A 56,390-nucleotide genomic window follows, 5' to 3' on the forward strand; every position below is an offset into this window, starting at 1 on the left:
AGGAACTGGTGGCCCAGGGCGTCGGGAACACCATCTGCGGGGCGCTCGGCGCGCTGCCGATGACCGCGGTCATCGTCCGCAGCGCCGCCAACGTCCAGGCCGGGGCGACGACCGCGCTCTCCCGGGTCGCCCACGGTATGTGGCTGCTGCTGTTCGCCGCCCTGCTCCCGGCGGCCATCGGCATCATCCCGCTGGCCGCCCTCGCCGGAATCCTCGTGCACGCCGGGTGCAAGCTGGTGCCCGCCAGGGAGTTCGGGCCGCTGTGGCGCGAGCACCGCGGGGAAGCGGTCCTGCTGGCGGTCACCGCGCTGGCCATCGTGGTGACCAACCTGTTCGAGGGGGTCGTGCTCGGTCTGCTGCTGGCCGTGGTCAAGTCGGCCTGGGAGACCTCGCACGTACAGCTCTCCACCCACCAGCTCACCGGCGGCCGGGTCGTGGTGACGCTCACCGGCAACGCCACCTTCCTGCGGCTGCCGCGCATCCTGGAGCAGCTGGAGAAGCTTCCGCAGGACCAGGCCATGGAGCTGGACCTCAGCGGCCTGCGCCACCTCGACCACGCCTGCCGGGTTGCGCTGGAGAACTGGGCGCGGAGACACAACGACGCGGAGACCGACCCGGTGACGATCCGCCGCTAGGGCCGTGCGCGCAGGGGGAGCCGGGCGCGTCGGCAGTACTGGCCGTGCTGCGCATCCGCCGCCGCGGGGACATCGGCCGGGACCACCGGCCGCGCGTGCCGAATCTCCCGCCCGGGCCGTGTGCCGGACACGGCCCGGGTCCGCTGACGTCCTCGTCGGCGGCCATTACGCCTACGGGTCAGGCAGCCGGGGCGAGTTCCGCGCGCCCGAAGAGGAGCGCGTAGCCGGGTGGCAGCCTGCGGACGAGCCGGGTGACCAGTTCGTCCCCCACCAGACCGGCGACGGCGGTCAGGACGACTCCGGCGTCCCAGCGGGCGGTCGCCGGGGTTCCCGCGGTGCGCAGTGCGAGGTCGTACACGAAGCCCGCGCCGCCGAGCTGTTCGAGGGCCGGGGCCTCGGTGGTGAACGCCCGGGCGGCTTCTCGGGGCAGCGCCGCGGCGAGGGCGACGCGCTCGTCGCCGGTGACCTGCCGGCCGAGTGCGGTCAGCACGGCGCGCAGGGTGTCCTCGGCGCGTTCGCGGGTGGGGTAGGCCCCGTCGTATCTGATCTTCTCCAGCAGCCGGTCCCACGTCGCGTCCTGTGGTGCGCCGGCGTTCCGAGGCTCGTGAATCATCGTGGCAGCAGCCCTTCTCGTCGTACTGCTCAGGTGTTCTTCAGGTGGCCGAAGAGCGCGTCGTACCCCGTCGGCAGTTGCAGCAGGACGCGGCGGGTGAGTTCGTCGCCCGCCGCATCCGCGGCGACGCTGAGGACGGCGCCGACGTCCCACAGGGCCGTCTGTTCGGTGGAGCCCTCGATCCACGCCGCGGTGGCGCGCACGAACCGGTCCGGGGAGAGCGGTTCGGCGGCCTGGAGCGGGTTCAGCAGGATCAGGGCCATGGTCTCCGGGAGCCGGGCGGCCAGCTCGGCCCGCTCCCTGCCCACCAGGTGGGCACCGAGGAGAGCCAGGACGACGCGCGCGGCACGCTCGGCCTCCGTTCGCGTTTCGTACTCTCCGCGTTCCCGAACCCGGTCCAGGAACGCCTCCCATCGCAGGGTCACCGCAGCCGCCCCCTCGGGGTGGTGAGGGCGGGAGCCGGAACCGGGGAAGAAGGGGAGATCCCGTCCCGGCCCTCGCCGCTGTCGTGGGCGGACCCGGGTCAGCCCTTGATCTCCTTGCGCCGGGACTCCCCGCCGATGGTGATCTTGCGGGGCTTGGCGCGCTCGGCGATCGGGATGCGCAGGGTCAGCACACCCGCGTCGTAGTCGGCGTCGATCCGTTCGGTGTCGAGGGTGTCCGCGAGGACGATCTGCCGGGAGAAGGCGCCCAGCGGACGCTCGGAGAGCTCCATCTGCACGTGGTCGGCGTTCACCGCCGGCCGTCGCTCGGCCTTGACGGTCAGCATGTTCCGCTCGACGTCGATGTCGATCGCGTCCGGCAGGACACCGGGAAGATCGAACGCCACGACGTACTCGTCGCCCTCACGGTACGCGTCCATCGGCATCGCCGAGGGCCGCGACCAGGTGCCGGGGCGCAGGAGCTGCTCGGTGATCCGGTCGAGTTCACGGAAGGGGTCGGTACGCATCAGCATGACGGAAACACCTCCAGTCGATCGGGCGGACGGCCCGTGCTTTTCACCTGAGACCGTTGTAGCATGTCATCCATTCGATGACAACTGACAATGTCACCGAAAGGATGACTGCATTCCGAGCAACGAGGGAGCTTCCGTGTCCACACGAGCCAGGCCCGAGCCGTCCGAGGACCCCGTCCCGAACGCCGTCTCCTTCCTCGCGGCGTCAGCGGCTCTCCGGGCCATCGACGAGGCGGTCCGCGAGGCCCACGACACCGACGCCGCCCGCGGTCAGGCGCCTGTGTCGGAGCGGGCCCAGGCCCTGGCCTCGCTCCAGCTGCTGCGCGAGGTGCGGGAGCGGCTCGCGGGCTGGGAGACCGGGCTGATCGAGGCGGCCCGGGCGGCGGGGGCGAGCTGGGCCGACCTCGCCGATCCGCTGGGCGTCGCCAGTCGCCAGGCCGCCGAGCGGCGCTATCTGCGGCTGCGTCCGGGCACCGCGGGCAGCACCGGTGAGCAACGGGTCCGGGCCACCCGGGACAGCCGGGCGGCGGACCGGTCGATCACCACGTGGGCGCGGCAGAACGCGGCGGACCTGCGGTCGCTCGCCGGGCAGATCACCGCGCTCCCGGACCTCCCCGCCTCGGCGGACCTCTCTCTGGACCGGCTTCGCCAGGCACTCGGTGCGGACGACGCCGCCGCCCTGGTCACCCCGCTCACCGCGCTCCACCCCCATCTCACCCCGGGGCACCGGAAGCTGGCGGACCGCGTCGACTCGCTCACCCGTCACACCAGCCAACTGCGCAGGGATACGGCCACCCGGCGACGGAGCGGCTGAGCGGTACGGCTACGGCTACGGCTTGCGGGCGACAAGCCCCCACTGGTCGACCGGCACCGCGTCGTCACTCTCGGGCCGCCACCGGTCGATCGAGACGAATCCCGGTTCGAGGAGCTCCAGGCCCGCCGCGCAGGCGGTGATCTCCTGCGGGTCCCGCACCAGGTACGGCGGGTTGTCGCCCGAGTCGTAGGCCTCCTGGGCGGCCAGGGTCTGCGGGGTCTTCACCGTGTCGCAGAGCACCAGATGGCTCCCCGACGGCATACGGGCCATGTACCGCTGAACGACCTCGACGCCTTCGGCCGGAGCGAGGTGCCCCAGCGTCGACAGCAGGAGCACGGCGACGGGTTCGGACAGGTCCAGCGTCTTCGCCGCCTCGTCCACCACCGCGTCCGTGTCGGAGAGATCCTCGTCCACATAGGCCGTGCGGCCCTCCGGGGCGCTGGTCAGCAGCGCCTGGGCGTGGGCGAGGACGATGGGGTCGTTGTCGACGTAGACGATCCGCGCCTCGGGCGCGATGCCCTGGGCCACCTCGTGGGTACTGTTCGCCACCGGCAGCCCGGTGCCGACGTCCAGGAACTGGCGTACGCCCATGGAGGCCAGATGGCGGATCGCGCGGACCTGGAACGCACGGGAGGCGCGGGCGATGTCGACCATCTGCGGATAGGCCGCACTGACCACGTCGGCCAGTTCCCGGTCCACCGGATAGTGGTCCTTGCCGCCCAGCCAGGCGTTCCAGACGCGCGCCGAGTGGGGAACGTCGGAGCGGATCCTGCGGCGGAGCTCATCGTCGTCGATGCTCATGTCTCTCCTCTACTCGCTGCCCGTACAGGGGTACTCGCCGCCCATACAGGGGCGGTTGGCAGGCCATGCCGCCCCACTCCACACGGCCGTCACTTTCTGTGACTTTAGCGTAGCCTTCCGCATGCACGGGGGCGGCGACGTCAGAACAGCCGTCCCAGCAGCCCGAAGAACCAGCTCATCAGCATCGCGAGCAGGATCGCCACCCCGACGACGATCACGCCGCACCAGGACCAACGGCCCCCTGCGGCCGTCTCGTGCTCGTCGCGTCCGCCCAGCTCCCCGTCGAACAGGTCCACGGTCTTCCCTCCCTCGTCACCGGGCCCCCGGCCCCCGGCCCCCGTAGGTACGAACTCTCGCACGGCGCGCAGGCGGTGGCTCAGCCGGTGCGCCCGGAGTGATGGGCGGTCAGTTCGCCGTGGGCCGCGAGCGCGGCGGGCAGATCGACGACGTCGACGCGCCGTCGAACGGGATCAGGCGTCCGCGCCCGTCGGCGCCGCCCGCTCGTTGAGCTTGCCGAACGGCACGTGCACGCTCGGGGTGGTCCGTGAGGTGCTCTCCAGGTGGCCCTGCTGGTCGTCGAAGAAGATGTGCGGCTTCAGGACCTTCATGATCTCGCCCTTGTCGATGCCGCCGAGGAAGAAGGCGTCATTGACGGTGACGCCCCACCCCTTGAGGCTCTGCACCGCACGTTCGTGCGCGGGCGCGTTACGGGCGGTGACGATGGAGACGTGCAGGCGGATGCGGTAGTCGGGGTTCTTCCGGCGCTCCCTCTCCTCCCGCTGCTGGATGCGGTTCACATTGGCCAGGAAGTCCCTCAGCGGGCCCGCGTCGTGCGGGACCGCCGCGTTGGCGACCTCGTGGGCACGGAACTTCTCGATGCCGCCCTCCTGGAACACCTGCTCCGAGGCGTCCGTCGCCAGGACCCCGTCGAAGTCGAAGGAGATCCGCAGGTCGTGGTCCTCCGCGTCGTCCTCGTACGGAGCACCCAGCACATGCCCGGCGGGCCGCCCGGCGGTGACGGCCTCGCGGACGTCCTGCTCGTTCGCCGACAGGAACAGGGACATGTTGAGCGCGGGCATGAAGCGGTGCGGGGAGCGGCCCTGCATGAAGATGGCGCGGCTGATCGGCAGTCCGTGGGCCGCTATGGACCGCATGACCCGCAGCCCGGTGTCGGGGTCGTTCCGGGACAGGACGATCACCTCGACCAGGGGGTCGTCCGCCGCGCCCAGGTCGTTCAGCGACAGCAGACGCCGGATGAACGGGAACGCCGTCCCCGGGCGGAGCGGATCGCCCACGTGCTGCTCCTGGTAGGCGCGGTAGCTCTCCTCGCCCTGTTCCCGGAAGACGGCGTCCGACTCCGTGAGGTCGAAGAGAGCGCTGGACGCGATCCCGATGACCAGCCGTTCGGCAAGGTCGTAGTGCACGGTGATTCCTCCGGTGGGCCACTGATTCGTTCGCCCCCCGACTATCGCACCGGCGCATGCCCGCTCTCAGCTCAGCAGCAGCGCTCCGTCCCACGGCGTGGCCGGTGCGTTCCCGGTGGCGTAGGTGTGCAGGGCGAGGGCGATCCCCGCGGCTCCCTCCAGAAAGCCGGGCCGGTCCAGTTCGCGGGCGGCCAGGACGTGGGCGTAGCGGAAGCCGAACGGCGCCTCGGGGTCGAATCCGTCGACCACCCGGGCCGCCAGCCGGTCGGCGTCCGCCCGGTAGTCCTCGCCGGCGCTGTCGTGGGCCATGCGCAGCACGATCTGGAGCAGTCCCGCCCAGCCGTGGCACAGCGCGGAGTCCCGGATCAGCTCCTCGCTCGCCGCGTCCAGCGCGCCCCGCAGGGCGGCGTGTGCGTCGGCGCGCCAGTCCGCCCGGTCCAGCGCCAGCCCGGCGAGGTGCACGGCACGGGCCGCGCCCGCGGCGCCGTAGCACCAGGAGTCCCGCCCGCGCTCCGGCCCCTCGCCGCTCTCGATGTGGGCGAGATTGACCAGGTGCGGCCAGCGGGGTCCGTGGGCGTCGGCCATCCGGCGGCTCGACAGCAGGGCCATGATCCGTTCGATGGCCTCGTCCTGACGGTCCACCCTCACCCCCGCCCGCCAGGCGGTGGACAGGAGCGCGAGGGGACCGGTGACCCCGTGTGCGAGACCGAAGTTGACGTGCTCGACGAGCCCGTGCTCCAGCCCGTCGGTGACCCACCACGCGGACAGCCGGGTGCCGTGGCGCGTGACGTCGTCGGCCGTGGCCGCCGCCACGAGGGAGGTGAGCACCTCGGTCAGCGCGGCCCCGGCCGTCTCCCGCGCCGCCTGCCCGTCCGCCGCCTCGTGCCGGGCCAGCAGATAGCGGCCGATCCCGGCGGTGCCGCCCAGTACGTCGTAACGGCTCCACGCGCCGACCGGCTCTCCGGCGCGCGTCCGTTCCAGGTCTGCGTGGGCGCGTTCCCGGGCCTGTTCGGTGATGTGCCGGTCAAGACCGGACAGCATCGTCGCGTAACCGCCGGATCCGACGGCGGCGGTGTGTCCGGCGTACGCGAGCGCCACCATCCCGCCGAACAGGGACTGCGGCCGGAGCCGGATGCCGGCGGCGAGGGCCGCCGAGAGGTGTGCGTGCGCCCGGCCCCGCAGTTCCGGCTCGCCCACGGCCAACTCCGCGAACAGCAGGGCGACTCCGGGGTGGCCGTCGTTGAGCAACAGCGGGTCCCAGACCGGTTGCGGGGCGCCCGGATAGCGCATGACGTTGTCCGGTACGCCCGCGATCCGGGCCACCCGCTCCGGCTCGGCGAGCCGGTCCGCGATCCCGGCGACGACCCGGGCGGCGGCGGTCCGGTGGGCGGGGGCCGCTGTCCGGTCAGTCGGTGTCGGCGCGCGTGACGGCACGGAAGCTCTCCAGTTCCTGGAGGAGGCGGCGGACTTCCGCCCGCCGGGACACGGGCAGTTCACCGACGCTCACCGCTTCACCGGCGTCCAGGCGGCGCAGCACGGCGAGCGCCTCGGCGGTGATCGGGCCGGAGACGGCGTGGCCGTTCGCGGCGCAGGCGCGGGTGTCGTCGCCGGGCGCGGCCAGCAGCGGGGCGCACGCCCGTACCGGGGTGTCGTCGTCGAGCACCCGCTCCTCGGCGGGCGGCTCGGTCGGCCAGAAACCGCCCGCCGTCCTCACCCGCAGGGCCAGCGCGGTCGCCCGCTCGGCGAACCGGTCCTCCTCCAGGTGCCGGGCGAAGGTCTCCACGGCATCGGCGAGGGCCGGGGGCAGCTCACCGGCGAGCCGCCCGTCCGCACCGGCGTCCGGGGTGAACAGCGGGGCGGAGGCCACCGGACCGGTGCCCCGGAACAGGTCCTTGATCTCGTAGTACGGCCGGTGTTCGCGGCGCGGGATACCCACGTTGACGCTGGTCGCCGGGGCGTCACCGGCGCTCTCCCCGACGTGGTAGTAGCGCGAGGGCCAGTACAGCAGGTCCCCCGGCTCGACCTCGGCGACGAACGAGGAGGCCAGGTACGGCTGGTAGTCGAGCACCGTGTGCACCGGGTCCGACCACGGCCGTTCGGCCCAGAACCGCATGCGCTTGGTGCCGCGTACGCAGTACATGAAGGTCGCGAAGCGGTCCTGGTGCACGCCGACGGGGCTGTGTTCGTAGGAGCCGTGGAACAGCGTGGAGCCCGCGCTGTGCGTGGGCTGGCCGACCCGCTCCCACAGTCCGCCGTAGAACCGCTGGGCGCGGGCCCACAGCGGGTGGGAGAAGGCATGGAAGCGGTGGACGACGAGGGCGTAGCGCTGCCCGTCCAGCCGGGCGGCCATGCGCTGCTCGTAGCCGTCGAGCGAGCCGTCGGAAAGCTCGGGCGGATAGTCGTACGGCCGGGTCTGCTGCCGCCGTCGCACGACGAACTGGACGTTGCCCGGGACGGCGAGCGGATGGGGCGGGCGGCTGCCGCGCACGGCGGCCCCGAACACCTCCGCCTCGTCGTAGGGCGCCCCCTCGAACGCCCCGTCGACGCCTTTGTACAGCACGGGTTCCCGGTCCCAGAACCGGTCGACGAAGGTGTCCCAGTCGAAGGACTTCTCGATGGTCAGCGTCATCGCCCGGGCTCCTCGACCACATCGGCCTCCTCGACCACGTCGATGCCGCGCAGCCGGTAGAGCTTGTCGAGCAGCGCGAGCACCGTCCTTTCGGTCCTGTCCTCGTCACCCGCGCCGAGGGCGCGGCACACCTCGTCGGCGCCGGTCTCCTCGCCGTCGCCGAGCGCGGCGTACGCACGGTCGCTCGCGGCTGCCGGCAGGGTGAAGACGTTTCCGTTGACCGCCCAGACCTCCTGGCGGGGCCCGTCGGGCATCCGGACGATCTCGCTCGTGCGGCGGAAGCGGGTCCGGCGGGTGATCCCGACGCCCTCGCGGGGCACCGGGATCGGTTCGAGACCGGCCGCCGATCGCAGCGCCGCCCAGCGGACCCGCAGCGTCCTGCGCAGCTGCTCGCCGGTCACGGCCGTGCGCAGTTCGTCGCCGAGCGCGGTCAGGCGGGGCAGCACCCCGTCCTCGTCGTCGATCCGGGTCCCGGGGCCGAACGGGAAGTACGGCACGGTCTCGTCATTGCCCTGGCCCCGGTGCACCAGGTCGGCGAGGAGGTCCCGCAGTGCGGTGAAGGGCAGCCCCCGGTCGACGGGGACGCGCAGGCGCAGCGCCACGCACCGGTCGCCGTAGGTGTCCACGTGCCGCTGGTCGCCCGGCCAGTACAGCAGCTCCCCCGCGCCGGCGCTCAGCGTGCGCGCGCCCTCCACCGGCCGGTCCGGGTCCGCGATCGCCTCGGGAGGGGGGCCGCCGCGCTCGTCCCACAGCCGTACGTCCATCCGCCCGCGCAGCACCCATGTCAGCGCCGCGTGGGTCGGCCGCTCGGCCGCGCCGGTGTGCTGGGTGAACCGGTCACCGATCAGCACCTCGGCGGCCAGGGGGAGGTTGGGCCAGCCGACCTGCCGCCACAGCCCGCTGATCGCGTCCCGTACCGCTGACCACAGCGCGTGGTCCAGGAGCAGCGGCTGACTCACCGTCAGCAGGTAGCCCTGTCCGGACACATCGGCGTCCAGCCGGTCCAGGTAGGCGTCCAGGGTCGGATCGCCGGTGTCGGGCAGCAGGGCGCCGGGGGCGCGCAGTCGGCCGTCGCCGGCCAGGAACCGGACGTCGGGCATCACCCAGAAGCGGGTTCCGGCGCGGAACGGGGCGCACGACTCGACGGTCAGGGCGTGGATCCGGTCGAGGGCGACGGGGGGCTCGGCGGGCAGCCGGGCGGGGCTCCGGTCCCAGTACCGCTGCCCGAACAGCTCCCAGTCGATGGCGCCGGGCGCTCGTCGCGCCTCGTGGATCTGCGTGCTCATGACGCTCCCGTTCCGGTCAGGGGGTGTCTCGTCGCGGACCCGGCCATGTCCGGCGCGACACCCCCCAGGGGGAACCGCCGCCGTATCCGGTCCGTGTGCTCGGCCAGCGGCTCCATTCCGAGGGCGGCCCGGCGGCGGTCCACGCCTTCCGGGTCCTCGACCGGCCACGGGACCAGCTCTCCGCCGACCGGCTCGAACCGCGTTCCGTACACCTGCGGGAGCCCTTCGGCGAGGCGCAACTCATCTGTCAGATAGGCGACTTCCCGCCAGGGCAGATCGCCGCCCTCCGCCGCCTGCCGCATCAGCTCCAGGCAGTGCTTGCGGAACTCCAGGTGCTCCCGGGCGTGTTGTACGAGGCGGCTCGCCGCGACGGCCGCGTCATGGCCGACCAGGGCACGCCCGGGCCACCCGTGGTCGGCCACGACGGTGGCCAGCCAGGCGATTCCGGCGTCGGTCAGGGTCCGCAGCCGTTCCTCGGCCGCGGTGTCGGTCATGCCGCCGTCCGCCCAGGGCACCCGGACGGCCCCGTCGAGGCGGTCCAGCCGCAGGAGCCTGCGCCGGATCTCCCCGGCGGGCGCGGGCTCGACCGGGGCCTGCGGCGCGTCGACCGGGTCGATGCGCAGCCGTACCTTCTCCCGGTCCCAGAGGTAGGTGATCCTTCGGCCCGCCTCCGGCCAGTCGAAGGCGACCTGGCCCTCGGCGGGGCTCTGGAGGTGCAGCCGTACGCCCGACTCCGGGTCCGTGACGTCCAGCTCCGGCACATCGTCGAAGACGTGCTCCGCCGCGTCCCGGAGTGCCACGCCGAGCCCGGCGAGGGTGAGGTTCGCGCCGTCGAGCAGTTCCCGCAGGGGCGGCCAGCCGCCCTCGGGGGCCGGGCGGGCCGCGACCGGGGCGAGCCCGTCGGTCTGCGGCGGCGGTTCGACCCGGAGCACCGGGCCGCCCTCCAGCGAGCGGACGAAGTAGGGCACGTCCATGCGCCGGAGCTGGTCGAGCTCCGCCCGGTCGAAGTGGACGTCGGGGTCGGCGGGTCGGGGTGCGGCACCGCCGCCGGACAGCCAGCGGGGCACCAGGGCGTCGAAGTACCGGAACGTGGGCTGCCGCAGCACACGGACGTAGTGGCCCGGGGTGGCGGTCGCCAGGAAGTCCCGGATCGCCGTCCGCTGCCGGCACATCAGGGTCCAGGCGTCGAACATGCCGCGCAGCATGGCGGTCAGGTGGGGGCCGTATCCGGTCCGGCCCTCGGTGTCGGCGACGACGTTCCTGGTCTCGTCACGGGCGTAGGGGCGGCGGCGTCGGTGCAGGCGCAGGGCCCCGGTCGCTTCCTCGGTCCAGCAGACGGGCGGGCCCTCGGCGCTGCACCAGCGGGCGGTGCGCTCCAGGCCGACGTGGTGCTGGTCGACCTCGGCGGTGGGGTCGTGCAGCAGGCCCGTGTCGTACAGCCGGGGGACGTGGCAGAAGTAGATCTCCAGGTCGATCGGGTACAGCAGCGGCTCGGGGTCGCCGGGCCGGCTGCCGGTCACCACGTTGCCGCCGATCATGTCGGTGATCCCGAAGGCGAACATCGCGGCGGTCAGGGAGCCCGTCCGGTGCCAGAAGCGTCGCGCCTCCGGCGGGGTGAGCCGGGTGCCGGTGAGCTGCCACGGTCCCGAGGTACGGATCGGCCCCCACTGGTCGGGCGGCTCGATCCATTCCTGCCAGAGGTAGCCGGGGGCGGACCCGCGCCAGCAGGAGAGCACGGGCAGCCGGATCGCGCCGGAGGCCGCGGGCGCGTGGTTGAGGAGGTCGAAGACCGACGAGGGCGGGCCGTCCCCGCCGTGCGCGGTGAACAGCAGCTCACCGGAGGCGGGTCGCGGTTTGTACGCGATGCGGCCGCCGCCCGCGCAGTCGAGCCGCAGCACGCGCTGGCGGCCGTTGTGGGTTTCCTCGCCGTGGGTCCACAGGCCGACGACCGGTCCCCGGAATGCCGGGTTGCCGGGCCAGCAGGTGGTCAGGTCCTTGAGCAGCCGTTCGAGAAAGAGCGTCAGAAAATCCTCGCAGCGTGCCGCCCACTCCGCCACCCGGTCCCGGGCATAGTGCGTTCGTCCGGTCGCGCAGGCCACGAACGCCTCGGACACCACGGGGCCGAAGATATCGGCGTTGGCAATATCCAGCGTTCCGGGGGAAATTGCCGCGGAATACCGTCGTCCGGCCGCCTCGCACCAGTTATCGAGCCGGTCCAGCAGCGCCAGCAGCGGTGCGAACCGGCGGTCGCGGAGCGCGTGGACGAGCATCCGCGCATCCTTCTCGCCGCCGAGCAGCCGCCCGGTCCTGACGGTCCCCTCCGGGCCCCCGGCGACCACCGGCGGGAAGAGCCCGCCCGCCGTTCCCTTGCCGACAGCGGCGAGTACCCGCTGCGCGACCGGTGAAAGGTCCGCCCAACCGCCCTCTCCGGAGAGACTTCCGGGGTCGCCCGTCTCCCAGAGCGGTTCGGTGTCCGCTGATGCTTCCGGCAAAGCTGCCCTCCGACTCCTCGCTACGGGACGCACACGCACCCGGGTGGCGCCGGTGTCAGCGGCGCCACCCGGTACGCATCAACAGCAGTAAATGCTCGCGCACGAACCGCAGGCGGTTCCGCTGCCGGAATTCGTCGGCGAGGCAAGCGGCGGAATTTCCTGTTCCAGATCGCCGATCACCAGATCGAATACGTCGTCGGCGTTCTGGTCGGACGCGACCTGGACCTTTTCTTCGAGAGTCTGCATGAATACCCTCCTTCTGTGCCGAGTAATTGACCGCCACTCAGTAGAACCGGACGACATGCGCATGTCAACATAGTGATCCGGATGCCTTCCCGCCCTGTCTCCGCCCCAGGAGGTCCCATGCCGCCCCCCACCGCGCGCCGCCCGCGGCGCAGGCTCCCCGTCGCCCTGCTCGCCGCGGCGCTGGGGGCGGCCGCCCTCGTCGCCCCGGCCCCCGCAGCCGCCAGGGATTCCGCCGACTCCCCCGCGTCCGGGGGGAGTTACCTCGTCGGGCGCGGCATCGCCGATGTCACGGGCGAGGCCGCCGAGACCGGGATGATGGGCTACTCCAGCTTCGACCAGAAGACCTCCGGCATCCACCAGCGGCAGCGGTCGCGGGCGTTCGTCGTCGTCGACCGGTCGAGCGGCAAACGCGTGGTGTATGTCAACGCCGACCTCGCGATGATCTTCCAGTCCGTACGGCAGGGGGTCCTCGCCCGGCTCCAGGAGCGCTACGGCAGCCTGTACGACGAGGAGAACGTCCTGCTGTCGGCCACCCACACCCACTCGGGCCCCGGCGGCTACTCCCACCACGTGGCGTACAACCTCTCCGTCCTCGGCTTCCAGAACGGCACCTACCGGGCCATCGTCGACGGCATCGCGGACTCCGTCGCCAAGGCCCACGACGACCTGAAGCCCGGCACGGTCAGCCTGGGCACCGGAACGCTCACCAACGCCAGCGTCAACCGCTCCCGGGACGCCTTCGACCGCAACCCGGCGGCCGACCGGGCGGCCTTCCCCGACGCGATCGACCCCGCGATGACCGTGCTGCGCTTCCGGCAGGGCGACCAGGACGCGGGCGCGATCAGCTGGTTCGCCACCCACAACACCTCGATCACCAACAGGAACACCCTGATCAGCCCCGACAACAAGGGCTATGCCGCCTACGTCTGGGAGCACGGCCACGAAGGTGTGCGCCATCTCGACGACACCCCGGGCTTTGTCGCGGCCTTCCCGAACACCAACGCCGGGGACATGTCACCGAACCTCAACCTGAAGCCGGGCTCCGGCCCCACCGAGGACGAGTTCGAGAACACCCGCGTCATCGGAGAGCGCCAGCTCGACAAGGCCCGCGAGATCTACGACGACGCGCGGCCCGTCGCCGGCGGCGTCGACTCCCGGCTCGCCTACGTCGACATGGAGCACGTGACCGTACGCGGGGAGTACACCCCGGACGGGCAGGAGCACCGCACGTGTCCCGCCGTCGTCGGCGCGTCCACCCTCGCGGGCAGTGTCGAGGACGGCCCGGCGATCCCGGGCTTCGAGGAAGGCATGCGCACCCCGGTCGCCGGAATCCTCGACGCGCTGCGCATCGACACCCCGTCCTGGCTCGCGACCTGCCAGTACCCGAAGGCGGGCCTGGTCCCCACGGGCCTGCTGAGCAAGGTCCACCCGGTCACACCGAAGATCCTCCCCCTCCAGATCATGAAGATCGGCGAGCTGCACCTGGTGGCCGCCCCCGGTGAGTTCACGATCACCTCGGGCCTCCGGGTCCGCCGCACGGTGGCCCGGCAGCTCGGCGTCCCGCTCGACCGCGTCCTGCTCCAGGGGTACGCCAACGCCTACAGCCAGTACGTGACGACGCCCGAGGAGTACGACGCCCAGAACTACGAGGGCGGCTCCACCCTGTACGGCCGCTACACGCTGCCCGCCTACCAGCAGGAGTACGAGCGGATCGCGGAGTCCCTGCGCGAGGGCACCGTGCTCGACAGGGGGCCGACACCTCCGGACGAGTCGGGAAGGCAGTTCAGCCTCCAGACCGGGGTGGTGTACGACAATCCGCCGGCGGGGAGGGCGTTCGGCGACGTCCTGAAGGCGCCGGAGGCCTCGTACGCACGCGGGGAGAAGGCGACTGCCGAGTTCGCCACCGGCCACCCGAAGAACAACGTCCGCCGTGGCTCCACGTTCCTGGAGGTCCAGCGGCTGGAGAACGGCGCCTGGGTGCGGGTGCTGGACGACGGCGCCTGGGAGACGACCTACCGCTGGACCCGGCTCAATGGTCTGACCGGCACCTCGAAGGCCACGATCACCTGGGACATCGGCGCGGACACCGCTGCGGGCACCTACCGGATCGTGCACCACGGGGACGCGAAGAACCTGTTCGGGAAGATCACCCCGTTCACCGGGGCGACCGGGAGCTTCACCGTGAAGTAGAGGGTCAGACCTCGCGCGATGTGGGCTGGAACCAGGCAGGTCCTTCGGTGAGGGCCTGCTTGATCCGGAACAGGGAGAACTCGGCGAGCGGCGGGAGGCCGTCCAGTGGGAACCAGCCCACCTCCAGCGACTCGTCGTCGTTGACCCGGGCCTCGCCGCCGGTCGCCCGGCAGCGGAAGGTGATGTCGAGGTACTGGCAGCGGTCGCCGTTGGCGTACTGCACGGGCTCCAGCGCCTGGGTGAGCACCACCCGCTCGGCCACGCAGTGCACGCCGGTCTCCTCCAGCACCTCGCGCTCCGCCGTGGCCGCCGGCTCCTCACCCGGTTCGGCGATGCCGCCGACGAGCGACCACTTCCCCGTGTCCGCGCGCCGCCCGAGCAGCACCCGGCCCTCGTCGTCGAGGACGACGGCCGTCACTCCGGGCAGCAGGAGCAGTTGGTGCCCGGCGGTGGCGCGGATCTCACGGATGAAGTCGGGGGTAGCCATGGATCCGAGCCTACGTGGCCGGGAACCGGTGCTACTTCCCGGTGCCCGGCACCCTGCGTGCCCGGACCGCCGAGACGCTCACCCAGCCCAGGCCCGCCAGGGCCAGCAGGGCGATGACGCCCTCGGGGAGCGGGCCCATCCGGGTGGCCGGGGTGAGCGAGGAGCGCAACGGGACCTCGGCGACCAGGGCGTCGGGGGTGAACATCCCGCTCCGGTCGGCGATCGTGCCGTCGGGCCGGATCACCGCGCTGACCCCGCTGGTGACGGGGACGACGACGGCCCGTCCGTGCTCGACGGCCCGGACCTGGGACATGGCGAGCTGCTGGTAGGTCATCTCGCTGCGGCCGAAGGTCGCGTTGTTGCTCGGCACGGCGATCATCTGGCCGCCGTGGAGGACGGTATCGCGGGCGGCGTCGTCGAAGGCGGCCTCGTAACAGGTCACGAGCCCCACCTTCGTACCGGCGAGGTCGAAGACACCGACCTCGGTGCCGGGGACGAATTCGCGCTGCACCCGGTCGACGTCCTCGCTGAAGAACCGGGCGACCGTCCGCATCGGCATGTACTCGCCGAAGGGCTGGATGAACCGCTTGTCGTAGGTGTCGACGGGCCCCTTGCCGGGGTTCCACTCGATCAGGGTGTTGCGCAGGCTGTCGGGGCCCTTCTCGACCACCGAGCCGATGACCGTGGGCACGCCGATCGCCTTCACCGCGTCGTCGATGACCTGGCGGGCGTCGGCGTTGAGGTAGGGGTCGAGGTCGGAGGAGTTCTCGGGCCACAGGACGAAGTCGGGCTGCTTCTCCTTGCCCGCCTTCACGTCTTCGGCGAGCTGCGCGGTACGCCGGGCGTGGTTGTCGAGGACGGCGCGGCGCTGGGCGTTGAAGTCGAGGCCGAGGCGCGGGACGTTGCCCTGGATGGCGGCGACGGTGGCCGTTCCGTTCTCCGCCGAGTCGTCGACCAGGGGCAGCGCGGCGAGCGCGGCGGCGACCGGGACGAGGACGGTCGCGGCGGCCCCCGCCACGGCCGCGCGCGGGACCTCTCCGGTGCTCCGGTACGTACGGAATCGGCGCACGGCCTCGTAGAGCCCGAAGCCGCACAGGACGACGGCGAAGGACAGCAGCGGGGTGCCGCCCAGCGCGGCGAGCGGCAGGAACACGCTCTCGGCCTGCCCGAAGGCGATCTTGCCCCAGGGAAAGCCGCCGAACGGGATCCGGGCCCGGACCGCCTCGTCCAGGGTCCAGACCGCGGCCGCCCACACCGGCCAGTACGCGAGCCGGGTCACGGCGGCGATGCCCAGGCAGCCCACCGCGATGAAGAGGGCCTCGGCGGTGGCGAGGGCCAGCCACGGCACCGGCCCGACGTCCTCGCCGGTCCAGCGCAGCAGCGGGAGCATGAACCCGAGCCCGGACAGCAGCCCGAGCCCGAAGGCGGCCCGCAGCCGGCGCCCGTGCAGCACCCAGCCGAGCAGCGCGAACCCGGGCAGCACGAGCCACCACAGCGGGCGGGGCGGGAAGCTCGCGTAGAGCAGGACGCCGGAGAGGACAGCGGCGGCCGGACGGAGGAGCCGCGGCAGCAGTCCGGTGGCCGGGGGCGCCGCGGCGGGCGGCAGGTCGTCGACAGGAGTCATGGTGGCGCTCACCCGCCGGAGTCTACGGTGAGCGGCTGTGAGCGGCGGCGCTGACCTGGCCCGGGCAGGGGCGGGGTAGCGGGGGGCCGGGCGTGGCGGGCGGTGCAGTCCGGGGCCGGGGGCCACCGGTCATCGGCGGGGCGGGCCGGTCAGGGGGCAGGGGGCCTGCCCGGGGCAGGCAGGTGAAGGCGTTCGCGGATGAAGCGTACGGCCGTCTCCGCGTCGTCGACCGTGACGGTGAAGGTCCGGCCGTCGGCGAGGTGCAGGATCATGCCCTCGCCCTTGCGCACGACGACGGCGGTGCCCTGTTCGGGCCGCCAGCGGTAGCCCCAGCCGCCCCACTCGCGCGGGTTGATCCTCGGGACGAATTCGGCCCCGACGACATGGTCGAGCAGAATCCTGCGGCGCGGCAGACCGGCGTGGCCGCAGCGGACCTCCAGGGCGCCCCCGTCGACCTTGACGGCCACATGGACGAAGGCGAGCGTTCCGTAGAGGATCAGCAGACCGACGGCGACGCAGCCGATCACGGACATGAGCAGCGGGGCGAAGCCCGAGGTCCAGGTGGAGCCGACGGCCAGCTCGATGCCCAGTGCCATGCAGGCCGCGCCCACGAGGGCCAGCAGCCACTGCAGCCGGTTGGTGGCCCGGCCGTTCCACTCCGCGGGCGGCACCTGGCTCGACCCGTGCCTCGCGTGCTCGGCGTGGTCCGTCATATTCAGCAGCGTAACCGCGATCCGGGCGGTCGGCCGGGGCACGAGCGTCCTTGGTGGAGATCGGACCCGGTCAGGGAGCGGGGGCGACGGCCGTCAGATTCCGGCCCTCGGCGTAGGCCAGGGCGGCTTCCGGCAGGCTGCCGGGGCGGCCGCTGAGAAGAACGGTGAGCGCGCCGGCCGGTTCGGCCGTCGGGGCGGGGGCCGCTCCGATCCGGCGCAGCGCCTGGGCGGCTACCGCTCCGGCGGAGGCGTGCAGGGCGAGCGGCGGGCGGCCGGGCCGTTGCACGGCGTCGCGGATGCGGGTCGCGACCAGCTCGTAGTGGGTGCAGCCGAGGACGACGGCCCGCACGTCGGGCGGGGTGAGGGCGGCGGCCGCCGCGACGGCCCGGTCGATCCCGGCCTCGTCGCCGTGCTCCACCGCGTCGGCGAGCCCGGGGCAGGGCACCTCGGTGATCTCGGCGGAGCCGCCGAATTCCGCGATCAGCCGACGCTGGTAGGGGCTGCCGGTGGTGGCCGGGGTGGCCCAGATGGCGACGGAGCCGCCCCCTGCGGCGGCGGGCTTGATCGCGGGGACCGTGCCGATCACCGGAAGCGCGGGCTCCAGCTCGGCGCGGAGCGCGGCCAGGGCGTGGACGGAGGCGGTGTTGCAGGCGATGATCAGGGCGTCCGCCCCGTGGTCGGCGGCGGCCCGGGCCACCGCCAGCGCGCGGGCGGTGATCTCCTCGGGGGTGCGGGGGCCCCAGGGCATCGAGCCGGGGTCGCAGGAGAGCACCAGCTCGGCGTCGGGGCGCAGTCGGCGAACGGCTGCCGCTGCCGCCAGCAGGCCGATTCCGGAGTCCATGAGCGCGATCTTCACCCGGTCACCCTAGCCGACAACCCTTGCGGACCCGGCTCAGTGGGGCAGACTTCGGCGGATGAGCGCCGTTGCCTGGATCGCCGTGGGTTCGCTGGTCGTGTGGGTGTGGCTGCTGCTGGGGCAGGGCTTCTACTGGCGCACCGACCAGCGGCTCCCCCTGCGCACCGACCCCGTGCGCTGGCCGTCGGTGGCGGTGGTGGTGCCCGCCCGGGACGAGGCGGAGATGCTGCCGGTGAGTCTGCCCTCGCTGCTGGTCCAGGACTATCCGGGCGACGCGTGGATCACCCTGGTCGACGACGGCAGCAGCGACGGCACCGGGCAGCTGGCCCGGGACCTGGGCGCGCGTCCGGGCGGGCTGCCGCTGACCGTCGTGTCCCCCGGCGAGCCGGAGGCGGGCTGGACGGGCAAGCTCTGGGCGCTGCGGCACGGGATCGCGGTGGCCCGGCAGCACAAGCCGGACTTCCTGCTGCTGACCGACGCGGACATCGCGCACGAGCCGGACAGCCTGCGCGATCTGGTGGCCGCGGCCGGGTCCGGGGGCCCGGACGGCTTCGACCTGGTGTCGCAGATGGCCAGGCTGCGGGTGGAGAGCGCCTGGGAGCGCCTTGTGGTGCCCGCGTTCGTCTACTTCTTCGGGCAGCTCTACCCGTTCCGCCGGGTGAACCGGGCCGGGTCGCGGACGGCGGCCGCGGCGGGCGGATGTGTGCTGCTGCGCACCGAGGCGGCCGAGCGGGCGCGGATTCCGGAGTCGATCCGGCAGTCGGTGATCGACGACGTGTCGCTGGCGCGGGAGGTACGGCGCAGCGGCGGCCGGATCTGGCTGGGGCTCGCGGAGCGGGTCGACAGCGTGCGGCCCTATCCGCGGCTCCGGGATCTGTGGCGGATGGTCGCGCGCAGCGCGTACGCGCAGTTGCGGCACAGCCCGCTGCTGCTGGCGGGGACCGTGCCGGGGCTGCTGCTCGTGTACGTCGCGCCGCCCGCGACCCTGGTGGCCGGGTTGCTGACGGGTGACGGGGCGGCGGCATGGGCGGGCGGCGCGGCATGGGCGGTGATGACGGCGACGTATCTGCCGATGCTGGCGTACTACCGCCAGTCGGTGTGGCTGGGGCCTCTGTTGCCGTTGACGGCGGTGCTGTATCTGCTGATGACCGTGGACTCGGCGGTCCAGCACTACCGGGGGCGGGGGGCCGCCTGGAAGGGCCGCACCTACGCCCGGCCCGATCCGGACACGACGCACGACGCCGCGCCCGGCCGGTGACGCCACGGGGCGGCGGGCGCCGGGTCCGGCCGGGCGGCGGGGCGGGGCTCGCGGGTCACTTGCGGCCGGGCGTCCAGTTCATGCCCCAGCCGTAGGCGGCGTCGATGGTGCGCTGCGGGCTCACTCCGCGGTCCGGGACGAGGTAGCGGGCCTCGCGCTGGACGGTGAGGTCGCCGCCGTTGTTGGTGATCAGCGCCAGGGCGCAGACGGTGGAGGGCACGGTGCATTCGTCGAGGGAGAAGTCGATCGCCGCGCCGTTCTGCGGCTGGAGGGTGACCGTGGCGTGGAGATCGGCGAAACTCCGGGCGCCCTCATAGATGGTGACGAAGATCAGTACGCGCCGGAGCAGGTCCTTGCGGTCGAGGTTGATGGTCATGTTCTCACCGGTGCTCAGCGCACCGGTGCGGTCGTCACCGTCGAGATGGATAAAGGGCGGCTGGTTCAGCGAACCGAACGCGTTTCCGAGAGCCTGCACAACTCCCTTGCGTCCGTCGGTGAGTTCGTACAGGGCGCAGAGATCAAGATCGAGATCGGCGTGCATCGCGACGGCCCGGCCGAGTTTCGCTCCCCACCCCTTGAACTGTTTGCGTACTTCCCAGTTGAGATTGACGCGCAGCGCTCCGGAGGTGCCGCCCTGCTTGGCGAGGGAGACGGCCGGTGCGCTCTTCGTCAGCGTGATCTTGGTCAGGCGTACGGGCTGGGCGGCGGGAGGGGCCGGGGGAGCGGGCGGTGCGGGCGCGACCGGCGCGGCTGCGGGCGGCGCCACCGGGGCGGGCGGGGACATGGCCGCCACGGGGGCGGGCGCGGACGGCTGGGGCTGCGCGGACGGCTGAGCCTGCTGCGGTTCGTCGACGGAGATACCGAAGTCCGTCGCCAGCCCTTCGAGCCCGGTGCTGTAGCCCTGCCCCACCGCGCGGAACTTCCAGGCGCCCTGGCGCAGGTACAGCTCGCCGAGGATGAAGGCGGTCTCGACCGTGGCGTCGGTGCTGTCGAAGCGGGCCAGCTCCGCCCCGCCCGCCGCGTCCGCGATCCGCACGTACAGCCCGCTCACCCGGCCGAAGGTGCCGCCGTCCGCCGAGGCCGCGACGACGATGCGCTCGATCCCGGGCTCGACCTTGCCGAAGTCGACGACGAGCGTGTCGGTGACCCGGTCGGGAGCCGTCCGCTTGCCCTCGTGCCGGACCGCGCCGGAGCCGTGGGCCGGCTGGTTGTAGAAGACGAAGTCCGCGTCACTGCGGACCTTTCCCGCCACCAGGAGGAGGGCGGAGGCGTCGACGTCGGGGGCGCCCGGCGCCGCGTGCCACCCCAATTCGACGCGTACGGTGCCGGCCGGCACCGGAACGTTGGTTCCTTTTTGCATGGTCATGCTCGCCCCATCACGAGTCCGGATGCCCCGCGGGCATTTCCCGACAACCTAATCCCCGGCCCGGCGGAGCACGCCCCGCCCAGCACGATGTTCCTCCCGGCGATCCGCCGGTAACCCCCCGTGAACTTGGCCTTTACACGATCAGTAGACGTCGGTGCGCCCTTTTTTGCCAAGTTCGCTCGCATTGGGGATCGCGGTTCACTCACATCGCGGAAAACAACCCTCTTATCGGGCTCCCCAACCAGCACATCGTGGGCTTAACTTAGGTGGCATGACGTCCCCCCGCTCCACCTTCGGCGGCGGCTACTACGCCGCGTCGTTCCCCGACACTCCGATCTACGACTCCCTGGTCGCGGAGCGGGGAACCCCTCAGATCGCCCCCATCCGTGTGCCTGCCGCCTATGACACCGGCAGCAGCTATCTGCCGGCCCTGCCGTCGGCACTTCCGGCCCTTCCCGCGGCCCCCTCGCAGCCCATCGGCTACGGCTACCCGCAGCAGCCGATGCCGCAGTACCAGCAGGCCCCTGCGCAGCACGCGCCGATGCAGCCCGCCCAGTTGCAGCACGCGCCCGCGCCGTACATCCCGCAGCAGCCCCAGGCGCAGCGGCCCGCGCCGGGTACCGGGTACGAGGCGATGCGCCCGGCCTCGCCGCGGCCCGCACCGACCCCCTCGCCGTACGAGGACCCGTACAACCGGCCGTACCAGAGCCGGGGGTACTGAAGCCCCTGGCACCCCTGACACCGTGCGGCGGCTCCGCGCCGGGGGACGCACCGGACGTCGGTCGCACCTGCGTGACGAACGTCCGGATGCCGCACGTACGGTGTCAGAGGCGGCTGGCAGGATGGACGCATGAGCCATCCCTCCCTCCGGGCCATCCGGATTTATCCCGTCAAATCGCTCACCGCCCGCGTGGCCGACGCGGTTGCCGTCGAACCGTGGGGACTCGATGGCGACCGCCGATGGATGCTGGTCGACAAGGCGGCGAGGGCGCTCACGCAGCGTCAGCAGCCGTTGATGGCCCGCATCTCGGCCGAGCTGCTGTCCGGGGGCGGCCTGCTCCTGTCCGCGCCGGGCCGCCCGCCCCTGCACGTCGAGGTACCGGAGCCGGAGCGCACGTTCACCGTGGAGCTGCACCGGGACACGGTGGTGGTGGCGGAGGCGTCGGACGACGCCCATGCCTGGTTCAGCGACGTCCTCGACTGCGAGGTCCGGCTCGTCCATCTCGACGAGCCGTCGCACCGCAGACACGTCGACCCGGTGTTCGCACGCCCCGGCGACACCGTCTCGTTCGCCGACGGATATCCGCTGCTCCTGACCACCACGGCCTCCCTGGACGCACTCAACGCCCTTGTCGCCGCGGGCGACCGGCCCGAGGAGGGTCCGCTGCCCATGGACCGCTTCCGGCCGAATGTGGTGGTCGGGGGCACCGAGCCATGGGCCGAGGACGGCTGGCGGCGGATCGCCGTCGGCGAGGTGGCCTTCACGGTGGCCAAGCCCTGCGGCCGCTGTGTGATCACGACGACGGACCAGGAGACGGCCGAGCGGGGCAAGGAGCCGCTGATCACCCTCGCCCGCCACCGCCGGTTCGGCAAGCAGTTGGTCTTCGGCCAGAACCTGATCCCCGAGGGGACGGGAGTGATCCGGGTCGGGGACCCCGTCCGGATACTCGACTGAGGGCCGAGGACCGTGGGGGGAACGGGCGTGGGGGGAACGGGCGTGTGGGGGCTGTCGGCGCTGCTGCGCGGGCGGCGCAATCGACTGCGCCGCGCCACCGACCGTCGCGAGGGGTGGGTGACGATCGGCGCACTGCTGCTGATGACGCTTGGCGCCCCGGCGGCGGGCTGGGCGGGCGGTGCGGCCGCCGACGCCTCGCTCCGGCGCTCGGTGAGTGCCCAGCACGCGGAGCGCCACGCCGTCGACGCGGTCGTGGTGCACCCGGTGCCGGGACGGGAGCGGGGCGGCGGCGATCCGGGAGCCGCCGCCGAACGCGCCGCGCGGACCTGGGTGGTGGCGTCCTGGCAGGCCCCGGACGGCAGCCGGCACACGGAGAAGGTGGCCACCGCGTCGCGGCCCGTCGGACCCGGTTCCCCGGTGCGGATCTGGACGGACAAGGCGGGTGTGCCGGTGGAGCCGCCGATGGACGGCCGCACGGCCCGGTCGCACGCGGTGCTGGGCGGCGTCGGTGCGTTCCTGCTCGCTGTCGGATGCATCGAGGCGGGCAGGCGGCTGGTCGTAGCCCGGATGGTGCAGGCGCGGTACGCACGACTGGACCGCGAGTGGGCCGCCACCGGCCCGGACTGGGGCAGAGCCGGTACGGGCGGCTGACCACGGGCCCGCTTCGGCTCTGCTTCGGCTCTCCCTCGGCCCTGCTTCGGCCTGCTTCCGCCGGAGGGGGCCATCGGCAACATCACTCCGAGGAGCCGACTCGTCAACTCCCGCCCCTCCCGCGCGCTACGGTGGTCCGACCCCGTCCGCCCGGCAGCTCGGCAGGCGGACGGACCCGAGGCATCGCACAGCACGAGGTGGGGGCACAACAACGCCATGGCACAGGGCACGGTCCAGGTGACGCACACCGGCACATCGCGATGGCGCCGCCGCACGGGCGAGTACGCCTCCCTCTCCGCGGCCCTGGAGGCGGCAGCCGACGGCGACGTCCTCACCGTCGCGCCCGGCACCTACCGGGAGAACCTCGTCGTTCACCGCGCGGTGACCCTGCGCGGCCCCGAAGGGTCGGTCGGCTCCGTGCGGATCGCGCCGGTCGACGGCGTACCGCTGACCGTGCGCGCCTCCGCCGTCGTCCAGGACCTGCACATCGAGGGCCAGGATTCGGCGGCCCCCGCCCTGCTGATCGAGGACGGCACGGCAGACCTCTGCGACCTGCGGATCGTGACCCGGTCCGCCGCGGGCATCGAGGTGCGCGGCGCGGCCCGGCCCACCGTGCGGCGCTGCACCGTCGACAATCCGGCCGGGGTCGGCATCGCCGTACTGGACGGTGCGGGCGGGGTGTTCGAGAAGTGCGAGATCGTCTCTGCGGGCCAGTCCGGGATCTCGGTCCGCGACGGCGGCCATCCACGTCTGGACCGCTGCCGGATCCACCACACCTCGGGCGCGGGCATCGGCGTCACCGGCGAGGGCAGCGGCCTGGAGGCGTTCGGCTGCGAGGTGTACGAGATCAAGGGCAGCGGCATCCAGATCACCGCCCGCGCCTCGGCCCACCTCACCGACTGCACCGTGCACCGCACCTCGGCGGACGGCATCACCCTGGACACCGACGCGGTGCTGACGCTCGCCGACTGCGACATCCACGACATCCCGGAGAACGCCGTGGACCTGCGGTCGCGCTCGGTGCTCACACTGACCCGCTCCACGGTCCGCCGCTTCGGCCGCAACGGGCTCTCGGTCTGGGACCCGGGCACCCGGGTGGACGCCAACCAGTGCGAGATCCACGACAGTACGGGCGACTATCCGGCGGTCTGGGTCAGCGACGGGGCGACGGTGATACTGGACGCCTGCCGGGTGCACGACGTCCCCGACGCGATCTTCGTCCTCGACCGGGGCTCCCGCGCCGACGTCGTGGACAGCGACCTCTCCCAGATCCGCAACACCGCCGTCTCCGTGAGCGACGGAGCCACCGCCCAGCTGGACGACTGCCGCATCCGGGAGGCGTCCACCGGGGCCTGGTTCCGCGACCACGGCAGCGGCGGCACGCTGAACAACTGCACGATCGACGCGGCGCAGACCGGGGTCATCGTCACCAAGGGCGCGGACCCCACCATCGAGCGCTGCACCGTCACCTCGCCCGCCGAGGCGGGGTTCTACGTCTCGGCCGAGGGCCGGGGCACCTTCGAGAGCTGCCGGGTGACGGGCACCGAGGGCTACGGCTTCCACATCATGGAGGGCTGCCGCACCACTCTCACCCGCTGCCGCACCGAGCGGTGCGCCCGGGGCGGCTACGAGTTCCCCGAGGGCGACGGCGCCTCGGCGACCGGCCCGATCGTCCAGGACTGCACGAGCGACGAGAGCGGTCTGCGGACGGCACCGGCCCCGGCGCCCGCGGTGCTGACGGCCACCCTCTCGACACCCGGGCTGCTGAACACGATGCCCGGACAGCGCGCGGCCGAGCCCGCCGCCCCCGATCCGGCCGCCCCGGCGGAGCCCGCCCGTGATTCCTCGGCGGTCCTCGGCGAACTGGACGCGCTGGTGGGGCTGGACAGCGTCAAGCGCGAGGTGCGGGCGCTGACCGACATGATCGAGGTGGGCCGCCGCCGCCAGGAGGCCGGGCTGAAGGCCGCTTCGGTCCGCCGCCACCTCGTCTTCACCGGCTCCCCCGGCACGGGCAAGACCACCGTCGCCCGGCTGTACGGGGAGATCCTGGCCTCGCTCGGGGTGCTGGAGCGCGGCCATCTGGTGGAGGTGTCCCGGGTCGACCTGGTCGGCGAGCACATCGGCTCGACGGCGATCCGGACCCAGGAGGCGTTCGACCGGGCGCGCGGCGGGGTGCTCTTCGTCGACGAGGCGTACGCCCTGTCCCCCGAGGACTCCGGCCGGGACTTCGGCCGGGAGGCCATCGACACGCTGGTGAAGCTGATGGAGGACCACCGGGACGCGGTGGTCGTGATCGTCGCCGGGTACACCCACGAGATGGAGCGGTTCCTCACCGTCAACCCCGGTGTGGCCTCCCGATTCTCCCGGACCATCACCTTCAGCGACTACGTGCCCGAGGAGCTGCTGCGGATCGTCGAGCAGCAGGCCGAGGAACATGAGTACAGCCTGGCCGACGGGACCGGGGAAGCGTTGTTGAAGCACTTCACCGCGCTCCCCAAGGGTCCCGCGTTCGGCAACGGCCGCACCGCGCGCCAGACCTTCGAGTCGATGGTGGAGCGGCACGCGGGCCGGGTCGCCCAGCTCGCCGAGACGAGCACGGACGACCTGACCCTGCTCTACCCGGAGGACCTTCCCGAACTGCCCTTGTGACCGTCTCTCCGCATCCGCGCCTCCGCCTGTCCTTGCGGCTGTCCCTCCGCCTGGCGGGGCACGATCGGGCCCAGCTCCTCCAGGAGGGCGGCCCGCTGCTCGGCGAAGGCCGGATCGGCCTGGTAGTCGGAGTGGCCCAGGATCGGTTCGGGCAGCGGGAGCTCGGTGGTCCGCCCGTAGGCCAGGGGGTCCTTCAGCGGCCCCCGGTCGACGCCCGGGTCGGGGTCGGTGCTGATGCGGACGGGCCCGCCGATCGGGTCGGTGGCCCGCCACAGATTGCGCCAGCAGTGCACCGAGCGGTGCAGCCCGAGCAGGGGCACGGGGCCGAAGTAGGCGGGGAACCACCGCCCGTACAGCCGCTCCAGGGGTGACCCGTAGGTGAGCAGCGCGACCCGGCTGCGCGCCGCGTCGGGCAGCTGCCACACGGCGGAGGCGGCGAGGACGCTGCCCTGCGAGTGGCCCGATATGACGAGCCGGCCCCGGGGCATGGTCGTGGTCCAGGCGGACATCCGGGAGGCGAGGTCGGGTACGGCGCGCTCGGCGTAGCAGGGGGGTGCGAAGGGGTGGGCGGCGCGCGGCCAGAAGGTGCCGACGTCCCAGAGTATGCCGATGGTGCGGCGGGCCGAGGCGTCCTTGTAGGCGCGGCGGCCCCCCGCGACGAAGAGCACGAAGCCCAGGCCGACCAGCCAGGACCCGGTCGACTGCGCGGCCTCGGCGAGTGATTCGAGGAACGGCGTGCTGCCGTCCGCGGCCCGTCCCGGCACCTCGTTGCTGCGCCAGGAGCCGACGATCGCGCCCGCCCCGAGCAGCAGGGTGGCGGCGGAGACCACGCCGACGATCCAGGGTGCGGAGTCGGTGAGGGCGGCGGTGGCACGGATGCGGGCGATGCGGCGGGTCCGGGCGCGGTCGGGCGGTTCGGGGGCGTACTCCGCCTCGACGAGCGGGCCGAGGCGGCGGGCGGTGCGCGCGGTGCGGACGACGAGCACCACGACCGGGCAGAGCAGGAGCAGCAGGAGGACCGGGATGACGGAGGCCTGCCAGCTGAGCAGGACGGGCGGCCCGGCCATGTCGGCCTGGTCCATGCCCGGGGTGCCGGGCCCGTCCAGCCAGTCGGCGACACGCTGGGCGACTCCGCCGGTCATCACGCCGCCGAGGGCGCAGGCGAGCATGGCGACCGCGGGGCCGCCGAGTCCGTACAGGATGGTCCGGGGTTCGGGAGTGCGGCGGTGGAGGCTGCGGGCGACCAGGGCGAGCGCGACGACGAGGACGCCCTGGCCGAGGGCGAGCAGCCGGAAGGCGGTCTCGCCGGGCAGGCTGCCCGAGGACTGCCAGGCAGGGCGCGACCAGGACGCGTGGAGGACGGCGAGGGCGAGCAGGGCCAGTGCGGAGCCGGGCAGATAGGTGGTGAGGGCGCAGTCCAGCCGGGTGTCGCGGACCCGTTCGCTGCGCCCTCGGCGGCAGACGACCCACACGGCGACCAGGGCGCACAGCACGATGCCTCCCTCGACGGCCGCGCCGAGCGCCTGGGGCACCGGGCTGTCGGGGGTCCGGTCGTAGCGGGCGGCGGCGCCGGTGACCGCCGCGGCGACGGTCAGGAATCCGATCGCCGTGTGGGCGGCCCGGAGCCGGGCGACGAGTCGGCGGCCGTACCAGAAGCCGGGGCGGCCGAGCGCGGGGCGGACCGGGGCGGGTGGCCGCCCCCGGGCTCCGTCGGCGTCCGGGGCGGGCACGGTGAGAGGGCTGGGCGCGTCGGGGGCGAGGGAGTCCGGGGCGGGGGCGCCGGGGCCGTGGGCCTCCTCAGCCCCGTCGGGGTCGTTCTCGTCGACGTCCGTACCGTCCAGGGGGCCCTGGGACTCGTACGCGCTCCAGGTGCGGTGGGACAGATACCACAGGAGCCCCACCAGAGCCGTGGGCAAGAGGGCCGCGAAGGCGATCCGACGCCCGGGCTGCGACCACCAGCTGCCCTGATGTGCCGACAGAAAGCCCAGCCAGGAACGGCGTTCGGCGCAGCTCCGGGTGCCCGCGCACTGCCAGGCCACCAGGTCCAGGGCGACTTCGCAGGCCGCCGCGGTCAGCAGCACCGTGAGGCTGAGCGCGACGAGCCGCACCAGGACGCCGTACAGCCGGACCGCGCGGGTGCGGCCGGTGGCGGTGGGGCGCATCCAGTGGGCGAGGTTGACCACCATGAACGGCAGGAGCAGCAGCCACAGGGCACGGGAGCTGTTGCCGGAGGTGAGGCCGGACCAGCAGTACGCCTCGGCGACGGGCTCGTCCCGGTAGCGCTCGGGGTGCTTCTCGCCGTGGGCGTCGTCGGTGCGCCGGTACACGGCGGCGGTCGCGTCCCCGGTGACCCGGACCGTACGGGGATCGCCCAGCACCTCCTGCGGGGTGGCGCCGCCGACGCCGTGGACGAGCAGTTCCAGCGCTGTTCCGGTGGCCTGCGCGGGCGGTGCCGCGGGGGGCGGGGTGGCGGGAGACAAGGGGGACTCTCTCTCGGACGCGTCGGGCCTGGCGGCGGACGGGGAATCGGGGAAGCAGTACGCGGAGGCGGAGGTGCGGGCCCCTGAGCCGGGCCCAGGATTGCGGGCTCGGGGCGGGCGCGTGAGCGGTCTCACGGAATCTCCCCAGGTGGTACGCGGGACATGCCTGCGTGGCAGGATGAGCGTGTGTCGCAGACCGCTGCGGACCGTACGGCCAGAGGGAAGGAACGGGCCCGGCGTTGAGCGAGAATCAGAACCTCCTCGCGGAGCAGCGCCGTGCGCTGATCCTCGACGAGGTGCGCAGGCGGGGCGGGGTCCGGGTCAATGAGCTGACCCGCAAACTGAACGTCTCCGACATGACGATCCGTCGGGACCTGGACGCGCTTTCCCGGCAGGGTGTCATCGAGAAGGTCCACGGCGGCGCGGTCCCGGTCGTCGAGCCGAGTACGCACGAGCCCGGGTTCGAGGCGAAGTCGGCGCTGGAGCTGAGTGCCAAGGAGGACATCGCGCGGGCGGCGGCGGCGCTGGCGGTGCCCGGCAGCGCGATCGCGCTCTCGGGCGGGACGACGACGTTCGCGCTGGCCCGGCATCTGCTGGAGGTGCCGGATCTGACGGTGGTCACCAACTCGGTGCGGGTGGCGGATGTGTTCCACGACGCGCAGCGTCCGGCCGCCGGACGGGGCACGCGCCCCGGGGCGGCGACGGTGGTGCTGACGGGCGGGGTGCGTACGCCGTCGGACTCGCTGGTGGGCCCGGTCGCCGACCGGGCCATCGACGCGCTCCACTTCGATGTGCTGTTCCTCGGTGTGCACGGCATCTCGACCGAGGCGGGGCTGTCGACGCCCAATCTCGCGGAGGCCGAGACCAACCGCCGCTTCGTCCGGGCGGCGCGCCGGATCGTGGTGGTGGCCGACCACACCAAGTGGGGCACGGTGGGGCTGAGTTCCTTCGCCGCGCTGGAGGAGGTCGACACGTTCGTCACGGACGCGGGTCTGGCTCCCGAAGTGCGCGGGGAGATCGCGGAGCATCTGCCGGGCCTGCTGGTGGCGGGCGAGTCCCCCGCCCGCACCTCACCCTCCGGCGCTTCGCCCGCCTCGGGGGGCTGACGGGGGGGGCGGTTTTGATGCTGACGTGGGCCTCCGCGGATTCCGTTCGGCTCGCCGCAGCTCCACCGGCACCCCATAGGATCGCAGGGTGGCCGTCTTCCGGATCGAGCGCTTCCCTCCTCTCCCCGCAGCCGAGGCCTGGCGCCGGGTGACCGACTGGGAACGGCACGCCGCGCAGGTGCCGTTGACCGCGATCTCGGTGCCGACGGGACTGCCCACGCAGGTCGGGACGGTTTTCGTGGCGCGTACGGGCCTGGGGCCGCTGGCCTTCGACGACCCGATGGAAGTGGTGCGGTGGACCCCGCCCGCCGGTGGCCGGGCCGGGGTGTGCCGGTTGGAGAAGCGGGGGTCAGTGGTACTGGGCCGGGCCTCGATCGATGTGCTTCCGACGGATTCCGGTTCCCATGTGGTGTGGGTCGAGGAGCTGCGGGTACGGCTGGTGCCGGGGTGGGGTGACCCGCTCATCGCCTCCACCGGGCGCCGGGTGTTCGGCAGAGTGCTGGACGCGCTTCTCGCCTCGCCCGGTACGACCTGAGGTCTGCCGGGGCGCACGCCGGAGATCACCAACGATCGGTCGGCCGTTCCCGTTCGGGTGATGCTGCCGTCACACGTTTGACTCGTTGGCCGGTATGACATCCCCACCACCGCCGGAAGGCGTGGTCACGCCGATCCATCAGCCGCGGCGCCGGACCGACGCACGGTCCGGACCGGCTCGAGCGGGCTGCCGCGCCTCGGGCACCGGACGCGGGGCGGCACGCTGACGGCGGGTGCGCCGTACAGCGGCGTCCGTGCCGCCGTACGGGGGTCCCCGGCCGGTCCACCCGGCCGTCCGGTGCCAGACTCGGACAGGTGACGGACGAAACAGATCACGCCGACGCCCCGGGGCTTGCCGACCGGCCCCCGGCGCGCGCTCTGGTGACCGGTGCCACCGGCTACATCGGCGGTCGGCTGGTGCCCGCCCTGCTGGACTCCGGACACCGGGTGCGCGCCCTGGCCAGAACGCCGCGGAAGCTGCGCGACTACCCCTGGGTGGACCGGGTCGAGGTGGTCCGCGGCGATGTCACCGACGCGGAGTCGCTGGCGGAGGCGATGCGGGACGTCGATGTGGCGTACTACCTGGTGCACGCGCTCGGCTCCGGCGCGGACTTCGAGGAGACGGACCGCAAGGCCGCCCGGACCTTCGGCGAGCAGGCACGTGCCGCGGGGGTGCGCCGGATCGTGTACCTGGGCGGGCTGACCCCGGCCGGGGTGCCGGAGAGGGAGCTGTCGCCGCATCTGCGGTCACGGGCCGAGGTGGGCCGGATCCTGCTGGACTCCGGGGTGCCCACGGCGGTGCTGCGGGCGGCGGTGGTCATCGGGTCGGGATCCGCGTCGTTCGAGATGCTGCGCTATCTGACGGAGCGGCTGCCGCTGATGATCACCCCGAGCTGGGTACGGACCCGTATCCAGCCGGTGGCCGTACGGGACGTGATCCGGTATCTGGTGGGGTGCGCGTCGCTGCCCGACGAGGTGAACCGGACCTTCGACATCGGTGGCCCGGACGTCATGACGTACCGGGACATGATGCAGCGCTACGCCCGGGTGGCAAGGCTGCCGCGGCGGCTGATCCTGCCCGTGCCGGTGCTCACACCGACGCTGTCCAGCCGCTGGGTGGGTCTGGTCACCCCGGTGCCCAGCTCCATCGCCCGTCCGCTCACGGAGTCGCTGCGCCACGAGGTGGTCTGCCGGGAGGACGGCATCAGGCGCTACGTCCCCGATCCGCCGGACGGGACCGTCGGCTTCGACCGGGCGCTGCGGCTGGCCCTCCAGCGCATCCAGGAGGCGCAGGTCGACACCCGCTGGTCCACCGCCTCGGTGCCCGGAGCGCCGAGCGATCCGCTGCCCACCGACCCGGACTGGGCGGGCGGCAGCCTGTACCGCGACGAGCGGGAACTGCCCGTTCCGGTCGCCCCGGACGCGCTGTGGCGGGTGATCGAGGGCATCGGCGGGGAGAACGGCTGGTATTCCTTCCCGCTGGCCTGGGCGGTACGCGGCTGGCTCGACCGGATCGTCGGCGGGGTGGGGCTGCGGCGCGGCCGACGGGACGCCCAGCGGCTGCGGGTGGGCGACTCGCTGGACTTCTGGCGGGTGGAGGAGATCGTGCCAGGCGAACTGCTGCGGCTGCGGGCGGAGATGCGGCTGCCGGGCCTGGCCTGGCTGGAACTGACAGCGCGCGGCGACGAGCACGGCCGGACCGTCTACGGGCAACGCGCCCTGTTCCATCCGCACGGACTGCTCGGCCATGCGTACTGGTGGAGCGTGTGGCCCTTCCACTCGGTGGTCTTCGGGGGGATGGCGCGGAACATCACTCGGGCGGCCGGGGCCGAGGCGGAGCGGCGGCACGGACCAGTGGCCGACAGTGGTACAGACAACTGAGGGCCCGCCCGCTATGGTGTGCGCGGCTCCATCCGCCGCAGACCGCCGGGAGGTGCATGCGATGGCACGCCGACTCCGTACCGTAGGACTGGAGTTCGTCGATTCCGCGCCGATGCGTCTGGTGTTCGCCGCCGAGGTGTCCGCGCCGGCGGACGTGGTGTACCGGGCGCTCGCCGAGGACGTCGCGTCCTGGCCGTCCTGGTTCACCGCCGTCACCCGGGCCACGCCCACCGATGCGGGCGCGGGCCGGGAGGTGCGGCTGAGGGGCGGGGTCCGTTTCCACGAGACGATCATGGCCGCCGAGCCGGACGAGCGGTACGCCTACCGGGCCGACGAGACCAACGCCCCCGGCCTGCGGGCCCTGCTGGAGGAGTGGCGGCTCACCCCGGAAGGGTCCGGGACCCGGGTTCAGTGGACCTTCGCCGCCGACGGGACGGGGCTGTTCCGCCTGGTGCTGAGCCTGGGGCGGGCGGGGGTGGGCCGGTCCTTCCGGGACGCCGTGCGGCGCCTGGACGCGCGGCTGGCGAGCACGACGCCCTGAACGCGCCGGGGCCCTTCCTCGGCCGGGTCAGCAGGGCCAGGTGCCGGTGGAGAGGAAGTCATCGACGGCGGCGGCGTACGGGGCGATGTCCAGACCCTGCTCCTCCAGCCAGGAGTCGGAGTAGTACTTGTCCAGGTAGCGGTCGCCCGGGTCGCACAGCAGCGTGACGACACTGCCCTTCTCCCCCTGCTCCACCATCTCGGCGATCAGCTTGAACGCGCTCCAGAGCCCGGTACCGGTGGACCCGCCCGCCTTGCGGCCGATGGCCCGCTCCAGGGCGCGGACGGCGGCGACGCTGGCCGCGTCGGGGACCTTCATCATGCGGTCGATGGCGCCGGGCACGAAGCTGGGCTCCATCCGGGGGCGGCCGATGCCCTCGATCCGCGAACCGCAGTCACTGGTGGCGTGCGGGTCGTGGTGGGTCCAGCCGTCGAAGAAGCAGGAGTTCTCCGGGTCGGGCACGCAGATGCGGGTGTCGTGCTGGAGGTAGTGCACGTAGCGGGCGATGGTCGCCGAGGTGCCGCCGGTGCCGGCGGTGGCGACGATCCAGGCGGGTTCCGGATAGCGCTCCAACCGGAGCTGCTGGTAGATCGACTCGGCGATGTTGTTGTTGCCGCGCCAGTCGGTGGCGCGCTCCGCGTAGGTGAACTGGTCCATGTAGTGTCCGCCGGTCTCGGCGGCGAGGGCGGCGGACTGCTCGTACATCGTGCGCGAGTCGTCGACGAAGTGGCACTGCCCGCCGTGGAATTCGATCAGGCGGCACTTCTCCGGGCTGGTGGTGCGGGGCATCACGGCGATGAACGGGACGCCGATCAGCTTGGCGAAGTACGCCTCCGACACGGCGGTCGAGCCGCTGGACGCCTCGATGACCGGCTTTCCGGGCCGGATCCAGCCGTTGCAGAGCCCGTAGAGGAAGAGCGAGCGCGCGAGGCGGTGCTTGAGGCTGCCGGTGGGGTGCGTCGACTCGTCCTTGAGGTAGAGGTCGATACCCCACTCCTCGGGCAGTGGGAAGCGCAGCAGATGGGTGTCGGCCGAACGGTTCGCGTCGGCCTGCACCTTGCGGACGGCCTCCTTCAGCCAGGCCCGGTACTCCGGGTCGCTGCGGTCGACGTCCACGGTCGCCGCGGGCCCGCGTACCTGTCCGTGCTCAGTGGTGTCCATCCGCGTGCTCCCGCTTGTCGTGGCTCTGGTCTTCCTCCCTCCACGATATGCCCCCCACCTGCACAAACGGTCGCTTTGATGGTCCATAGCAGTGCCTTTGGCCCACACCTGGGAGGCGGCTGTGACGGGCGGTGCCGCCTGCCGCGCACCGTACGCCGGTGCGCCCTGGCGATCCGGCCCGCGCCGGTGCACACTGCACAGCAGGAGTAGCGACGAAGGGGGGCGAATTCGCAGTGGCGGACGTCGAGTTCTGTGCGTCGGGGGTCAGGATCGAACGCTTCACCCGATCGCTGACCAGGGCCGGTCAGGTGGTCGTCAAGGACGGCAGGCTGTCTCTGCTCACGAGCAACGGGCGGGAGATCGACAGCGCCCCGGTGGGCACGGTCAGCGCGGGCAAGCGGTGGTTCGCGGCGGCGGATTCGGCGATCGCCCGGGTGAACGGGGTGCGCTACCGGTTGACGATGGGGCAGCGCAACCGCAGACGCGACGGGTCCGCTCCGGTACGGCGTTTCCTGGAGGCTCTGCGCAGCGCGCGCGGCCGCCGGACCTGACCTGCCGGGCGGGCTGAGAGTGGCCCGGTCCGCTGCCGCACCGCTCCGCCGCGAGTTGCGGAGCCGTATCCCCTGGGCCACGCTGGTCCCATGTCACTGAAGGTGCACCCTCGGTGACAGAGCGATCCGCTCCACGGGCCGGGTCGCGCGACACGAGCAGACACGACAAGAGCAGAGCGGATGCGGCAGTCAGTCGTCCGCCGGCGCCGTTCGCATCTCTTCTTCTTCCGGACCTATTTCGGGGAGTCGCAGCCGTGATCAGCGAGCCAAGCAGGCACTGCACGGTGGAGCTCCAGGCCCTGCCGTCGCGGATCGGTCAGGTCCGCAGAATCATCTCGGCGCAGCTGCGCTACTGGCATCTCGATCCTCTGATCGACCAGGCAGCCCTGGGCGTCACCGAGCTTCTCACCAATGTCCACCGGCACGCACAGCCGGACAAGTCATGCACCGTCGACATCGAGCTGCTGCTCGACCGGCTGACGGTCTCCGTCCACGACCACGACCCGCGCCTGCCCACGATGAACGAGCCGGACTCGTTCGCCACGTCGGGCCGGGGCCTGGCGCTGATCGCCGCCGTCAGCGAGAGCTGGGGCGTGCGGCCGGTCGGCCCGTCCGGGAAGGCGGTCTGGTTCACCCTCCCAGCGGCCACGACCGCATCGACCCTGCCCCCGCTCGCGGTCTACGGGTCGACGACCGACGGACCGTTCACGTCCGTGACCATCACCGCCGAGGACATCGCGGCCCAGCCCGCCCGGTCGGCCGTCGTCGGCTGACCGGGCGGGCAGGCCCCTCCGGCGGGGCGGCTTCACGCCGTGCTGCCGCCCGTGCGCCGCCCGAACTGTTGGTCCAGCACGGAGAGTCGGCGCCCGTGAACAGCAGGACCCAGGGGCCGGGCCCGCCGGAGCACGCCAGGGTGTTCGTCTCGGTCAGCTCCCTCGTTCACGGACGGCGCGGCGCCTTACTTCCGGTCACTTCCGAGCCTGCCCGCGGGAGAGGGTGCGGGGCGTCGTACGGCGGGCGGCCGTGTGCGTACTCCGGGGGAGCGGCCGAGCCCTCCGGGCGTTCCTCCGAATCCCTTCAGGCCAGCGCGGCGAGGGGGTCGTCGAGGACCGGCTGCCAGGCCAGTTCGGCGGCGCCCACGAGGCTGTTGTGGGCGAGGGTGCACGGCAGGATCGGCACACTGCCGCTGCGCCCCCACAGGCTGCGGTCGGCGACGACGGCTCGCAGCCGCTCGGCGTCCGCCTCCAGCAGTTCGCGGTGGAGTCCGCCGAGGATGATCCGGTCCGGGTTGAGGATGTTGACCAGGCCCGCGAGGCCCAGCCCCAGGCGGTCGATCAACGCCTCGGCGGCGTTGCGTACGTCGGCGTCCTCGTACTCCGTACGCAGCAGGTCACCGGCCTGCTTGAGGAGCGACTCCTCCGGGCCGGGGTCGCGGCGCGCGGTGGTGAGGAAGGCCAGCGGGTCGGTCTCCACGTCGAGGCAGCCGCGCCCGCCGCAGTGACAGGGCCGGCCCTCGGGGTTCACGGTGAGATGGCCCACCTCCAGCGCCAGGCCCGAACTGCCGCTGTGCAGGCGGCCGTCGAGGACGAGGGCACCGCCGACGCCACGGTGGCCAGTGGCGACGCAGAGCAGGTGCTGGGCACCGCGCCCCGCTCCGTGCCGGTGTTCGGCCAGGGCGGCGAGGTTGACGTCGTTGCCGGTGAACGCGGGTCCGGCGATGCCCGCTTCACGGACGCAGGCGGCGAAGATGTCCCGGACCGGGGAGCCCGCGGGCCAGGCGAGGTGCAGCGGGTTGAGCGCGGTCCCCTCGGGTTCGGCCACCGCCGACGGCACGGCGAGGCCCGCGCCGACGCAGCGCAGCCCGCTCTCGCGCAGCAGCCGCGCCCCCGCGGCCACCACCTCGCCGAGCACCTGCGCGGGGTCGGCCATCACCGCGACGCAGCCCGGCGATGTGGCGACAATCCGGCCGCCGAGTCCGACGAGCGCGGCCCGGAAGCCGTCGGCGTGCACCTGGGCGGCGAGGGCGACGGGGCCGGTCTCCAGGACGGCCAGCCGGTGCGAGGGACGGCCCTGGGAACCGGCCGCCGACCCGGGGCTGGAGTCGACCCGGATCAGCCCGAGCGCCTCCAGTTCCGCGGCGACCGCCCCGGCGGTGGCGCGGGTGACGCCGAGTTCGGAGGTGAGGACGGCCCGTGTGGGGGCGCGTCCGGTGTGGACCAGTTCCAGCGCGGGCCCGAGCGCGCTGCGGCCCCTCTCCAACTTCGTCCGGGTGGTGGTCGCCTTGCCGTTCATGGGGGCGAGTCTCCCATGATCCGAAGGCGCCCCGGACGCCGAGGGACCCGGTAGCGGTCACCGCATCACCCCCGGGACGTGCGGTGCGCAGCGGTGTTGCGCCGGCTGTCGGCGCCCCCCTATGCTGACTTTGTGCCGCAACTAAACAAACTGCGGACGGCCCTACCCGGGGGACCTGGCGGAGACACCGCCCCACCCGCGTCGGCCCGCCTCCGTACCGCGCTGACCGTGTTCTTCGCCCTCGACGGCTTCCTCTTCGCCGGCTGGGTGGTCCGCATCCCGGCCATCAAGCAGCAGACCGGAGCCTCCGCCTCCGCCCTTGGCCTCGCCCTGCTCGGGGTCTCCGCGGGCGCGGTGATCACCATGATGCTCACCGGCCGCCTCTGCCGCCGTTACGGCAGCCATGCCGTCACCGTGGCCTGCGGCATCCTCCTCCCCCTGAGCATCGCCCTGCCCGCGCAGACCCACTCGCCTCTCTCGCTCGGCCTCGTCCTGCTGGTGTTCGGCGCGGCGTACGGCGGGATGAACGTGGCGATGAACAGCGCGGCGGTCGACCTGGTCGCCGAGCTGCGCCGCCCCGTGATGCCCAGCTTCCACGCGGCGTTCAGCCTCGGCGGCATGATCGGGGCCGGGCTCGGCGGGCTGGTCGCGGGCGGCCTCTCCGCCTCCGCCCATCTCTTCCTCCTGGCCGGGGTCGGCCTCCTCGTCACCGCCTTCGCCGGACCCTCACTGCTGCGCCACCGCCCGGACACGGTTGTGGAGGCAGCCGTACCGGAGGCCGTCGGCCCGCGCCCGGCCCAGCAGCGGCTGACGCCCCGGGCCCGCCGCATCGTCGCGCTCTTCGGCGTGATCGCCCTGTGCACGGCGTACGGCGAAGGGGCCCTGGCCGACTGGGGCGCTCTGCACCTGGAACAGGACCTGGGCGCACACCCCGGGCTCGCCGCCGCCGGATACGCGTTGTTCGCCCTGACCATGACGGTGGGGCGGCTGACCGGGACCCTGCTCCTGGAACGGCTCGGCCAGACCCGCACCCTCGTCCTCGGCGGGGCGACAGCGGCGGCCGGCATGCTGCTCGGCTCGCTGGCGCCGACCGCGTGGCTCGCGCTGGCCGGGTTCGCGGTCACCGGCCTGGGGCTGGCCAACATCTTCCCGGTCGCCGTGGGCCGGGCCGGCGAACTGGCCGGGCCGAGCGGAGTGGCCGCCGCGTCGACACTCGGCTACGGCGGGATGCTGCTGGGCCCGCCCGCGATCGGCTTCCTCGCCGACTGGTTCTCGCTGCCAGTGGCACTGACGACGGTGGCCCTGCTGGCCGCGGCGGCCGCCGCACTGGGCTACGGAGCCCGCAACGCCACGCGCACGTGACCGGCCCCGTGCGCCTGATCGACACTCCTCCGGTCGATGGCCCTGGGCTGGTTCGTCCGGCCGGTGCGCGTGGCCGGACCGGCCGGATCCCAGCGCCCGCAAGGCGCTTGACGCCCTGCACGGCCCTGGCACAATCGCCGCCATGAAGATCACCGAGCACATCACGTCGCTGTCCGAGGAGGGGCGGCTGCTCGCGGCCGCCGCCGAACAGGCCGGCACGGGGGCAGCGGTGCCGACCTGCCCCGGCTGGCAGATACGCCATCTTCTTCGGCACACCGGCATGGTGCACCGATGGGCTGCCGCCTTCGTCACCGAGGGGCACACCACCTACCACCCCGACAACGGCGAACCCGCCCTCGACGGCACCGAACTCCTCGACTGGTTCCGCGAAGGACACCGCCACCTGGTCCGGTCCCTGGAGGACGCACCCGCCGACCTGGAGTGCTGGACGTTCCTGCCCGCACCCTCACCGCTGGCGTTCTGGTCCCGCCGCCAGCTGCACGAGACCACCGTGCACCGCGTGGACGCGGAGTCCGCGCTCGGCGGCCCCCTCACCTCGGTAGCGGCGGACCGCGCGGCCGACGGCATCGACGAACTCCTCACCGGCTTCCACGCCCGCCCCAAGAGCCGCGTCCGCTCCGGAACCGCCCGCACCCTGCGCATCCGGGCCGTGGACACCGACGCGACCTGGAACGTACGCATCTCGAACGAACCACCCCAGGCCGTCCGCTCGTCGAGCACCGCACACGGACCGGACACCCCGGAGCGCACGAAGGACGCCGACTGCGAACTGAGCGGCACGGCCGAGGGGCTCTACCTCACCCTCTGGAACCGCCTGCCGCTCACCGCCGTCACCCTGCGCGGCGACCGCTCGGTGGCCCGGCTCTGGACGGACAACGCCGCGGTCATCTGATGATGGCGGCCGCCCCGGGTCAGCCGAGCCGGCCGGGGCGGACCAGTCCCGATTCGTGGGCGAGGACGACGAGTCGGGCCCGGTCGCGGGCGCCGAGCTTGACCATCGTGCGGCTGACGCAGGTCTTCGCGGTGAGGGGGGGCCGACCACCAGGCTGCGGCCGATCCTCTCGTTCGACAGGCCGATGCCCACCAGCGCCAGCACCTCCCGTTCCCGTTCGGTGAGCCGGACGGGCGAGGTGGCGGCCGCGGGTTCCTTCGATCGGGCGGCGAACTCCGCGACCAGGCGGCGAGGCACCCCCTGGCATCACACGGTCCGGACGCCCAGCAGACCGACCGAACGGGCCAGCCCCTCCACCGCCTGCCGGAACAGCGGCTCGCGCGCCTCGACGACCCGGTTGAACTGACCGAACAGCTCGAAGGAGATCAGGCCGAACAGCTGGGCCCAGGCGGCGACCAGGGCCGCGACGGCCGCCGGAGGCAGGTCCGGGGCGAATTCGGCGGCCATCCGCTCGGCGTCGGAACACAGCTCCGGCGCGAGAGGCGGCACGGCCAGGCCGTCGGCCCGGAACGCCGTGCGCAGGATGCCGATGAAGGCCAGTCCCACCCGGGACGCGGGTCCCACCGTGTCCATCGGGGCGGTGTACCCGGGAACGGGCGAACCATAGATCAGGGCGTACTCATGGGGGTGGTCGAGCGCCCACTCCCGTACGGCCATGGCCACCGCGATCCAGCACTCGGCGGAGGGCGCGGCGGCCTCGCACTCCGCCGCCGCCTGTTCCGCGGCCTCGCCGATCGCGTCGAACGCATCGACGATCAGGGCGGTGAGCAGGTCGTCCCGGCTGGGGAAGTAGCGGTAGAGCGCGGAGGAGACCATGCCCAGCTCCCGGGCGACGGCCCGCAGCGAGAGCTTGGCCGCACCCTCCGCCGCGAGCTGCTTCCTGGCCTCGTCCTTGATCGCGGCGGTCACTTCGATGCGGGCACGTTCCCTGGCCCCTCGGATGGTGCTCATGCGCTCAGTGTGCCATGCGCTCGGAGCACCGAACATAAACGAGAGCAGTGCTCTTGCTTTCGAGCCCCCCTTCCGTGCACACTGATCTCAAGCGAGAGCACCGCTCACTCAAGGTCGCAGCGGCGTCCTTACGGTCCTCACGGTCCTCACTCGGGAGTCACCATGGCGCAGACGTACTACCTCCGGGCCGGCGCTTCCGCCCGCCGCCTCAACCAGGTCGTCGGCTGGCTGGCCCGGCACGGGATCAGCCTCATGGGCTCCGCCGAGATGTCCGTGCGCGGACGCAGGAGCGGACAGATGCAGCGCCTCCCGGTCAACGCCCACACCTTCGAGGGCGAGCGGTACCTCGTATCGGCCCGGGGCCATTCACAGTGGGTGCGCAACATGCGCGTCGCGGGCGGCGGCGAACTGCGGCTGGGGCGCAAGGTCAGTCGCTTCGCCGCCGTCGAGATCGCGGACGACGCGCAGAAGGCCCGGATCATCCGGGCCTATCTGGAGCGGTGGGGCTGGGAGGTCAACCAGTACTTCCAGGGGATCACAGCGAAGTCCACGGACGCCGAGCTGCTGGCCGCCTGCCCGGACCACCCGGTCTTCCGCGTCACGGTCACCGACTGACCGCTCCCGGCCAGGGCGTGTCCGGCGGATCAGGGCCGGATGGTCCGCGACGTCTAGTGCGGTGCGTCGCAAGGCGCTGGAACGTCAACGCCGCGAGGTGTCGCACCGGACGCCGCGGACCCGGTCATGATCCGCCGGACACGCCCTGACGGTCCATCGCGGTCAGCGCCCGCTGCGCCAGCGGGTGTCTGCGGACCAGCTCGGCCAGCGACGTCGTCCCCCGGGTGATCCCGGCGAACGACTTCCAGGCCGGGCGGAAGCCGGTCAGCACCGCGTGCAGCAGGCCCGGCCGGCGCTCGAACAGCTTGAGCATGCGGCGGCCGACCCCCATCTCCACGCCCAGACCGGCCTTGATGGCGAAGGCGTAGTTGAGTGCCTGGCGGCGGGCGTCCACCGCGTCGCGCGACTCGGCGATCCTGACCGCCCACTCCCCCGCGAGCCGGCCGGAGCGCAGCGCGAAGGAGATGCCCTCGCGGGTCCACGGCTCCAGCAGTCCGGCTGCGTCCCCGCAGACCACGACCCGGCCGCGCGAGAGCGGCGAGTCGTCGCTGCGGCAGCGGGTGAGGTGCCCGGAGGAGACGGCCGGTTCAAATCCGGCGAGGCCGAGCCGGGCGATGAAGTCCTCCAGATACCGCTTGGTGCCCGCTCCGTCGCCGCGCGCCGAGATCACACCCACGGTCAGGGTGTCGCCCTTGGGGAAGACCCAGCCGTAACTTCCCGGCATCGGGCCCCAGTCGATGAGGACCCGGCCCGCCCAGTCCTCCGCGACTGTCGCCGGAACCGGGATCTCCGCCTCCAGGCCGAGGTCGACCTGGTCGAGCTTCACGCCGACATGCGCTCCTATCCGGCCCGCACTGCCGTCCGCGCCGACGACCGCCCGCGCGAGCACCGTCTCGCCGCCGGCCAGCACCACGGCGACCGTTCGCCGGTCGGGGACGGCGGGACCGTGCTGCTCGACGCGCACCACCGAGGCTCCGGTGCGCAGTTCGGCCCCGGCCTTCTGTGCCTCCTCGACCAGTCCGGCGTCGAACTCCGGGCGGTTGATGAGCCCGAAGAGCATGCGCCGGGAGCGCCGGGTGCGGGTCAGCTTCCCGTTGAGCGAGAACGTGACCGCGTGGATCCGGTCCTTCAGGGGCAGTTCGAACCCCGGCGGCAGCGCGTCGCGCGAGAAGCCGATGATTCCCCCGCCGCAGGTCTTGTACCGCGGCAATTCCGCTTTCTCCAGGAGCAGGACTCTCCGGCCCGCCACTGCCGCCGCGTACGCCGCCGATGCGCCGGCGGGTCCGGCGCCGACCACGACGACGTCCCAGACGGACGACTCCTCCGGCTCACGTCCAGCGTCCGGCTCACGTCCGGCGTCTGCGTTCTCGCTGCTCACGATGTGCTTCTGCTCCCGATCCGACCAGTGGCCCCAAGCTGCTCACGGCATCCTACGGCGCGTTCCGGCCAAGCCCTCCTGTGGGAGGATCGGCCATGATTTTGTCGTACATGCGTCGTCGCACGAACGGCGTCGTACACGGTCGCGTACACACCGCGTCCTACCCTTAACGTCGCACCCACGAGGAGCGTGCCCATGACCGCCCGTCCGATTCCTGAGACCGTTGCCTCGCTGATGCCCCGTGCGCGGGCGGAGCTCGCCGAGCTGGTCGCGTTCCAGTCGGTGGCGGACCCCGCGGTGTTCCCGCCGAGCGAGTGCGAGGCGGCGGCGAACTGGGTCGCCGACGCGCTGCGCGCCGAGGGCTTCGCGGACGTCGCCCTGCTCGACACCCCGGACGGGAGCCAGTCGGTCTACGGGTTCCTGCCCGGCCCGGCCGGTGCGCCGACCGTGCTGCTCTACGCGCACTACGACGTGCAGCCGCCGCTGGACGAGTCGGCCTGGCTCTCCCCGCCGTTCGAGCTCACCGACCGCGACGGCCGCTGGTTCGGCCGGGGTGCGGCGGACTGCAAGGGCGGGTTCATCATGCACCTGCTCGCGCTGCGCGCCCTCAAGGCGAACGGTGGCGTCCCGGTCTCGGTGAAGGTGATCGCCGAGGGTTCCGAGGAGCAGGGCACCGGCGGTCTGGAGCGGTACGCACAGGCGCACCCGGAGCTGCTGGCGGCCGACACGATCGTCATCGGCGACACGGGCAACTTCCGGGTCGGGCTGCCGACGGTCACGGCGACGCTGCGCGGCATGACGATGCTGCGGGTGCAGCTGGACACCCTCGAAGGGAACCTGCACTCGGGGCAGTTCGGCGGCGCGGCCCCGGACGCTCTGGCCGCGATGATCCAGCTGCTGGCCTCGCTGCGCGCCGAGGACGGGACGACCACGGTCGACGGCCTGTCCGGTGACGCCGACTGGGACGGACTCCAGTACCCGGAGGCCGAGTTCCGCCAGGACGCCAAGGTGCTGGACGGGGTGGAGCTGATCGGCTCCGGTACGGTCGCGGACCGGATCTGGGCGCGGCCCGCCGTCACCGTCATCGGCATCGACTGCCCGCCGGTGGTGGGCGCGACGCCGTCCGTGCAGGCGAGCGCGCGGGCGCAGATCAGCCTGCGGGTGCCGCCCGGCCAGGACGCGGCCGAGGCCACGAAGCTGCTCACCGCGCATCTGGAGTCGCGCGCGCCCTGGGGTGCGCGGGTCCGGGTGGAACAGGTGGGTCAGGGCCAGCCGTTCCGCGCCGACATGACGAGCCCGGCGTACACGGCGATGGCGGACGCGATGCGCGAGGCCTACCCGGGCCAGGAGATGCAGTCCTCCGGGATGGGCGGCTCGATCCCGCTCTGCAACACGCTGGCCGGTCTCTACCCGGAGGCTGAGATCCTGCTGATCGGGCTGAGCGAGCCCGAGGCGCAGATCCACGCGGTGAACGAGAGCGTCTCGCCCGAGGAGCTGGAGCGGATGTCGGTGGCCGAGGCGCTGTTCCTGCGGAACTACGCGGAGTCGAAGAAGGCCTGAGGCGGGGCCGGGGACGGGGGTGGTGGTACTGCCGGTCCGTCCCTCCCGCGCTACGCCCCCGGCGAAGTCGCCCAGAGCGTAGATCCGTGCGGCGGGTGTACGCCGCTGCGTACGTTCGCCGCACGGATCTCGTCGAGGTACTCCCCAGTTGCGCATGTTCCGCTTCCGGATCGGTCAGGCCTGCCTCTGGCGCGACGGGACGGACCTCACCCTGATCGACGCGGGTGACATCGGACCGGCCGCCGCGATCGAGGAGGCGATCCGCTCGCTCGGCCCCGGCCCGGATCCGCCGTATCGTCCTCATCCACGGCCACCGCGACCACTACGGCGCCGCGCAGGAGCCGACGGACCGCCACGGCGCCGAGATCCTCGCCCAGGCGCTGGACGCTCCGGTGATCAGGGGCGAGGTCGCCGTACCGGAACCGGACCTGCTGGACTGGGAACGGCCGTTGTTCGAGCACGGGCTGACGGTCCCCGAGGCCCCGCCCACCCGGGTCGACCGTGAGGTGCGGCACGGCGAGGTGCTGCCGTTCGGCGGCGAAGGGTACGTGAAGGGCGGCGCGGACGTCCCTCGGTCCGAGGGAAGCGGCGGCGAACGGAGACAGAGAGGCGGCGCGCGGACCTCGACCGGTCCTGGCGAAACAGCGGCGAAGGGTTCGTGAAGGGCCCCCGGGCGCGCCGCTCAGACCACCGGGACCCCGGCCTCCAGGTTGAGCACCGTGGACCGTTCGCGTGCCCGCAGGGCCCAGCGCAGCCGCTCGTACCGGGTGGGCGGCAGCATCTCCGCGGCCTCCTCCTCGGTGACGAAGCGCCAGCCGCGCAGCTCGGAGCCGGGCAGCAGCAGGCGGCCGGCATCCTCGGAGCGCAGCAGACCACCGTCGAAGAGGAAGCGCAGCCCGCCGTAGCCGGGCGGGCAGGGCGGCTCCCAATCGACGAGCAGCAGGGTCGGGACCCGGTCGAGGTGGAGGCCGGTCTCCTCGGCGACCTCCCGGATCCCCGCCTGTGCCGGCGCCTCGCCCGCCTCGACCACACCTCCGGGGAACTCCCACCCCGGCTTGTAGGTGGGGTCGACGAGCAGCACCCGGTCCTGCTCGTCGAAGAGGAGGACCCCGGCGGCGACGGTCTCGGCCGTCGGCGGGGGGCTCTGGACGATGGCGCACGGCGCGGCGCTGCCGCTGCGCACGGCCTCCGCGATCCGCTCGGCGGTCTCGCGGGGGGTGAGGGCGCTGTTGTCGACGGTATGGGCGTCCTCGGTGATCCAGCCGAGGGCGTCGCGGTACGGGGCGATGTGCTCGTACGCCCACCGGCGCGCCCGTTCGCTCTGCTCCTCGTCGCCGGGGAACTCCTCCCGGCCCGAGATCCGACTGCGCAGGATCGTTTCCTCAGGTGAGAGCACCACATGCCGGACGGGGATGCGGCGGGAGGCGAGGCCGCCGAAGATCTCGTCGCGGTACTCCTGCCGCAGCAGGGTCATCGGCACGACCAGCACCCCGGGCGCCTCTGCCAGCAGTGCGGCCGCCGTGTCCACCACGAGCCGCCGCCAGATCGGCAGGTCCTGGAAGTCGGTGACCTCGGCGAGTCTCTTCTGGGGCAGCAGACCGCGCAGCCCCGCGCCGGTGATCTCCGGGTCGTACAGCGTGCTGTTCGGGATCAGGTCGATCAGTTCGCCCGCGGCGCTGGTCTTGCCCGCACCGAACGCACCGTTGATCCAGACGATCACGGGTCCCCCTCTTCCGTAGCCCCCTGTGGCTTGCCCGCTCCACCCTGCCGCGGAAACCCCGACGGGCGACGGCGTTGCCCGGATATGGCCGTCCGGACCGTTTCGGGGCCTCCGGCGTCGCGCCGCGGGGGCTGCCGGGACAGCGGTCCTCAGCGCAGCGCGATGGCCGCGGCGGCGGCTCCGACCAGGCCCGCGTCGGTGCCCATCACGGCGGGCGCGACGGTCAGCCGACGGAGGTAGGAGAGCGTGGCGTAGTCGCGCAGGCTGCGGCGGAGCGGCGCGAAAAGGACGTCACCGGCCCCGGCCACTCCCCCGCCGATCACCGCGATGTCCAGGTCCGCCAGGGTGGCCGTGGCGGCGATCCCGGCCGCCAGCGCCTGGGCCGCACGCTCGTAGGAGGCGAGGGCGACCGGGTCCCCGGCGCGGGCGGCCACGGCCACCGCGGCCGCCGACGCGTCGCCGTCCGGGCCGGGCCGCCAGCCGCCCTCCAGCGCGCGGCGGGCGATGTTGGGGCCGCTGGCGATGCCCTCGACGCACCCGCGCGAACCGCAGGGGCAGGGCTCGCCGTCCAGGTCGACGCTGATGTGCCCGATGTGACCAGCGTTGCCGGAGGGGCCGGGGCGCAGGGTGCCGCCGAGGATCAGTCCGCCGCCGACGCCCGTCGACACGACGAGGCACAGCGCGTTGTCGTAGCCGCGGGCCGCGCCGAGCCAGTGCTCGGCCGCGGTCATCGCGACCCCGTCGCCGACCAGCGCGACCGGCAGCCCGCCCGTCGTCTTGTGCACCCGCTCCACCAGCGGGAAGTCGCGCCAGCCGGGGACGTTGACCGGGCTGACCGTACCGGCGGCCGCGTCCACCGGGCCGGCGCTGCCGATGCCCGCGAAGCCCGCACGGCCCCACAGCGGCGAGGCCGTCAGCTCGCCCAGGACCTCGTCCACGGCCCCCATCACCGCCTCGGCGCCCTCCCGGGCGGGCGTCGGCCGCTGCGCCCGTACGAGGAGGGATCCCCCGTCGTCCACCAGCGCTCCGGCGATCTTGGTGCCTCCGATGTCGAGCGCGGCGACGAGGTCGGTATGCATCGGTGTGGGCTCTCCGGATCGGTGAAGGGGCGGGACCTGCGGGTTCCGGCCACAGTCTGCACAGTCTCCATTCTGTTGACAACGTTGTCCAGGGCCTATGCTCGACGCCACAGCCTCCGATCACCCCCACGGAGCCCCGCAGGGGCCGGGCCGGAGCGCCCGCAGCCCCGACCGTATCCGACGACAGGACAGCGCACGTGGACCGGACCACCCGTCATTCCGAGACTCGTTACGGCAACCGCCCGACCATGAAGGACGTGGCGGCCCGGGCCGGAGTCGGCCTCAAGACGGTCTCCCGGGTGGTCAACAGCGAGCCCGGCGTCACGCCCGACACCGAGCGCCGCGTGCAGGAGGCGATCGACGCGCTCGGCTTCCGCCGCAACGACAGCGCGCGCGTGCTGCGCAAGGGCCGTACGGCATCCATCGGACTGGTCCTGGAGGACCTGGCGGACCCGTTCTACGGTCCGCTGAGCCGCGCGGTGGAGGAGGTGGCCCGCGCGCACGGAGCGCTGCTGATCAACGGCTCCAGCGCCGAGGACCCGGAGCGGGAGCAGGAGTTGGTGCTCGCACTGTGCGCCCGTCGCGTGGACGGCCTGATCGTGATCCCGGCGGGCGACGACCACCGCTATCTGGAGCCGGAGATCAAGGCGGGCATCGCCACGGTCTTCGTGGACCGTCCGGCGGGCCGCGTCGAGGCCGACATGGTGCTCTCGGACAGCTTCGGCGGCGCCCGGCAGGGCGTGGCCCACCTCATCGCGCACGGCCACCGCAGGATCGGGTTCATCGGTGACCAGCCGCGGATCCACACCGCCACGGAGCGACTGCGCGGCTATCACGCCGCGATGAGCGACGCGGGCATCGCCGTCGAGGACGACTGGGTCTCCCTCGGCTCGACCGGGCCCGGCCGGGTGCGGCCGGCGGCCGAGGCGATGCTCGGCGGGTCCGAGCCGGTCACCGCGTTCTTCGCGGGGAACAACCGGGTGACGGTGACGGTGGTCCGGGTCATCGCGGAGCGCGAACGGCCGGTGGCGCTGGTGGGGTTCGACGACATCGAGCTGGCCGACCTGCTCGGGATCACCGTGGTCTCGCAGGACGCCGCGGCGGTCGGCAGGACCGCGGCCGAGCACCTGTTCCGCCGCCTCGACGGCGCCGATCACGCCCCGGCGCGGGTGGAGCTGCCGACGACGCTGATCCCGCGCGGCTCGGGCGAACTGCCGCCCGCCTGAGCGCGCGTGGGCCTGCCTGCCCGGGCCCGCCGCCTGCCTGCGCCCGCCCGGGCGGCCCGCGCCCACGTGAGCCGTCGGGCCGTCGGACTCCGGCCGGACTGGCCGTGCCCCGGCCGGGGCACGGGGCCCGCCGACGGCTCCCTACGGGGCCGTGACCGTCAGGTCGCCACGGCGCGGGGAGGCGAACGCGTCCAGGTCCGCGCGGGTCAGACCGGTCAGCCGGGCGACCTCGGCGGTGTCCAGCGCGCCGCAGTCGATACCGCGCAGCAGATAGCCGCTGAGCGCCTTGGCGGTGGCGGGCTCGTCCATGACGTCGCCGCCCGCCTTGGCCACGTACGCGGCGAGCCGGGCGGCGGCGGGCTCCAGACCCTCGCGGTAGAAGGTGTAGACGGCCGCGTAGCGCGTCGGCAGGTGGCCCGGGTGCATGTCCCAGCCCTGGTAGTAGGCACGGGCAAGGGCACGGCGGGTGAGTCCGTAGTGCAGCCGCCAGGCCTCGTGCACCTGGGCGGCGGGGCCGACGGGCAGCACGTTGGTGGAGCCGTCGGAGACGCGTACGCCGGTGCCCGCGGCGGCGACCTGCATGACGGCCTTGGCGTGGTCGGCGGCCGGGTGGTCGCTGGCCTGGTAGGCGGCGCTGACGCCGACGCAGGCGCTGTAGTCGAAGGTGCCGTAGTGCAGTCCGGTCGCCCGGCCCCGGGCGGCGTCGATCATGCGGGCGACGGCGGCGGTCCCGTCGGCGGCGAGGATGGACTGACTGGTCTCGATCTGGATCTCGAAACCGATGCGCCCCGCGTCCAGTCCGTGGGTCTTCTCGAAGGCCTCCAGGAGCTGGACGAAGGCGGTGACCTGCTCGGGGTACGTCACCTTCGGCAGGGTCAGCACGAGCCCCTCGGGCAGCCCGCCCGCCTCGATGAGCCCGGTGAGGAAGACGTCCGTGGTCCGGATGCCCCGGTCGCGCACCCCGGCCTCCATGCACTTCATCCGGATGCCCATGTACGGGGCCGCCGTGCCGTTCGCGTACGCCTCGGAGACCAGGCGGGCGGCGCGGGCGGCGGCCTCGTCCTCCTCGGCGTCCGGGCGGGGGCCGTAGCCGTCCTCGAAGTCGATGCGCAGGTCCTCGACCGGCTCGCGCTCCAGCTTGGCGCGTACGCGGTCGTGGACCGGCCCGGCCAGCTCCTCGGGGATGCCGAGGACGGCGGCGAACGATGAGGCGTCGGGGGCGTGTTCGTCGAGGGCGGCCAGCGCCTGGTCGCCCCAGGAGCGCAATGTGCCGGGCTCGAAGACGTCACCCGGTACGTAGACGGTGTGGACGGGCTGGCGGGTGCCGGGATCGCCCGGGTAGCGACGGGCGAGCTCCGCGTCGACCGCCGTGAGGGAGGCGCTGATCTCCTCGCTGACCGTGCCCGCGAGGCTCGTCGCCACCTTCTCCTGCTGACCCATGACCGTACCCTCCACGCTCTCGCCGTTTCCGCTTCCCGGAATCAACAATCCGTATAGTGAAGTTATAAGTCCGCCGGACCTGCGTCAATGGTGGCCCGGAACGGCTCTGGGCCGCGCGGTGGGTTCACCGTGCGGCCCAGAGGCGGGGTATGCCTGCCCGGGGATCAGCCCTTGCGGGTGTTGATCTCCTCGGTCAGCTGCGGAACGACGGTGAAGAGGTCACCCACGACGCCGTAGTCGACGAGGTCGAAGATCGGGGCCTCGGCGTCCTTGTTGATCGCGACGATCGTCTTCGAGGTCTGCATCCCCGCCCGGTGCTGGATCGCCCCCGAGATACCCGAGGCGATATACAGCTGAGGAGAGACCGACTTACCGGTCTGGCCGACCTGGGAGGTGTGCGGATACCAGCCCGCGTCCACCGCCGCACGCGACGCACCCACCGCGGCACCCAGAGAGTCCGCGAGCGCCTCGATCAGCGGGAAGTTCTCCGCACCGTTGACCCCACGCCCACCGGACACCACGATCGCCGCCTCCGTCAGCTCCGGGCGCCCCGTCGACTCACGCGGCGTACGCGCGGTGACCTTCGTCCCCCGGGCCGCCTCACCGAACGACACCGCCAGCGCCTGGACCGCACCAGCCGCGGCAACAGGCTCGACCGCCGCCGAGTTCGGCTTCACCGTGATCACCGGAACACCCCTGGAAACCCGGGACCTGGTCGTGTACGAAGCGGCGAACACCGCCTGCGTCGCGACCGGACCCTCCTCACCGGCCTCCAGATCCGTGGCATCGGTGATGACGCCCGAACCGACCCGCACCGCGAGACGAGCGGCGATCTCCTTGCCCTCGGCCGAGGACACCACCAGCACCGCCACCGGCGAGACCGCCTCGAACGCCGCCTGCAACGCATCCACCTTCGGAACCACCAGGTACTCGGCGAACTCCGGCGCATCCGCCGTCAGAACCCTCACCGCACCGTGCTCACCCAGCACCCCCGCGGTCGCCTCCGCACCAGCACCCAACGCCACCGCGACCGGATCACCGATCCGACGAGCCAGCGTCAACAGCTCCAGCGTGGGCTTGCGGACCGCACCGTCCACATGATCGACAAGAACAAGAACTTCAGCCATGACAACGCACTCCAGACGAGAACAGAAGAAGAGAAGGACGGATCGGGAACGGACAGCCCGTGCCGGGCCGGGGAACGCGGACTAGATGAACTTCTGACCCGCGAGGAACTCGGCAAGCTGCCTGCCGCCCTCACCCTCGTCCTTCACGATCGTGCCCGCCGTACGCGCCGGACGCTCCGTCGCGGAATCCACCGCCGTCCACGCACCCGCCAGACCCACCTCGTCCGCCTCCAGACCCAGATCATCCAGATCCAGCGACTGAACCGGCTTCTTCTTCGCCGCCATGATCCCCTTGAACGACGGGTAACGCGCCTCACCCGACTGATCGGTCACCGACACCACCGCCGGAAGCGACGCCTCAAGACGCTCCGTGGCCGTGTCACCGTCACGCCGCCCGGTCACCACACCCCCGCTCACCGCCACCTCCGACAACAGCGTCACCTGCGGCACACCCAGACGCTCCGCCAGCAACGCCGGCAGCACACCCATCACACCGTCCGTCGACGCCATCCCGCAGATCACCAGGTCATACCCGGTCTTCTCCACGGCCTTCGCCAGCACCAGCGACGTCCCCATCACATCCGTACCGTGCAGATCGTCGTCCTCGACGTGAACCGCCCTGTCCGCACCCATCGACAACGCCTTGCGCAACGCGTCCTTGGCATCCTCCGGACCCACCGTCACCACGGTGATCTCCGCATCGTCCGCCTCGTCCGCGATCTGCAACGCCTGCTCGACCGCGTACTCGTCCAGCTCCGACAACAGACCGTCGACATCCTCACGATCCAACGTCAGGTCATCGGCGAAACGCCGGTCACCGGACGCGTCGGGCACGTACTTCACACAGACAACGATCCTCAAGCTCACGCCGGCTCTCCTACTGCATCGTCATTTCTGGGCTGCCTTGTTGCACGCAGCATAGGCGCCATGTCGGGCCGTTTCCGGTCAGGACGACCGAGGCTCCGAGCCCGATATTACTCGCCAGTACACCCAGTCTCTTACCCCTGGGCAACCGCTGCGCACTGTGACCTTGCCAACGGCGGCGGGTCTGTGCACGGGGTGCGTGGGGTCAGTCTCGCAGAGCGGTGAAGCGGCCCTGGTGATAGACCAGCGGACGGCCCGCCCCGGCGGGGTCCCCGGCCACGGCCTCGGCGATCACGATGCGGTGGTCCCCGGCCGGGATACGGGCCACGACACGGCAGACCAGCCAGGCCGGCACATCGGCGAGCAGCGGTACGCCCTCGGGGCCGGGGGCCCAGTCCGTCGGCGGGCCGAAGCGGTCGGCACCACTGCGGGCGAAGGTCGCGGCCAGTTCCTGCTGGTGCTCACCGAGCAGGTGGACGCCGACATGCTCGGCGTCGGCCAGTACGGGCCAGCTGGAGGAGGACGTACCGACGCCGAAGGAGAGCAGCGGGGGTTCGGCCGCGACGGAGGTCAGCGAGGTGGCGGTGAAGCCGACGGGGCGCTTCCCCGCCGCGGTGATCACCGCGACACCCGCGGCGTGGCGGCGGAAGACGGAGCGGAAGAGCTCGGACGTGGTGACCGCCGGGGAGGTGGCGAGGTCGGGCGAAGCCGTCATGGACATGTCCTTCTGCGGGAGAGGCGTACGGGTCCGTGGGTGCTCAGACACCCGGACAACGCGCACTCGCGCAGCGTGCGAGGTCCACATGGACCCGGCCGTGGAGAAGGAGTTCTGGCGGCATAACGTCAGACTGACGATGCGCGGTGGGTGCAGTCAAGGGAGTTCCGCAAGGTGCGATATGCGTCACGGTCCGTCATATGGCGTGTCCCAGCGCCGCGACGACATCGACCGTCCGGGGCTGGCCGGACGCACGACGGACCACCTCGCCGTCCGCGTCGAGCACGAGGACGGTGGGCGTCTTCGTGATGTCCAGCCGCCGCACGAGCGCGAGATGGGCCTCGGCGTCGATCTCGATGTGCGCGACCCCGTCGACCATCCCGGCGACTTCCACCAGGGTGCGGCGGGTCGCCCGGCACGGCTGACAGAAGGCGCTGGAGAACTGCACGAGCGTCGCCCGTTCCCCCAGCTCCGCGCCGAGCTGGGATGCGTCGAGGCGCTGTGCGCCGTTCCGGCCGTCCACGTGGTGCCTCCTCGATCAGAGCTCTTCGCAAGAGGTCAGCACCGGCCGCCCTCCGGACATTCCCGCAGCTCCCGGGGGGCGCACACGTGACGAGAATCTCGCAGCCCGAGCCCACCGGGACTGGCCACCGGCTCCCACATGGGGCACCATCGCCACAATGCCGAATACCTACGGCTGCGTAACTTCCGCCGGGAGAACCCTCCCCAGGCACTGAAGAAGGGTCTTCACCAGATGGCAGAACTCGTCTATCGACCGGTCGTCGGCGCCGCTCGCACCCTGTTCAAGGCGCTCGACCTGAAGATCGACACTCAGGGTTCGGAGCACATCCCGAAGACCGGTGGTGCGGTGCTGGTCAGCAACCACATCAGCTACCTCGACTTCATCTTCACCGGCCTGGGCGCCCTGCCGCAGAAGCGGCTCGTCCGGTTCATGGCGAAGGAATCGGTCTTCCGGCACAAGGTCTCCGGTCCGCTGATGCGGGGAATGAAGCACATCCCGGTCGATCGCGACCAGGGCGAGCACGCGTACGCCCACGCCCTCAAGTCGCTGCGCTCCGGTGAGATCGTGGGGGTGTTCCCCGAGGCGACCATCTCGCAGTCGTTCACGCTGAAGAGCTTCAAGTCGGGCGCGGCGCGCCTCGCCCAGGAGGCCGGGGTCCCGCTGATCCCGATGGCACTGTGGGGCACGCAGCGGATCTGGACGAAGGGGCGGCCGCGTAATTTCCGGCGCAGCCACATCCCGATCACCATCCGGGTCGGCGAGCCCGTGGAGGCGCCCTCCGACCAGTACGCGGGCGCCATCACCCGGCGGCTGCGCGAGCGGGTGCAGGACCTTCTGGAGGCCGCCCAGCGCGCCTACCCGGTGCGCCCGAAGGACGCGAGCGACACCTGGTGGGTGCCGGCCCACCTCGGCGGTACGGCCCCGACGCCCGCCGAGGTGCGCGAGGCAGGCTGAGGGCGCTCCCGCCGATGGCGGGGGGGGGTGTCACTGCGCGGCGTGGACGGTGATCCGCGCCCCGGGGCTCAGCTGCTCCAGGGTCGCGGCGAGTTCGGCGCCCGCGGCGTCGAGCTCGCCGGTCGTCATGGGCGTGAGGCCCTCCAGCAGGAAGACGGCGTTCACCGAGTCCTCGGTGAGCCGGGTGCGCACGCCCTGGCGCCAGTTCCAGCGGCGGCAGGTGACGCCCTCGTCGTCGCACCAGACGACTTCGCCCGGCTCGGGATGCTCCACCGTCTCCTCTCCCCCGGCGACGATGGGGAACGGCTCGTCGCCGGTCGCGCGGATCAGCCGCATGCCGCCCTTGATGTGGTCGGTGTCCTCGCCGCCGACCGGGACGAGATGGGCGACGCTGATCGCGTTGTAGGCGTCGACGAGGAGGTTGATCCGGGGCAGCCCGCCGTCGGCGAGGGCGCGCCGGGCAAGCGCCTCGGCCGAATTGCGGGTGCGGGAGGGCTTGGCGCCGAAGGCCGTGTAGGTCTCGCGCCAGGCGATGATGCGCGGGTCCTCGTGCGGGGCGCGGCCCTCCAGGCGCTCGGCGAGCCTGCGGGAGGCGGCGTCCAGCAGGGCGGAGCTGCGGGCGTCACTGGGGCCGTTGACCAGGCCGCGCGCCTCGACGGCGAGGTGGGTGAAGCCCGGCGCGAGCGTGCGCACCTCGTCGGACACGGTGAACATGAGGGACATCGTCTGCCTTACCTTGGGCGGTGACCGGGGGGAACACGGATGCGGTGGAGCGGTTCGGTGCGTTCGGCGGCGTTCAGAGACCGGCGGGAAGCATCCGCCACAGCTCCACGCGGTCCCGGGCGCTTCTGAGCGCATGGAGGACCGTGGACACCGGTGCAGCATAGACTATCGGATAGTCCACTTCATTGAACTTTTCGCGCACGGTCCAGGCCACCCGCTCCGCCTCCAGGGAGAACTGCGCGTCGATGCCCGGCTTGTTGCCCCGCGGGTCCACGCGCGCCCAGCGCTCTTCGCCCGGCAGCCGCAGCGCGACGAGGCCGTGGACGATCGGATTCGTTCCGTCATCGTCCGCGAGGCGCTGATAGCAGAGCCCTGCGGGGATGCCACGGGCCCGCAGCAGGGCCACGAGCGCGATCGACTTGGCGTGGCAGATGCCGGTGCGGGCGGCGAGTACGCCGGAGGCCCGCCAGGTGACGCGCGGGTCTCCCGAGTCGGCGGAGTGCGGGATCGTGTCGCGCACGTGAACGAAAGCGGCTCGGGCGTATGCACATGCATCACTCCCGACACGCGAGAGGTCCGCGACGGTTTCCCTGACGCGCGGGCGTTCGTGATCGATGGCCTCGTCGGCCGCCAGATACAGGGAGATGTCCGAGGACTGCGGGGTCGGCTCCATTCCCCAGAGCGTACGAAACGGCCGACCGCAGATCCATTGATCTACGGTCGGCCGCATAGTCATACGGAAGGAGGGGGTGGCTAACGCGCCATCTCTTCCTTCAGTGCCTGGAGGAAGGCGTCGACGTCATCCTCGCCGGTGTCGAACGCGCACATCCAGCGGACGTCCCCGGCCGCCTCGTCCCAGAAGTAGAAGCGGAAGCGCTTCTGGAGCCGCTCGCTGACCGCGTGCGGCAGCCGGGCGAAGACGGCGTTCGCCTGGACCGGGTAGAGGATCTCCACCCCGTCGATCGCCCGGACGCCCTCCGCCAGCCGCTGGGCCATGGCGTTGGCGTGCCGCGCGTTGCGCAGCCAGAGGTCCTTGGCGAGCAGGGCCTCCAGCTGGACGGAGACGAAGCGCATCTTGGAGGCGAGTTGCATGGAGAGCTTACGCAGATGCTTCATCGCCCGGACGGCGTCGGGGTTCAGGACGACGACGGCTTCGCCGAACAGGGCCCCGTTCTTCGTGCCGCCGAAGGTCAGCACATCGACGCCGACCGCGTTGGTGAACGTCCGCATCGGCACGTCCAGGGAGGCGGCCGCGTTGGCTATCCGGGCCCCGTCGAGGTGCACCTTCATGCCGCGCTCGTGGGCGTGGTCGCAGATGGCGCGGATCTCGTCGGGGGTGTAGACGGTGCCCAGCTCGGTGTTCTGGGCGATCGAGACGACCTGCGGCATGGCCCGGTGCTCGTCGTCCCAGCCGTATGCCTGCCGGTCGATGAGCTCGGGGGTGAGCTTGCCGTCCGGGGTGGGCACGGTGAGGAGCTTGAGGCCGCCCATCCGCTCGGGGGCACCGCCCTCGTCCACGTTGATGTGTGCGGATTCGGCGCAGATGACCGCGCCCCAGCGGTCGGTGAGCGCCTGGAGGGCGACCACGTTGGCCCCGGTGCCGTTGAAGGCCGGGAAGGCCTCGGCGGTGGGCCCGAAGTGGCTGTGCATGATCCGCTGAAGGTGGCCGGTGTACTCGTCCTCGCCGTAGGCGACCTGGTGGCCGCCGTTGGCGAGGGCGATGGCAGCGAGGACCTCGGGGTGCGCGCCCGCGTAGTTGTCACTGGCGAATCCGCGTACCTGCGGATCGTGGTGACGTCGGGCGTCGGTCCTTACGGTTGCGGGGTCAGCCACAGGCGCTTTCCGTTCACTTCGGTGGCGGGCTGCTCCCAGACCCCGGTGATGGCCTCGGCCAGCTCCGTGACGTCGGTGAAGCCCGCGAACTTCGCATTCGGGCGCTCGGCGCGCATCGCGTCGTGCACCAGTGCCTTGACCACCAGGATCGCAGCAGCGGTACGCGGCCCCTCCTCGCCCCCGGCCTTGCGGAAGGCGTCCCCCAGCGCGAGGGTCCATGCCTCGGCCGCGGCCTTGGCGGCGGCGTAGGCGGCGTTGCCCGCGGTGGGCTTGCTGGCCCCGGCGGCGCTGATCAGGAGATACCGGCCCCGGTCGCTGCGCTGAAGGCCTTCCTGGAAGGCCAGCGAGGTCGACTGGACCGTGCGGATCAGCAGCTTCTCCAGCGCGTCCCAGTCGGACAGGGCGGTCTCCTCGAAGCTGGCGCTGCCGCGCCAGCCGCCGACGAGGTGCACCAGTCCGTCGATCCGGCCGAACTCCGCCTCGGTGCGCTTGGCCCAGTCGCGGGTGGCGTCGAGGTCGAGCAGATCGACGGTCTCGCCGGTGACGGTGGCTCCGCCGTGGGCGTACCGCGCGGCGTCCACGGCCTCGGCGAGCCGTTCGGGGTTGGCGTCGCAGCCGACGACGGTCGCACCGGCCTCGGCGAGCCGCAGCAGCGTCGCGCGGCCGGCCGGTCCGGCCGCTCCGGCAACCGCGACCACGGCGCCTTCGAGCGCACCGGTCCCGTTGCCCGTACCGATTCCGTTCATGGCCACCGCCTCCTCAGGAGAATGGTTCACGCGGCTGCCCGCTCGTCGTTCGCCGCGGTGATTCCCTTGGTGGAGGCAATCACGTGCTTCAGCTTCTTGGCGAGCGCCTCATAGAACATGCTCAGGGGAAACTCGTCAGGAAGCACGTCGTCGACGAGCTTGCGAGGGGGAAGTGTGAGGTCTAGGGCGTCGGGGCCCTTGGCCCAGCGGGATCCCGGGTGCGGGGCGAGGTAGGTGGAGACCAGGTCGTACGCGGCGAACCAGTGGACCAGCTTGGGGCGGTCGATGCCGTCGCGGTAGAGCTTCTCGATGTCCGCGCAGAGCTGGTTGGTGACCTGCGGGGCACGGTCCCAGTCGATCTTCAGGGTGTTGTCGGTCCAGCGGACGACGTCGTGCTTGTGGAGGTAGGCGAAGAGCAGTTGGCCGCCCAGGCCGTCGTAGTTGCGGACGCGCTCGCCGGAGACGGGGAAGCGGAACATCCGGTCGAAGAGCACCGCGTACTGCACGTCACGGCCGTGGGCGTTGCCCTCGGACTCCAGCTTCACGGCCTCCTTGAAGGCGGTGAGGTCGCAGCGCAGCTCCTCCAGGCCGTACATCCAGAACGGCTGGCGCTGCTTGATCATGAAGGGGTCGAACGGCAGGTCACCGTGGCTGTGGGTGCGGTCGTGGACCATGTCCCACAGGACGAACG

General features: G+C 72.5%; 53 protein-coding genes and 2 pseudogenes (2 of these 55 cut by a window edge). 21 read left to right on the top strand and 34 right to left on the bottom strand.

Annotated elements, in window-relative coordinates; translation table 11 throughout:
* Nucleotides 1–635, top strand: the end of a protein-coding gene (locus tag RI138_RS01580) for a SulP family inorganic anion transporter (RefSeq protein WP_311118442.1). It extends 835 nt beyond the left edge of the window; the window shows 635 of its 1,470 coding nt (coding positions 836–1,470); its start codon lies beyond the left edge, outside the window; the stop codon is at nt 633–635.
* 178 nt (nt 636–813) lie between these two features.
* On the opposite strand, the gene RI138_RS01585 is transcribed toward RI138_RS01580, so the two are convergent.
* The 3 genes from RI138_RS01585 to RI138_RS01595 form a co-directional block, all read right to left on the bottom strand.
* Nucleotides 814–1,248, bottom strand: a complete 435-nt coding sequence (locus tag RI138_RS01585; protein WP_311118443.1) for a DUF2267 domain-containing protein — start codon at nt 1,246–1,248, stop codon at nt 814–816.
* A 29-nt stretch (nt 1,249–1,277) separates the two neighbouring features.
* Entirely contained in the window at nt 1,278–1,673 is a 396-nt protein-coding gene (locus RI138_RS01590; protein WP_311118444.1) for a DUF2267 domain-containing protein, read from the bottom strand.
* A 98-nt stretch (nt 1,674–1,771) separates the two neighbouring features.
* Nucleotides 1,772–2,203 carry an Hsp20/alpha crystallin family protein gene (locus RI138_RS01595; protein WP_096631901.1) on the bottom strand — a complete coding sequence of 144 codons (432 nt, stop codon included), beginning with the start codon at nt 2,201–2,203 and terminating at the stop codon, nt 1,772–1,774.
* A gap of 136 nt (nt 2,204–2,339) precedes the next feature.
* On the opposite strand from RI138_RS01595, the gene RI138_RS01600 reads away from it, so the two are divergent.
* Nucleotides 2,340–3,017, top strand: a complete 678-nt coding sequence (locus RI138_RS01600; protein WP_311118445.1) for an HSP18 transcriptional regulator — start codon at nt 2,340–2,342, stop codon at nt 3,015–3,017.
* A 15-nt stretch (nt 3,018–3,032) separates the two neighbouring features.
* Here the strand turns inward: RI138_RS01600 and RI138_RS01605 are convergent, their stop codons facing one another.
* The 8 genes from RI138_RS01605 to RI138_RS01640 form a co-directional block, all read right to left on the bottom strand.
* A complete protein-coding gene (locus RI138_RS01605; RefSeq protein WP_311118446.1) occupies nt 3,033–3,818 on the bottom strand; it encodes an SAM-dependent methyltransferase in 786 nt (261 codons plus the stop codon).
* Nucleotides 3,819–3,958: 140 nt separating this feature from the next.
* Nucleotides 3,959–4,114 (bottom strand): hypothetical protein, encoded by a 156-nt coding sequence (locus RI138_RS01610; protein ID WP_311118447.1) that lies wholly within the window; start codon nt 4,112–4,114, stop codon nt 3,959–3,961.
* Between the two features lie 174 nt (nt 4,115–4,288).
* Nucleotides 4,289–5,242, bottom strand: coding sequence for a 5'-nucleotidase (locus RI138_RS01615; RefSeq protein WP_311118448.1), 954 nt, complete (start codon nt 5,240–5,242; stop codon nt 4,289–4,291).
* A 66-nt stretch (nt 5,243–5,308) separates the two neighbouring features.
* Nucleotides 5,309–6,676 (bottom strand): lanthionine synthetase C family protein, encoded by a 1,368-nt coding sequence (locus RI138_RS01620; protein ID WP_311118449.1) that lies wholly within the window; start codon nt 6,674–6,676, stop codon nt 5,309–5,311.
* Nucleotides 6,648–7,871, bottom strand: coding sequence for a JmjC domain-containing protein (locus RI138_RS01625; protein WP_311118450.1), 1,224 nt, complete (start codon nt 7,869–7,871; stop codon nt 6,648–6,650). The genes RI138_RS01620 and RI138_RS01625 overlap by 29 nt, the downstream gene beginning before the upstream one ends.
* The gene (locus RI138_RS01630) at nt 7,868–9,157 is read right to left on the bottom strand and encodes a hypothetical protein (RefSeq protein ID WP_311118451.1); all 1,290 of its coding nucleotides are present in this window, start codon (nt 9,155–9,157) and stop codon (nt 7,868–7,870) included. Before RI138_RS01630 ends, RI138_RS01625 begins: the two co-directional genes overlap by 4 nt.
* Complete coding sequence (locus tag RI138_RS01635; protein ID WP_311118452.1) at nt 9,154–11,649, bottom strand: DUF4135 domain-containing protein; 2,496 nt, start codon at nt 11,647–11,649, stop codon at nt 9,154–9,156. The genes RI138_RS01630 and RI138_RS01635 overlap by 4 nt, the downstream gene beginning before the upstream one ends.
* Nucleotides 11,650–11,727: 78 nt before the next feature.
* Complete coding sequence (locus RI138_RS01640) at nt 11,728–11,895, bottom strand: hypothetical protein (protein WP_179500316.1); 168 nt, start codon at nt 11,893–11,895, stop codon at nt 11,728–11,730.
* Nucleotides 11,896–12,012: 117 nt separating this feature from the next.
* Between RI138_RS01640 and RI138_RS01645 the strand changes: the two genes are divergently transcribed.
* Nucleotides 12,013–14,085 (top strand): neutral/alkaline ceramidase, encoded by a 2,073-nt coding sequence (locus RI138_RS01645; protein WP_311118453.1) that lies wholly within the window; start codon nt 12,013–12,015, stop codon nt 14,083–14,085.
* Between the two features lie 4 nt (nt 14,086–14,089).
* Here the strand turns inward: RI138_RS01645 and RI138_RS01650 are convergent, their stop codons facing one another.
* From RI138_RS01650 to RI138_RS01665, 4 genes are all read right to left on the bottom strand, one after another.
* Nucleotides 14,090–14,572: an NUDIX hydrolase gene (locus RI138_RS01650; RefSeq protein WP_311118454.1), complete on the bottom strand. Its 483-nt coding sequence runs from the start codon at nt 14,570–14,572 to the stop codon at nt 14,090–14,092.
* Between the two features lie 31 nt (nt 14,573–14,603).
* Nucleotides 14,604–16,196 carry an apolipoprotein N-acyltransferase gene (gene lnt / locus RI138_RS01655; protein WP_311122783.1) on the bottom strand — a complete coding sequence of 531 codons (1,593 nt, stop codon included), beginning with the start codon at nt 16,194–16,196 and terminating at the stop codon, nt 14,604–14,606.
* A gap of 149 nt (nt 16,197–16,345) precedes the next feature.
* A complete protein-coding gene (locus RI138_RS01660) occupies nt 16,346–16,909 on the bottom strand; it encodes a hypothetical protein (RefSeq protein ID WP_311118455.1) in 564 nt (187 codons plus the stop codon).
* A gap of 70 nt (nt 16,910–16,979) precedes the next feature.
* A complete protein-coding gene (locus RI138_RS01665) occupies nt 16,980–17,765 on the bottom strand; it encodes a glutamate racemase (protein WP_311118456.1) in 786 nt (261 codons plus the stop codon).
* A gap of 58 nt (nt 17,766–17,823) precedes the next feature.
* Here RI138_RS01665 and RI138_RS01670 point away from each other — a divergent pair, with 58 nt between their 5' ends.
* A complete protein-coding gene (locus tag RI138_RS01670) occupies nt 17,824–19,023 on the top strand; it encodes a glycosyltransferase (RefSeq protein ID WP_311118457.1) in 1,200 nt (399 codons plus the stop codon).
* A 55-nt stretch (nt 19,024–19,078) separates the two neighbouring features.
* Here RI138_RS01670 and RI138_RS01675 read toward each other — a convergent pair whose 3' ends face one another.
* Entirely contained in the window at nt 19,079–20,389 is a 1,311-nt protein-coding gene (locus tag RI138_RS01675; protein ID WP_311118458.1) for a TerD family protein, read from the bottom strand.
* Nucleotides 20,390–20,660: 271 nt separating this feature from the next.
* Between RI138_RS01675 and RI138_RS01680 the strand changes: the two genes are divergently transcribed.
* From RI138_RS01680 to RI138_RS01695, 4 genes are all read left to right on the top strand, one after another.
* The gene (locus RI138_RS01680) at nt 20,661–21,110 is read left to right on the top strand and encodes a DUF6643 family protein (RefSeq protein ID WP_311118459.1); all 450 of its coding nucleotides are present in this window, start codon (nt 20,661–20,663) and stop codon (nt 21,108–21,110) included.
* A 129-nt stretch (nt 21,111–21,239) separates the two neighbouring features.
* Nucleotides 21,240–22,064 carry an MOSC domain-containing protein gene (locus RI138_RS01685; protein WP_311118460.1) on the top strand — a complete coding sequence of 275 codons (825 nt, stop codon included), beginning with the start codon at nt 21,240–21,242 and terminating at the stop codon, nt 22,062–22,064.
* Nucleotides 22,065–22,106: 42 nt separating this feature from the next.
* Complete coding sequence (locus RI138_RS01690; protein WP_311122784.1) at nt 22,107–22,715, top strand: Rv1733c family protein; 609 nt, start codon at nt 22,107–22,109, stop codon at nt 22,713–22,715.
* A 216-nt stretch (nt 22,716–22,931) separates the two neighbouring features.
* Nucleotides 22,932–25,364, top strand: coding sequence for a right-handed parallel beta-helix repeat-containing protein (locus RI138_RS01695; RefSeq protein ID WP_311118461.1), 2,433 nt, complete (start codon nt 22,932–22,934; stop codon nt 25,362–25,364).
* On the opposite strand, the gene RI138_RS01700 is transcribed toward RI138_RS01695, so the two are convergent.
* A complete protein-coding gene (locus tag RI138_RS01700; RefSeq protein ID WP_311118462.1) occupies nt 25,331–27,844 on the bottom strand; it encodes a hypothetical protein in 2,514 nt (837 codons plus the stop codon). The genes RI138_RS01695 and RI138_RS01700 overlap by 34 nt on opposite strands.
* A gap of 239 nt (nt 27,845–28,083) precedes the next feature.
* Here RI138_RS01700 and RI138_RS01705 point away from each other — a divergent pair, with 239 nt between their 5' ends.
* From RI138_RS01705 to RI138_RS01720, 4 genes are all read left to right on the top strand, one after another.
* Nucleotides 28,084–28,950 (top strand): DeoR/GlpR family DNA-binding transcription regulator, encoded by an 867-nt coding sequence (locus tag RI138_RS01705; protein WP_311118463.1) that lies wholly within the window; start codon nt 28,084–28,086, stop codon nt 28,948–28,950.
* A gap of 88 nt (nt 28,951–29,038) precedes the next feature.
* On the top strand, nt 29,039–29,485 hold the full coding sequence (locus RI138_RS01710; RefSeq protein ID WP_096632958.1) for an SRPBCC family protein: 447 nt from the start codon (nt 29,039–29,041) through the stop codon (nt 29,483–29,485).
* Nucleotides 29,486–29,799: 314 nt separating this feature from the next.
* A complete protein-coding gene (locus tag RI138_RS01715) occupies nt 29,800–31,365 on the top strand; it encodes an SDR family oxidoreductase (protein WP_311118464.1) in 1,566 nt (521 codons plus the stop codon).
* A 61-nt stretch (nt 31,366–31,426) separates the two neighbouring features.
* Nucleotides 31,427–31,906, top strand: a complete 480-nt coding sequence (locus RI138_RS01720; RefSeq protein WP_311118465.1) for an SRPBCC family protein — start codon at nt 31,427–31,429, stop codon at nt 31,904–31,906.
* A gap of 27 nt (nt 31,907–31,933) precedes the next feature.
* On the opposite strand, the gene RI138_RS01725 is transcribed toward RI138_RS01720, so the two are convergent.
* On the bottom strand, nt 31,934–33,067 hold the full coding sequence (locus RI138_RS01725; protein ID WP_096632879.1) for an L-cysteine desulfhydrase Cds1: 1,134 nt from the start codon (nt 33,065–33,067) through the stop codon (nt 31,934–31,936).
* Between the two features lie 233 nt (nt 33,068–33,300).
* On the opposite strand from RI138_RS01725, the gene RI138_RS01730 reads away from it, so the two are divergent.
* Together RI138_RS01730 and RI138_RS01735 are read left to right on the top strand one after the other, a co-directional pair.
* The gene (locus RI138_RS01730; RefSeq protein WP_311118466.1) at nt 33,301–33,618 is read left to right on the top strand and encodes a hypothetical protein; all 318 of its coding nucleotides are present in this window, start codon (nt 33,301–33,303) and stop codon (nt 33,616–33,618) included.
* 254 nt (nt 33,619–33,872) lie between these two features.
* Nucleotides 33,873–34,391 (top strand): ATP-binding protein, encoded by a 519-nt coding sequence (locus RI138_RS01735; protein ID WP_311118467.1) that lies wholly within the window; start codon nt 33,873–33,875, stop codon nt 34,389–34,391.
* A gap of 304 nt (nt 34,392–34,695) precedes the next feature.
* Here the strand turns inward: RI138_RS01735 and RI138_RS01740 are convergent, their stop codons facing one another.
* Nucleotides 34,696–35,910 carry an ROK family protein gene (locus RI138_RS01740; RefSeq protein ID WP_311118468.1) on the bottom strand — a complete coding sequence of 405 codons (1,215 nt, stop codon included), beginning with the start codon at nt 35,908–35,910 and terminating at the stop codon, nt 34,696–34,698.
* Nucleotides 35,911–36,138: 228 nt separating this feature from the next.
* On the opposite strand from RI138_RS01740, the gene RI138_RS01745 reads away from it, so the two are divergent.
* Entirely contained in the window at nt 36,139–37,272 is a 1,134-nt protein-coding gene (locus RI138_RS01745; protein WP_311118469.1) for an MFS transporter, read from the top strand.
* Between the two features lie 142 nt (nt 37,273–37,414).
* On the top strand, nt 37,415–38,185 hold the full coding sequence (locus tag RI138_RS01750; protein WP_311118470.1) for a maleylpyruvate isomerase family mycothiol-dependent enzyme: 771 nt from the start codon (nt 37,415–37,417) through the stop codon (nt 38,183–38,185).
* Nucleotides 38,186–38,204: 19 nt separating this feature from the next.
* Here RI138_RS01750 and RI138_RS01755 read toward each other — a convergent pair.
* Together RI138_RS01755 and RI138_RS01760 are read right to left on the bottom strand one after the other, a co-directional pair.
* Nucleotides 38,205–38,485, bottom strand: a pseudogene (locus RI138_RS01755) (response regulator transcription factor); the annotation flags it as partial.
* Between the two features lie 6 nt (nt 38,486–38,491).
* Nucleotides 38,492–39,196, bottom strand: coding sequence for a WHG domain-containing protein (locus tag RI138_RS01760; protein ID WP_398862149.1), 705 nt, complete (start codon nt 39,194–39,196; stop codon nt 38,492–38,494).
* Nucleotides 39,197–39,358: 162 nt separating this feature from the next.
* On the opposite strand from RI138_RS01760, the gene RI138_RS01765 reads away from it, so the two are divergent.
* Entirely contained in the window at nt 39,359–39,811 is a 453-nt protein-coding gene (locus tag RI138_RS01765) for a nitroreductase/quinone reductase family protein (RefSeq protein ID WP_311118471.1), read from the top strand.
* 124 nt (nt 39,812–39,935) lie between these two features.
* Here the strand turns inward: RI138_RS01765 and RI138_RS01770 are convergent, their stop codons facing one another.
* Nucleotides 39,936–41,189: a geranylgeranyl reductase family protein gene (locus tag RI138_RS01770; RefSeq protein ID WP_311118472.1), complete on the bottom strand. Its 1,254-nt coding sequence runs from the start codon at nt 41,187–41,189 to the stop codon at nt 39,936–39,938.
* A 195-nt stretch (nt 41,190–41,384) separates the two neighbouring features.
* Between RI138_RS01770 and RI138_RS01775 the strand changes: the two genes are divergently transcribed.
* Both RI138_RS01775 and RI138_RS01780 read left to right on the top strand, forming a co-directional pair.
* Nucleotides 41,385–42,749: a dipeptidase gene (locus RI138_RS01775; RefSeq protein ID WP_311118473.1), complete on the top strand. Its 1,365-nt coding sequence runs from the start codon at nt 41,385–41,387 to the stop codon at nt 42,747–42,749.
* Between the two features lie 86 nt (nt 42,750–42,835).
* A pseudogene (locus tag RI138_RS01780) lies at nt 42,836–43,285 on the top strand (MBL fold metallo-hydrolase); the annotation flags it as partial.
* 146 nt (nt 43,286–43,431) lie between these two features.
* Here RI138_RS01780 and RI138_RS01785 read toward each other — a convergent pair.
* Together RI138_RS01785 and RI138_RS01790 are read right to left on the bottom strand one after the other, a co-directional pair.
* Nucleotides 43,432–44,469: an NUDIX hydrolase gene (locus RI138_RS01785; protein WP_311118474.1), complete on the bottom strand. Its 1,038-nt coding sequence runs from the start codon at nt 44,467–44,469 to the stop codon at nt 43,432–43,434.
* A 149-nt stretch (nt 44,470–44,618) separates the two neighbouring features.
* The gene (locus RI138_RS01790; protein ID WP_311118475.1) at nt 44,619–45,548 is read right to left on the bottom strand and encodes an ROK family protein; all 930 of its coding nucleotides are present in this window, start codon (nt 45,546–45,548) and stop codon (nt 44,619–44,621) included.
* Nucleotides 45,549–45,745: 197 nt separating this feature from the next.
* On the opposite strand from RI138_RS01790, the gene RI138_RS01795 reads away from it, so the two are divergent.
* Nucleotides 45,746–46,774 carry a LacI family DNA-binding transcriptional regulator gene (locus tag RI138_RS01795; RefSeq protein WP_311118476.1) on the top strand — a complete coding sequence of 343 codons (1,029 nt, stop codon included), beginning with the start codon at nt 45,746–45,748 and terminating at the stop codon, nt 46,772–46,774.
* A gap of 141 nt (nt 46,775–46,915) precedes the next feature.
* Here the strand turns inward: RI138_RS01795 and RI138_RS01800 are convergent, their stop codons facing one another.
* From RI138_RS01800 to RI138_RS01820, 5 genes are all read right to left on the bottom strand, one after another.
* Nucleotides 46,916–48,214 carry a DUF6986 family protein gene (locus tag RI138_RS01800; RefSeq protein ID WP_096625316.1) on the bottom strand — a complete coding sequence of 433 codons (1,299 nt, stop codon included), beginning with the start codon at nt 48,212–48,214 and terminating at the stop codon, nt 46,916–46,918.
* Nucleotides 48,215–48,378: 164 nt separating this feature from the next.
* Nucleotides 48,379–49,341, bottom strand: a complete 963-nt coding sequence (locus RI138_RS01805) for an electron transfer flavoprotein subunit alpha/FixB family protein (RefSeq protein ID WP_311118477.1) — start codon at nt 49,339–49,341, stop codon at nt 48,379–48,381.
* 81 nt (nt 49,342–49,422) lie between these two features.
* Complete coding sequence (locus RI138_RS01810; protein WP_311118478.1) at nt 49,423–50,208, bottom strand: electron transfer flavoprotein subunit beta/FixA family protein; 786 nt, start codon at nt 50,206–50,208, stop codon at nt 49,423–49,425.
* 202 nt (nt 50,209–50,410) lie between these two features.
* A complete protein-coding gene (locus RI138_RS01815) occupies nt 50,411–50,920 on the bottom strand; it encodes a flavin reductase family protein (protein ID WP_096628109.1) in 510 nt (169 codons plus the stop codon).
* A gap of 196 nt (nt 50,921–51,116) precedes the next feature.
* Nucleotides 51,117–51,443, bottom strand: coding sequence for a thioredoxin family protein (locus RI138_RS01820; protein WP_311118479.1), 327 nt, complete (start codon nt 51,441–51,443; stop codon nt 51,117–51,119).
* 231 nt (nt 51,444–51,674) lie between these two features.
* Between RI138_RS01820 and RI138_RS01825 the strand changes: the two genes are divergently transcribed.
* Nucleotides 51,675–52,397, top strand: a complete 723-nt coding sequence (locus RI138_RS01825) for a lysophospholipid acyltransferase family protein (RefSeq protein ID WP_311118480.1) — start codon at nt 51,675–51,677, stop codon at nt 52,395–52,397.
* Between the two features lie 30 nt (nt 52,398–52,427).
* Here the strand turns inward: RI138_RS01825 and RI138_RS01830 are convergent, their stop codons facing one another.
* From RI138_RS01830 to RI138_RS01850, 5 genes are all read right to left on the bottom strand, one after another.
* Nucleotides 52,428–53,120 carry a B3/B4 domain-containing protein gene (locus RI138_RS01830; protein WP_311118481.1) on the bottom strand — a complete coding sequence of 231 codons (693 nt, stop codon included), beginning with the start codon at nt 53,118–53,120 and terminating at the stop codon, nt 52,428–52,430.
* Between the two features lie 73 nt (nt 53,121–53,193).
* On the bottom strand, nt 53,194–53,793 hold the full coding sequence (locus RI138_RS01835) for a transglutaminase-like domain-containing protein (protein ID WP_311118482.1): 600 nt from the start codon (nt 53,791–53,793) through the stop codon (nt 53,194–53,196).
* An 80-nt stretch (nt 53,794–53,873) separates the two neighbouring features.
* Nucleotides 53,874–54,953 (bottom strand): threonine aldolase family protein, encoded by a 1,080-nt coding sequence (locus RI138_RS01840; protein WP_311118483.1) that lies wholly within the window; start codon nt 54,951–54,953, stop codon nt 53,874–53,876.
* On the bottom strand, nt 54,932–55,699 hold the full coding sequence (locus RI138_RS01845) for an SDR family NAD(P)-dependent oxidoreductase (RefSeq protein WP_096628100.1): 768 nt from the start codon (nt 55,697–55,699) through the stop codon (nt 54,932–54,934). The genes RI138_RS01840 and RI138_RS01845 overlap by 22 nt, the downstream gene beginning before the upstream one ends.
* Nucleotides 55,700–55,725: 26 nt before the next feature.
* A protein-coding gene (locus RI138_RS01850) for a DUF6421 family protein (protein WP_311118484.1) crosses the window boundary here: on the bottom strand, nt 55,726–56,390 show its 3' portion. The gene runs 733 nt beyond the window's last position; 665 of the gene's 1,398 nt are visible here — the last part of the coding sequence; its start codon lies beyond the right edge, outside the window; the stop codon is at nt 55,726–55,728.

Origin of the sequence: Streptomyces durocortorensis (genome assembly GCF_031760065.1) — a bacterium.
Lineage (GTDB): Bacteria > Actinomycetota > Actinomycetes > Streptomycetales > Streptomycetaceae > Streptomyces.

Excerpts from the sequence above, each read along its gene's own strand:
- RI138_RS01765 (WP_311118471.1), top strand. The coding sequence starts at position 39,359 with ATGGCGCAGACGTACTACCTCCGGGCCGGCGCTTCCGCCCGCCGCCTC.
- RI138_RS01630 (WP_311118451.1), bottom strand. The coding sequence starts at position 9,157 with ATGAGCACGCAGATCCACGAGGCGCGACGAGCGCCCGGCGCCATCGAC.
- RI138_RS01805 (WP_311118477.1), bottom strand. The coding sequence starts at position 49,341 with ATGGCTGAAGTTCTTGTTCTTGTCGATCATGTGGACGGTGCGGTCCGC.
- RI138_RS01650 (WP_311118454.1), bottom strand. The coding sequence starts at position 14,572 with ATGGCTACCCCCGACTTCATCCGTGAGATCCGCGCCACCGCCGGGCAC.
- RI138_RS01750 (WP_311118470.1), top strand. The coding sequence starts at position 37,415 with ATGAAGATCACCGAGCACATCACGTCGCTGTCCGAGGAGGGGCGGCTG.
- RI138_RS01845 (WP_096628100.1), bottom strand. The coding sequence starts at position 55,699 with ATGAACGGAATCGGTACGGGCAACGGGACCGGTGCGCTCGAAGGCGCC.
- RI138_RS01640 (WP_179500316.1), bottom strand. The coding sequence starts at position 11,895 with ATGCAGACTCTCGAAGAAAAGGTCCAGGTCGCGTCCGACCAGAACGCC.
- RI138_RS01775 (WP_311118473.1), top strand. The coding sequence starts at position 41,385 with ATGACCGCCCGTCCGATTCCTGAGACCGTTGCCTCGCTGATGCCCCGT.
- RI138_RS01645 (WP_311118453.1), top strand. The coding sequence starts at position 12,013 with ATGCCGCCCCCCACCGCGCGCCGCCCGCGGCGCAGGCTCCCCGTCGCC.
- RI138_RS01725 (WP_096632879.1), bottom strand. The coding sequence starts at position 33,067 with ATGGACACCACTGAGCACGGACAGGTACGCGGGCCCGCGGCGACCGTG.
- RI138_RS01595 (WP_096631901.1), bottom strand. The coding sequence starts at position 2,203 with ATGCTGATGCGTACCGACCCCTTCCGTGAACTCGACCGGATCACCGAG.
- lnt (WP_311122783.1), bottom strand. The coding sequence starts at position 16,196 with ATGACTCCTGTCGACGACCTGCCGCCCGCCGCGGCGCCCCCGGCCACC.
- RI138_RS01605 (WP_311118446.1), bottom strand. The coding sequence starts at position 3,818 with ATGAGCATCGACGACGATGAGCTCCGCCGCAGGATCCGCTCCGACGTT.
- RI138_RS01675 (WP_311118458.1), bottom strand. The coding sequence starts at position 20,389 with ATGACCATGCAAAAAGGAACCAACGTTCCGGTGCCGGCCGGCACCGTA.
- RI138_RS01835 (WP_311118482.1), bottom strand. The coding sequence starts at position 53,793 with ATGGAGCCGACCCCGCAGTCCTCGGACATCTCCCTGTATCTGGCGGCC.
- RI138_RS01680 (WP_311118459.1), top strand. The coding sequence starts at position 20,661 with ATGACGTCCCCCCGCTCCACCTTCGGCGGCGGCTACTACGCCGCGTCG.
- RI138_RS01695 (WP_311118461.1), top strand. The coding sequence starts at position 22,932 with ATGGCACAGGGCACGGTCCAGGTGACGCACACCGGCACATCGCGATGG.
- RI138_RS01625 (WP_311118450.1), bottom strand. The coding sequence starts at position 7,871 with ATGACGCTGACCATCGAGAAGTCCTTCGACTGGGACACCTTCGTCGAC.
- RI138_RS01670 (WP_311118457.1), top strand. The coding sequence starts at position 17,824 with ATGAGCGCCGTTGCCTGGATCGCCGTGGGTTCGCTGGTCGTGTGGGTG.
- RI138_RS01740 (WP_311118468.1), bottom strand. The coding sequence starts at position 35,910 with ATGAACGGCAAGGCGACCACCACCCGGACGAAGTTGGAGAGGGGCCGC.
- RI138_RS01685 (WP_311118460.1), top strand. The coding sequence starts at position 21,240 with ATGAGCCATCCCTCCCTCCGGGCCATCCGGATTTATCCCGTCAAATCG.
- RI138_RS01760 (WP_398862149.1), bottom strand. The coding sequence starts at position 39,196 with ATGAGCACCATCCGAGGGGCCAGGGAACGTGCCCGCATCGAAGTGACC.
- RI138_RS01790 (WP_311118475.1), bottom strand. The coding sequence starts at position 45,548 with ATGCATACCGACCTCGTCGCCGCGCTCGACATCGGAGGCACCAAGATC.
- RI138_RS01660 (WP_311118455.1), bottom strand. The coding sequence starts at position 16,909 with ATGACGGACCACGCCGAGCACGCGAGGCACGGGTCGAGCCAGGTGCCG.
- RI138_RS01830 (WP_311118481.1), bottom strand. The coding sequence starts at position 53,120 with ATGTCCCTCATGTTCACCGTGTCCGACGAGGTGCGCACGCTCGCGCCG.
- RI138_RS01585 (WP_311118443.1), bottom strand. The coding sequence starts at position 1,248 with ATGATTCACGAGCCTCGGAACGCCGGCGCACCACAGGACGCGACGTGG.
- RI138_RS01720 (WP_311118465.1), top strand. The coding sequence starts at position 31,427 with ATGGCACGCCGACTCCGTACCGTAGGACTGGAGTTCGTCGATTCCGCG.
- RI138_RS01825 (WP_311118480.1), top strand. The coding sequence starts at position 51,675 with ATGGCAGAACTCGTCTATCGACCGGTCGTCGGCGCCGCTCGCACCCTG.
- RI138_RS01800 (WP_096625316.1), bottom strand. The coding sequence starts at position 48,214 with ATGGGTCAGCAGGAGAAGGTGGCGACGAGCCTCGCGGGCACGGTCAGC.
- RI138_RS01815 (WP_096628109.1), bottom strand. The coding sequence starts at position 50,920 with ATGACGGCTTCGCCCGACCTCGCCACCTCCCCGGCGGTCACCACGTCC.